The organism is Streptomyces flaveus (assembly GCF_014647675.1).
GTDB lineage: Bacteria > Actinomycetota > Actinomycetes > Streptomycetales > Streptomycetaceae > Streptomyces > Streptomyces flaveus.
This window is the reverse complement of record NZ_BMPQ01000023.1, coordinates 103,621-153,673: the sequence shown is the minus strand read 5'-3', so window position 1 is coordinate 153,673 and position 50,053 is coordinate 103,621. Positions and strand designations below refer to the sequence as shown.

Genomic DNA, 50,053 nt, shown 5'->3' with positions numbered 1-50,053 from the left:
GAACGCACCGGTCGCGGGATCGCCCTGGAAGACCTCACGGGCATCCGCGAACGGGTACGGCTTCGCAAGCCCCAACGGGCCACCCTGCACAGCTGGGGCTTCGCCCAGCTGGGACAGTTCATCGCGTACAAGGCCCGCAAGGCCGGGGTACCGGTGGTGCACGTCGATCCGGCGTACACCTCCCGCACCTGCGCCGAATGCGGCCACATCGACAAGGCGAACCGGGTGGGTCAGGCCTGGTTCGCGTGCCGGAACTGCGGATTCGTTGATCACGCGGATCGGAACGGCTCCCGCAACATCCGCGCCCGCGCGCGGGAGTTGTGGCGACGCGGGGCCCAGTCAACGGCCCCTGACCCACCCCGGACACCTCGGAGTGGGGCTGGACGCAAACGCAGCATCACCGCCAGTGATGCCCGTTGTGCAAGCCCGTCGCCTTAGCGACGGATAGTTGACGCAGTCACGTCTGTGGCTGCGGGAACGCCACCGGGCTTCGATAACCCGCCCTGCTCACCGCCCTCACCCCGAAGAACACGTTGTCCTTCGACAGGTCCACCTTGTGTTTCGTCACGTCGCCGACCGGGATCACGTGCGTCCAGTCGGGCTCCGTGGTCTCGCGCCACACCACCTCGTAGCCCGCGAGGTCGGGCTCGGAGTCGTGCGTCCAGGTCAGCTCGGTGGAGTTCGTCAGCGCGGCGGTGAGGATCTTGGCACCCCGCGGTGTGCCCGGGGCCTGGGCCAGGCTCCAGAGGGCGGCCGCGTTGACGCGCGCCACGCGGGCGATGAAGGCGAAGTCGCAGAACTCCGGCAGGTCCCCGTACTGCTTGCCGTTCTCGACCCGTACGTCCTGGTGCTGGTGCGCGTAGTCCTCCGCCGGTTCGGTGAAGCGGGCGGCGGGATAGGCGCGTTCGAGGAAGGGGATGTGGTCGCCGCCGCGGCGGTAGCGGTCGCGGCGGTAGATGACGCGTACGTTCATGCCGGTCGCGGAGTTGTCCGCCGTGTCCCTGACGAAGCGGGCCAGCTGGCGGGTGGCGGAGTCGTTCTCGCCGCCCACGGAGCGGCGGGTGTCGGCCTGTTCGGGGGTTTCCGAGCTGGGGACGCCCTCCGCGAAGAGGCGGATCGTGTACGGGTCCTTCGTGCCGTCGTCCGCCGTCGGGCTGCCCACGATGTCGTTGGTGAACATGCCCTGGACGTCCGCGTCGGCCGACCGGAACCGCTGCGCCATGTGCGCCGCCCCGTACAGCCCCTGCTCCTCCCCCGCCACCGCCGCGAACACGATCGTCGCGGCCGGGCGGCGCCCAGCCATCACGCGGGCCAACTCCATGGCGACCGCCACCCCCGAGGCGTCGTCGTCCGCGCCCGGGGCGTCCGAGGTGGCGTCCATGGGGTCGGAGCAGCGGGAGTCGTAATGGCCGGAGACCACGTAGATGCGGTCCGGCGTGACCGAGCCGCGCAGGGTCGCGACGACGTTCGTGATGCGGGTGGCCGTAGGGATACGGTTCGCCGGCTGCTGGACGTACGACTGGAGTTCGGCCGTCATCCGGCCGCCGGAGGCCTTCGCGTACGACTTCATCTCCGCGAGGATCCAGTCGCGGGCCGCGCCTATGCCGCGCTTGGGGTCGTCCTGGGAGGAGAGGGTGTGCCGGGTGCCGAAGGAGGCGAGTCTGCGGACGGTCGCCTCGATGCGGTCGGGGTCGATCTCCCCCAGCAGGGCGCGGAGTTCGCGGGGCGGGGGCTGGGCGGTGGCGGGGGGACGCGTACCCGTGGGCTCCATGGCCTTGGCCTGCGCGGCGACCGCGTCGGCCGAGACCGCTACGGCGGCCGATGCCGCGGCCAGGACGTTTCTTCTGCTGGGGCGCATGGGTCCTCCCGGAGCACGGGTGCACGGGTGATGGAACGACACCGTGACTTGCCATCGTTCTGCACACGCCAGGCAGGGGCAAGGGCGCCCAGAGGCCTCTGCCGGCCGATCAGTCGGCCTCGTCGCTCCTGGCCTTCTCGTCGCACAGCTTGGCCCCGGTCACCGTCTCGCACGGCACGTGCCCGTGGCCGCGGATCACGCTCTGGGCGGTGCCCCGGCGGACGTAGGCGAGGAAGCTGTCGGTGAGGGAGTTCGCGGAGGGGCGGCGGTAGGTGTAGGCGTACTCGAGCCCGTAGTACGGGTAGGCGTTCCGGCCCTTCTCCAGGTCCTCGACGGAGGCTTCGTGACCGTCGATGGCGAGCCGGCGCAGGTCGCGCCGCTCGGTGGCCTGGCTGAGCTCGCTGTAGCCGATGGCGCCGGCGGTCGCGGCGACCGTGTCCAGCACCTGCTCCGTGGAGCCGAGCTCGCAGCGCGTGACGGGGTAGGACGAGTCGTCCTTGCTGCCGCAGTCCAGCGAGGTGCTGGGCACCCGCTCCCAGCTGTCCAGCACCTCCCGCTGGAACATCTGCCGCGTACCGGAGTCGGCGTCCCTGCTGACGAGGACGACGGGAATGTCGGGGAGCCGTGCGTCGAGCTGCCGCCAGCGGGTGACCTCGCCGCGGTAGATACGGCGTACGTCGTCCAGGGTCAGGCCCCCGCTCGGCCGGATGCCGTCATTGACGACCAGGGTGAACAGGGACAACGCGACCCGGTTCGCGGTCAGTTGGGGATCGTCGACGGTCCTGGGGCCGTCGGAGAAGGCGATGACGGCGGGCGAACCCTTCGACCGGGCGCCCAGGGCTGCGAGGTCACTGACCCCGGCCGTGCTGCCGCGTGCGTCCACGTCGATGTCGGCGCCCTCGCAGTCCTGCTCGTACTCCTGCGCCAGGCCCTCCAGCACGGGCTTGAACGCGGTCGACCCGGTGAGCGCCAGCCGGCCCGTCTCGCATTCGATCGGCGGCGGGGTGTCGTCCCGGGCGACGACGATCGTGGCCAGGGTGATCACGCAGAGCGTCAGCAGCACGGTGATCAGCCGGGCCGCGCGGCTGAACAACGGCGGTTTGTCGTCCGGAAGAACGGCGCTGTTGGGATGCACCTCGCCGTCGCGGATGCCGCCGATGAGCCGTATGCCGCAGCCGACGTCCCCGCCCGACAGCAGCACGAGCAGCTTGAAGTGCTCGCCGCGGTTGAGCGGGACTCGGGGGATGCGCAGGACGCCGTCCTGGTAGCCGAAACCCGCGGCCGGGGTGAAGTGGTCCATGAGGTGGTCGGTGCCGACGGGCTGTGTGACCGACACACCTCGGATCACGCGGTCGCTGAACACCGCGGTGAGACCGTGCCGTTCGCGCCCGGTGTAGTCGCTGTCGGCGATGCTCTGCGAGCCGTCGTTCTCCACGCGCAGCAGCACCAGCGTCGCATCCGACATGTCCGACGCCTCGTCGAACAGCCCGAGCCGTACGTTCGCGCGGCCCGAACGCACATCGTGGCCTATGGGGTTGTCCATCTGCACGCGGTAGCCGATCCGCTTCCGGCGCGGCACCCGGCGCTCGTACCAGACCATCACGGCGGACGCCACGACACCGACGACCGCCGTCGTCAGCGCGATGACGTTCTCCGCGCTCAGCCAATCCTGCACGTGAGCCACTCCCCCGAGCATTACGCTGCGGGGTCAAGGTACGGCCCTCGGTGGGGACATTACGGACACGACAGCGGAAGTTCAGCGGCAGTTCAGCGACTTCACAGCTTTGTGCACGTCAACTCGCCTTGCTGTACGTCATTGGGTCCTGGTGTATGTCAGCTCGCCGCCGCCCGCCGTGTTCACGCGGCGCAGGCGGCCGTCCGGGAGGATGGTCAGTTCCGTGGCCTCACCGGGGCTGCAGGCGGTGGCCGGTTCGCCGACGGTGACCGTGGAGGGGCCGATGCGGAGCGGGCCGCCGTCGGTCGGGGCCTCGGCCAGTTCCGCCTGGAACACGCAGTGGTACGTGGCGCCGTCGGCCGGTCCGTCCGCCGTGAGCGAGAGCACGATGTCGCCCACCTCGCCCTGCTGGATGGTGAGCCGACGGGTGTTGCTGCCGGTGCCGGTGTCGAAGACCGCCGTCCAACTGCCGAGGTATGTGGTGGGGATCGTGCCGCCTGCGGGGTTCTCCTCCGCGGTCGTCGGTGGCTGGGTGGTCGGATCCTGGGCCGGGTCCTGGGTGGTGGTCGGGTCCGCGGTCGTGGACGCGCTCGTCGTCGGTGACGCCGTGGGGTCGCCGCCCGCGCCGTTGCTGCCCCCGCCACCGCTCATCAGCGCGTAGACCGAGCCTCCCGCGGCGAGCGCGACGACCAGGGCCACCACGACCAGGAAGGCGGTGGAGCGACTGTTTCGGTGGGGTGGTTGCTGCGGGGCGCCGGCTCCCGGCCCGTACGGAGGTCCGTACGGGGGAGTTGAGCCCGGCGCGGGCTCGTACGCCGGAGTCGGACCCCAGGTGCCGGGCTGTTGCGGGTAGCCGTACCCGGCGGGCTGCGGGTGCTGCTGCGGATAGCCGTAGGCCGGGCCCGGCGGATGGGTGGGCGGAGCCGTCCGGCCCGGACCGTTGACCATCGTGGGCAGGTGGTCCATCGGGGCGCTGCCCGGCGGGCCCGGCGGGGGCGGGGCCAAGTCGTCGGAGGCGGGGGCGTGTTCGGGGGCGGCTTCTGGGGCGCGTTCGGGGGTGGGCGCGTGGGGCTTGACGGCGTCCACGGCGGCCGGATCCGCCACGCCTCCCGCGGCGGCCACCTCCGCGGAGCCCGCCGGCCCTGTCGCCTTCTCGGCGCTCGCGGCGGCCGCAGCCCCCTCCTCCGGACTCTCCGGATTCTCGGTGTCCAGCAACTGCACGGCATGGCGCCCCAGTTGGGCCACCAGCATGCTCGGCAGCCAGGGTTCGCGGCTGCGGCCGTCGGCAACGGTGTCCTCCGCTCCGGTACGCCGCAGGATGTCGTCCAGGCTCGGGCGGGCGGCCGGGTCCTTGCGCAGACAGAGCCGTACGAGATCGGCGAGGCCCTCCGGCAGCCGCTCCAGGTCCGGTTCCTCCTGCGCGACGCGGAACATCAGGGCGTGCACCCCGCTGTTGGCCGTACCGAAGGGAAGGTCGCCGGTAGCCGCGTACGCGAGGACGGAACCCAGGCAGAAGACGTCGCAGGCAGGTGTGATGCGGTCGCCGCGGACCTGCTCGGGGGCCATGAAGCCGGGCGAGCCGACGAGCGCGCCGGTACGCGTCAGTCCCCCGTCGGTCACGGTCTCCAGGGCGCGCGCGATGCCGAAGTCGATGACGCGGGGACCGTCGATCGTGACGAGCACGTTCGAGGGCTTGAGGTCGCGGTGGACGATCCCGGTGGCGTGAATGTCCTTGAGGGCGTGGGCGAGTCCGGCCGCGAGGATGCGTACGGAACGCTCGGGCAGCGCGCCATGGTCGCGCCCGACGACCGTCTGAAGGGACGGCCCGGCGACATAACCGGTCGCCACCCACGGAATCGCGGCCTCCGTGTCCGCGTCGAGCACGGGCGCGGTCCAATACCCCCCGACCCGCCGCGCGGCCTGCACCTCCTGCCGGAACCGCGCCCGGAACTCCTCCTGCTCGGCAAGCTCCTGCCGGACCAGCTTCACGGCGACGGTACGGCCCCGGTCGGAGCGCGCCAGATACACGTTCCCCATACCGCCGGCGCCCAGCCGCGCCAGCAGCCGGTACGCGCCGATCCTCTGCGGATCTCCCGGCCCCAGCTTCTCCATGGCCAGCGCCACCTTCCCCCGTGCGTGTGCAACAGGGTGAGGATAGTGCGGCCGTACGGGGCGGTGGGTCGGGCGGTATCTACAAGCCCGTAACAGGTGACGCCGACGACGTGACCTCGTCGAGTGCCTGCGACAGGCGTTCCAATACGCGTACGGTCTCGGCGAACGCGTCTTCGCCGAGGGTGTCCGCGAGGCGGTCGGCGAGGGCCGCGTGGCCGGGGTCGATCTTCGCGATGGCGGCGCGGCCCTCCTCGGTCGGGGTGAGCAGCTTGGCGCGGCGGTGGGCGGGGTTCGGCGTGTACTCGGCGAGGCTCTTCTCGACGAGCAGGTCAGCGATCCGTTGCACGCTCTGCCGGGTGATGCCCATCGCGCGGGCGATCCCGGAGACGGGGAGGGGCTCGCGGAGTATGGCTCCGAGGACCTGCCACCAGGCGGCGGTCAGTCCGGCGGGCCGGGCCAACTCCTCTGCCACGGACAGGAATTGGCCGTTGAGCCGGAAGACGCCGAGGGCGCTGCGGCTGAGCAGGTCCTGACGCTCGCGGCTCACTGGCCGGCCGCCTCGAGGACGGCGTACGCCTCCGGGTCCGAGTCGTGGAACAGCCGGTACCAGGCGTCCAGCACCTCGCCCTCGTACACGCCGAGCAGCCGGAACACCTCGCGGGCGAAGGCGACGGGTTCGGTGGGCCCGGCGGTGATCAGCTTCCCGTCGGTCACGGCGTCGGCGTCGACGTATCGCTCGCCGCCCTTGTAGCCCGTGGCGGCCAGGTAGAAGGAGACAGCGCTGGTGTGGCTCCGGTCGTCGAGCAGGCCCTCGCGGGCCAGCCCGGCCGTCGCCCCGCAGATGGCGGCGACGGGGACGCCCGCGTCGAGAAACTCCCGCGCCTTGCGCGCGAAGGGCGCGAGGTCGTCACTCGTGTCCCAGAGGTCGGCGCCGGTGAGGATCAGCAGGGAGCTGTCCTCGGGGCGTACGCCGTCGAGGGCGAGGTCGGGCTGAATACGCAGGCCGCCGATGGTCGTCACCGTTTCGAGGGTGGGTCCCACGGTCCGGATCTCGTACCCGGCACGGGCGAGATACGCGGTCGTGTGTCCGGTCTCCCAGTCGGCGAAGGTGTCGTAGACGGCGAGGTGAACGGGCTTGCGGGGTGTCGTGCTGGTCATGGCTGCTCCTCCTGGCGTGCACCACAATGCGATGTCAGTATGCTGTCAAAAAGGCAGCTTGCTGTCAAGAGCTGGAACTCCTTAACCCGCGCGAGCGGTCCGCTTAACCCCTCGTTCCCTAGCGTCTTCGGCATGGACAGCACAGAGAATCTCGGACTGATCGCCGCCCACCTCGGCCTCGATCTCGTCGCCGTGACGCTGCTGACGTTCGGCGTCTTCCACCCACGGCACCACAGGCGCGAACTGGTGCCGGCGTACCTCGCACTGAACGTCTCCCTGTTCGCGGTCGTCGCCGCGCTCGGCAGGATGGGCAACGACGGCGGACTCGCGCTCGGTTTCGGGCTGTTCGGGGTGCTGTCGATCGTCCGGCTCCGATCGGACGCGGTGCAGCACCAGGAGGTCGCGTACTACTTCACGACCCTGGTCCTGGGCCTGCTGTGCGGGCTGCCCGGCCTGGGCCTCGGGGTCGCGGCGGGCCTCGCGGTCGTTCTGCTGCTCGTCATGTACGTCGCCGACCATCCCCGGCTGTACGCACGGGAGCGGCGGGCCGTCGTCACGCTCGACGTGGTGCACCGCGACGCGGGCGCGCTCCGCGAGGACCTGCGGCTTCGGCTGGGCGAGCCGCTGGGATGGATAGTCAGGGAAATCGACTACGTGCGGGACCTGATGGTTGTGGACGTGCGGTACCGGGAGCCGGGAACGGGATCCGTGTCGGAGCCGGCGACAGTGGCGGGGGCCGCCGGGGCATCCGCGTGGGAGCCGGCGGCGGTCCGGAACGGTGCGCGGATACCCGCGGCCACGGAACCGGTGCGGTGAGCGCCGCCGAGCGTGCCGTCGGCCGGGCCGCGCTCGCCGCGCACACCGTCTCGCTGGCCGAGCTGAACGCCCGCGCCGAGCTGCTCGCCCGCCACGACAACAGTTACGTCGTCCCCGTCGCCGTCTTCGAGGACTTCGCGGCACGGCTGACCGATCCGCGACGCGTGGAAGGCCCGTTCCGGGTACTGGCCATCGGCGGGCTGCGCTCCTTCCAGTACCGCTCCACGTACTACGACACCCCGGGACTGCGTACCTTCCACGACCACCGTCAGGGTCGGCGGCTGCGTTTCCGGGTCCGGGAGCGGGTCTACCAGGACAGCGGGGAGCGGCAGTTCGAGATCAAGCTCAAGAGCGGGCGCGGCGAGACGGTCAAACACCGGCAGCGGATGGACGGGGGTGATCACCCCCTGGACGGAGTGCGGCGCCGGTTCCTGGCCGACGTCCTCGGGCGGTCGTACGGCATCCGGGCCCCGTCCGGTCTCGTGCCCTCCCTGGTGACGGACTACCGGCGTGTGACGTTCGTCGCCGACGGGGAGCGGGTGACGTGCGACGCCGGGCTGCTCGTCCGGGATCCGGCGACGGGCCGTACGGCTGCCGCCGCCGAGGGGCTGGTGCTCGTCGAGACGAAGACCCGGGGCCATCTCACGGCGGCGGACCGCATCCTGCACGGGTACGGGGTGCGGCCGGCCGACTTCACGAAGTACAGCGCGGGGCTGGCGGCCCTGCGGCCCGGCCTGGGGGCGAATGCGTGGGTGAGGTGGGTGCGGGCGGTGTTCGGGCAGAGCTAGCTCTGGGCCGCGGGGAACGTCAGTGTCACCCGCGCCCCGGGCGCGTTCTCCGTACGGAAGCGGCCGCCCGGCTCCTCCGCCGTGCGGCGGGCGATGTCCAGGCCCAGGCCCGTGGAACCCGCGCCGCTGCTGCCGCGTTCGGTGGCGTGGGTGCCGGGGAAGCCGGGGCCCTCGTCCGCGACGAGGAGTTCCGGTCCGTCGGGGGTGGCGCGTGCCCTGACGCGGAAGGGGGTGCCCTGGGGCGTGTGGTCGAGGACGTTGCCGATCAACGCGTCGAGGGCGGCGGCGAGTTCGTCGGCGGGGACGGCGACCGGGAGTGCCCCGGAGGGGGTGTCGACCTCGACCGGGCGCCCCTGGTCCTCCGCCAGCGGCAGCCAGAACGCGGCACGTTCGCGGGCGACGGCGGCCAGGTCGGCACGGGGCGCCTCTTCCCGGAGGGGACGCCGGGCCGTGCGGATGACCTCGTCGACGCTGCGCTCCAGCGCGGCCACACCCGCGGCGATCCGTTCGGCCTCGGCCGGGTCGCGCAGGGTCTCGGCGTCCAGGCGGAGGGCGGCCACGGGGGTACGAAGGCGGTGGGCGAGGTCGGCGGCGTTCTCGCGTTCCGCGGTGAGGAGTTCGTCGATGCGAGCGGCGAGCCGGTTCAACTGACCGGCGATCAGCCGGAGTTCGGGCGGCCCCTCGGGTTCTGCGCGCGCCGACAGATCACCGGCGGCCAGCCGGTCCGCGGTACGGGCCAGGGAGCGGGTCGCGCCGACGAGCCGCGCGCCGAGCCGGTCGGCGAGCAGCAGCCCCAGCAGGACGAGGCCGACGCCTATGCCCGCAAGGACGAGCCACGACGTGAACACCCCGTCGTACAACTGCCCTCTGGTGAGAGCCACTTGAGCCACCGCCGTACCGTCGGCAGCACCCTGCACCGGCACGAGGACGACCCGCCCGCCGTCCGGCGGCTCGTACGTGAACGCACGTCCGGTCCGCGCGAGCCGCACCGCGTCCGTCACCCGGGTCGGCGTCCCGATGACGGAACCGTCCGCCAGCACCAGCGAAATGCTCGGCAGCCCCGGCCCGTTCACGCTCTGCACGGTCTGCTCGGCGCTCTCCCGGCCGCCCGCGCCCGCGACGAGCTCGGGTCCGGCGGCGGCCGCCACCCACTGCGCCCGCGCGGTCGCCTCCGCGGTGGCCCGGTCCGCGGCGTGGCTGCGGGTGAGCAGGGTGAGCGGCACCAGCAGCGCGGCCAGTACGAGTGCGGTGGTGGCCCCGGTGAGCAGGAGCACCCGCCGCCGCACTAGCCGGCCTCCGGCGCCATCAGCTTGACGCCGACCGTTCGTACCGTGTGCAGGTAGCGCGGTGACTGGGCCGTTTCCCCCAGCTTCCTCCTCAGCCAGGACAGGTGGACGTCGACCGTCTTGTCGGCGCCGCCCAGCGGCTGTTGCCAGACCTCGGCGAGGAGTTCGCGGCGGGACACCACCTGGCCCGGGCGGCGGGCCAGGTGGGCGAGAAGGTCGAACTCGCGGGGCGTGAGGTCGAGGGAGTGGCCGTCGAGAGTGACCTCGCGGGACATCGGGTCGACGGTGAGGCCGCCCACCCGTAGCGGTTCCTCCGTCTCGAGCGGGCCCAGGCGGCGCAGCACCGCCTTGATCCGGGCGTCCAGCTGCGCCGCGCCGAACGGCTTCACGATGTAGTCGTCCGCGCCGCTCTCCAGGAGCGCGACCATCTCCGGCTCCTCGTCGCGTGCCGTCGCCACGATCACCGGTACGTCGCTGACGGCCCGCAGCATCCTCAGCACCTGGCCGCCGTCCACGTCCGGCAGCCCCAGATCCAGCACGATCAGGTCGGGCGGGCTGGTCACCGCCGCGTCGAGCCCCGCCATACCGCTGGGCGCCGTCGCGACGGCATGGCCCTTGTCCCGCAGGGCGCGCACCAGGGCGCCGCGCAGCGCCGGATCGTCCTCCACCACGAGCAGATGGGCCATGCGGCCACCGTAGTCAGGGAGTTGGAGTGGGGGTGGCCGCGGGCGGGGGTAGGACCTCTCCTTGTACGCGTTTTAACCGGGCCTTAGGAAAAGGTGCGCGAAGCTCTTCCCGCGAGGTGGTTCCGAGGTGGTTCTTCTGAGGCGGTTCTTCTCATGAGGTGGCGGAGCGCGGTCGTGACCGCGGTATGGGTCGCCGTCGGCACGGGCGCGGGCGGACTCGGCGCATGGCAGCTCGCGAACGCCGACGGGGACGGCGGCGAACACGGGCGGGCACTGGACGACGCGGCCGTGCGGCGCGCGCTCGCGGAAGCGACGCCGGGGCCGAGCACGCCGGGTTCGCCGCGTTCATCTGGTTCGTCGGGTTCGTCAGGTCCATCGGGCTCGTCGAATTCCGGATCCGATTCAGGGACGGCCCCGGCCGGGACAGCCCCGAAATCCCCAGGTTCCGCCACACCATCGGGTTCCCCCAGCGCCGACCCCACCCGCGCATCCCGGAGGGACACGGTGCACTTCGCCGGCGGCAGCGCCACCGCCGAGTGCCGCGCCGACGGGAGCGTGTTCCTCGTCTCCTGGAGCCCTGCCGACGGGTACCAGTTCGACGAGGACGTAGAGCGGGGGCCCGCCCCGGTGGCCCGCCTGGAGGCGGAGCCGACCGCCGACGACGCGGACGACCTCACGTACGAGATCACCTGCGGGGCCGACGGGCCCAGGGCCCAGCGCGTGGCCGACACGGACGACTGACGGCCCAAGCCTCGAGAGTGCACGCGGCGAACCCGACACTCTGTCGCGATCGGCCCCGTAGCGCAGGCAGAACGCCGATATCGCGCCCACCCCCCGGATACCTACGCTCACCCGCATGACCCCTCAGCCCAGCCACCCCCAGGCCGGTGCCGCAGTGAAGGCCGCGGACCGTGCCCACGTCTTCCACTCCTGGTCCGCGCAGGAACTCATCGACCCGCTCGCCATAGCCGGCGCCGAGGGTTCGTACTTCTGGGACTACGACGGCAAGCGGTACCTGGACTTCACCAGCGGGCTTGTCTTCGCGAACGTCGGCTATCAGCACCCGAAGGTCGTCGCCGCGATCCAGGAGCAGGCCGCCACTCTCACCACCTTCGCGCCCGCCTTCGCCGTCGAGGCCCGTTCGGAAGCCGCCCGGCTCATCGCCCGTAAAACCCCCGGTGACCTCGACAAGATCTTCTTCACCAACGGCGGCGCCGAAGCCGTGGAGAACGCCACCCGCATGGCCCGCCTGCACACCGGCCGCCCGAAGGTGCTGTCCGCCTACCGCTCGTACCACGGCGCCACCGCCACCGCGATCAACCTCACCGGCGACCCCCGCCGCTGGCCGGGCGACACCGCGTCCGCCGGAGTCGTCCACTTCTGGGCGCCCTACCTCTACCGCTCCCCCTTCCACGCCGAGACCGAGGCGCAGGAATGCGAGCGCGCCCTGACGCACCTCGCCGACACCATCGCCTTCGAGGGCCCGGCCACCATCGCCGCGATCATCCTCGAGACCATCCCCGGTACGGCCGGGATCATGATCCCCCCGCCCGGCTACCTCGAAGGCGTCCGCGCACTCTGCGACGAGTACGGCATCGTCTTCGTCCTCGACGAGGTCATGGCCGGCTTCGGCCGCACCGGCGAGTGGTTCGCCGCCGACCACTTCGGCGTCGTACCGGACCTGATGACCTTCGCGAAAGGCGTGAACTCCGGTTACGTACCCCTCGGCGGCGTCGCGATCTCCGAAGCCGTCGCGGAGACCTTCGCCCGCAGGCCCTACCCCGGCGGGCTCACCTACTCCGGGCACCCGCTGGCCTGCGCTGCCGCCGTCGCCACGATCAACGTCATGGAGGAGGAGGGCATCGTCGAACAGGCCGCACGCATCGGCGAGAGTGTCCTCGGCCCCGCCCTGCGCGAGCTCGCCGCCCGTCACCCCAGCGTCGGCGAGGTGCGCGGCACCGGCGTCTTCTGGGCCCTGGAACTCGTACGGAACAAGGAGACCCGCGAACCCCTCGTCCCCTACAACGCCTCGGGCGAGGCGAACGCCCCCATGGCCGCCTTCGGTGCCGCCGCCAGGAAGCACGGCCTGTGGCCCTTCATCAACATGAACCGCACCCACGTCGTCCCCCCGTGCACCATCACGGAAGCCGAGGCGAAGGAGGGCCTGGCCGCGCTGGACGAGGCGCTGTCGGTCGCGGACGAACACACCGTGTAGCACGCGGTGAAGGCATACGGCCATGGGGGGGCGCCGTATGTCCCAATGCGCCCCCATCGCACCCGAACCTGAACGCGTATGGTGACGTGCTCGTAGACATGTTCGTAGACATGAACGAGTACTGGCCCGATCGGGGGAGGACCAAGAACCATGCCCGGCACCGGCGGTGGCAATGGCTCCGTGACGCGCAGCACCCTGCGGCAGCAGATCGCGGACGCGCTGCGTGACGAGGTGCTGGCCGGGCGCCTCCAGCCGGGCCAGGAGTTCACGGTGAAGGAGATAGCCGAGCAGTACGGCGTCTCCGCGACCCCCGTCCGCGAGGCCCTGGTCGATCTGTCGGCGCAGGGTCTGCTGGACGCGGACCAGCACCGCGGTTTCCGCGTGCACGAGTACTCGCCGGCCGACTACCGGGGCATGATCGAGGCCCGCGGCCTGGTCACGGACGGCCTCTTCCACCGGTACCTGGACGAGAAGTCCGACATCAGCCGGGCCGCCCGCGCCGCCCTGGACGCACGCGCAGGCGACCCGCGCACCGCCGCCGTTCTCGCCGGAGTGCGCCGCCGCGGCGAGGAGGCCGAGCGTGCCGCCGTCGCCGGTGACCTGAACATACTGATCGGCTACGACCTGCGCTTCTGGCGCGAGCTCAGCAATCTCTTCGGCAACCCCTACCTCTCCGACTTCCTGCACCGCCTGCGCGTCCAGTCCTGGGTGTGCGCGGTCCAGTACCTGCGTACGGTCGATCTGCGCGGCTGTCTCTGGGCCGAGCACACCGCGCTCGTCGACGCCCTCGTGCGCCGCGACGCCGAGGCCGCGCACGCGATCGTCACCGAGTACAACGCGCACTCCCTCGCCCTCATCGAACGGCTCTCGGCGGGATGACCGCGGTCGCTTGCCGGGCGTCAGGGGACGTGGGCCGGCGGGATGCGGGTAACGGGGGGTGGGTAGGGGATCTGCACGACGAGGGCGGCGGGATCCGTACAACGGGCGGGCTGGATCCGTATGTCGGGCGGGCCGGATCCGTACAACGGGCCGGCGGGTTCCGCACGACAGGGGCGGACCGCGCTTGTCACCCATTACGCTTCCTTGACCACCGTGCTACCCGAGGAGTTCTCTGTTGGCCTGTGACCTGTGGCTGGTCCCACTCGTCGACGTGCTGTGCCACACCCCCGACAACCCCTTCGCCGAGGAACTGGCGCTCTACGACAAGGTCCTGAGCGAGGCCGGACTCCCACCCGTGCCGGTGTACCAGTACATGCCGGGGCTCTCCGGCGACGTGGCCCCGGTCGCGGGCTTCGACTACGACGCGCTGCACTTCCTGCGCCGCGCGTACCTGCTGCAGTTGCGCGGTCTCGCGGTGACCCCGGTCGACGACCTGGGCGGCGACTACGAGCAGTTGCTGGAGATCTTCGAGGCGACGGCCCAGCAGTCGCACCTGGTCTGGCACTACGACCACGCGGGCGCGTACGTCCCGGTCGACTTCCCGCACCCGCTCTCGAACGACGAACTCCTCGCGGGCGGCGGCCCCTTGGGCTCCTCCCAGACCCTGCTGCGCGAGCTGGAGTTCGTGGCCCCGACGATCGGCATCGACCCCGCGAACCCGCCCCTGCCTCCGGAACCCCCCATGGCACCCACGTCATTGGAGGAACCGGCCGCCCCCGCCCCCTTCGACGCGAGCCCCTTCGCCCGCGAGCGACATGTGTGGCTGGGCCTGCACGCGGCGGCGACGCGGAGCCTGGCCCAGGGCTCGATGATCATCTTCAGCTGAGGGTCACCCCAGCTGCGACAGTCCCTTCTGCAGGTCGTCGAGGTTCATGACCGGGCTCACTTCGACCTTGGCGCCGAGCTGGAGGAAGAAGGGCTCGGCGAGGGACGGCAGGTCCGAGCTGTCCTGCATGTCGAAGACGAACACGCAGGAGCGCTGCCCTTCATCGGGCATGAAGTAGGCGGCCTCCGGCTTGATGGTGTCCATGGTCGACTTGATCAACTCCGCCAGCTTGCCCTCCCGGATGGCCTCACTCGACTTCTCGGTGTCCAGGGTCGCCTTGAGCATGACGCGCATCGCTCTCACCTCTCGCCAGGTGTTCGAGATGGTCAATTTATGGCCTTTTGCCCAGTATGCGCCGAGGCCGAGGACGGGGCATCAGAAGAAGAACGGACATGAGCAGCACACTGCGGTGGTTCAAGTCGAGCTACAGCAACGACAGTGGCGGCCAGTGCCTCGAAGTCGCCTATGACTGGCGCAAGTCGACGTACAGCGACGGCGGTGGCGGTGGCGGCAACTGCGTCGAGATAGCCACCTGCCCCCACGCCACCACCATCCACATCCGCGACTCCAAGAATCCGGGCGGACCCACCCTCTCCATGACCGCCGGCGCCTGGGCCACTTTTCTCACGCCCCCGGCCGCTCCCCACCACCCCTAGTCCCAGAAGATGTGACACTTTCACCAGAACCGTCACATCTTCTGGCAACAACACCCCCGCACCGGGTGACCTGCGACCGAACCCCGCCCCTCTCCCGCCCGGTTGCGCGACGCTGATCGACATGAGTGGCTTCCTCAATGTCAAGGCGCCGCCCGGGATGAGCACAGTGCACCGGGCGACCCTGGACGCGCTGGCGCAGTACGGACCTCGGCGCGCCGGGATGACGCAGATCGCGCGCCTCGCCGGCACCAACCGGCCTTATCTCTACCGGAACTGGGCGAGCCGTGAGGCGCTGGTCCGAGAGGCCACACGGCTGGAGCTGAAGCACCTGCTGTACCTGGCCCGCGAGACGGTGGATCCCTTGCCTCCACGGTGTCTCGCGGTGCGCTTCGTGGTACGTGCGGCGCGTCTGGTACGGGAACACCCGGTCGTGAGGACCATGGCCCGTACCGATCCGGACCTGGTGCATGCCTCGATCCTCCGACCGGCCACCGACTGGCACTCGCTGGCATGGGCGTGGCTGTGCGACTACGTGACCGGGCATCTCGCCGCAGGTGCGGAGCGGGACAGCACCACCTTGGCCGTCCTCACCACCGCGATCCCCTACGCCCTCACCCCGCCCGCGGACTCCTCGACTCCCGAGGACCGCGCCGCGATCGACGCCCGATTGAGCACGGCCGTACATCTCTGCCTCGGCGCCTCACTCCCGTGCACCGACTGCGGCCCAACCGACAGTGCTTCGCGGGCAACCGTGACGGGCGGGGCGGCTTGTTCTCGAGTGAAGCCTGGGATGCCGCCTTTCAACAGTCGGGCGCGGACTGCCACGACGAGGTGTTCGACCTTCTTGGGACCCCACCCCGCATCGGGTTGCTCCGACTGTTCCCACAAGGCCGAGCGGAGCCCGTACACACTTGGATACGCTGAGTAGTGAATGGCCTGCTTCGCACGAAAGGCGCATCATGACGGTGATGCTGGAACGACCGACGATAAGCGGCACCGAGCCCCCCAGCTTCGAGGGCATGCTGGACGCCCTCGACGAGCTGCACGTGCCCGACGGCTACAAGGCCGAGATCATCAAGGGGAACATCGTCTTGTCGCCGTGGTCGAAGGCGTACTACGCAGACGTCATGGATCTGGTCTGCGATCAATTGCGCCCTCATCTGCCTGAGGAACACCGCATCAGCTGGGGACCCTTGCTTTACGTATTTCCGGGTGCCGAGCGTGCCTACGGCCCCGACATCCATGCCGTCCACCAGCGCGCTCGCCGGACCACCAGCAACCGCCTGGACGGAGACGCTCTGTCCTTCGTCGCCGAGCTGACCTCCCCCTCCACCCGGGACGACGACCTGACCGACAAGGTCGAGACCTACGGGAAGGCAGGCGTCCCCGTCTACCTGATCCTCGACATGCAGGAGGAGCAGGCCACCGTCCTCTGGACTCCGTCCGCCAAGGGATACGAATCCCACCTCACCGTGCCGTTCGGCAAGAAGCTCCACATCCCCGAGCCGTTCGACTGCACGCTCGACACCGCCGGGTTCCAAGCCCCGCAGGAGCCCGGGGACGGCTGACAGCGAGGACAACGCGGAGAGGGGCGCCCGGACCGGGCGCCCCTCTTTTCGGTCCGTATCAGAGGAACGAGTTGATCTCGATCGTCTCGTCGCGGCCCGGGCCCACGCCGATCGCCGAGATCGGCGCCCCCGACATCTCCTCCAGCGCCTTGACGTAGTCCTGGGCGTTCTTGGGGAGGTCGGCGAAGGTCTTGGCCTTGCTGATGTCCTCGGACCAGCCGGGGAGCATCTCGTAGACCGGCTTCGCGTGGTGGAAGTCGGTCTGGGAGTACGGGAGTTCCTCCACTCGCCTGCCGTCGATCTCGTACGCCACACAGACCGGGATCTGCTCCCAGCCGGTCAGGACGTCGAGCTTGGTGAGGAAGAAGTCGGTGAGGCCGTTGACGCGGGTCGCGTAGCGGGCGATGACCGCGTCGAACCAGCCGCAGCGGCGGTCGCGGCCCGTCGTGACGCCGCGCTCGTGGCCGATGCGACGCAGGGCCTCGCCGTCCTCGTCGAAGAGTTCGGTCGGGAAGGGGCCGGCGCCGACCCGGGTCGTGTAGGCCTTCAGGATGCCGATGACCCGGCTGATCTTCGTCGGGCCCACGCCCGCGCCCGTGCAGGCGCCGCCCGCGGTCGGGTTCGACGAGGTGACGAAGGGGTACGTGCCGTGGTCGATGTCCAGGAGCGTGCCCTGGCCGCCCTCGAAGAGGACGACCTTGTTGTCTTCGAGAGCCTGGTTGAGGACCAGGACGGTGTCGGCGACGTACGGCTCGATCTGCGCGGCGTAGCCCAGCAGTTCCTCGACGACCTGGTTCACGGCGATCGCGCGGCGGTTGTAGAGCTTGGTCAGGATCTGGTTCTTGGCGTCGAGGGCCGCCTCGACCTTCTGGGTCAGGATCGACTCGTCGTACAGGTCCTGGACCCGGATGCCGACCCGGTTGATCTTGTCCGCGTACGTCGGTCCGATGCCGCGGCCGGTCGTGCCGATCTTCCGCTTCCCGAGGAAGCGTTCCGTCACCTTGTCGACGGTGACGTTGTACGGCGTGATGATGTGAGCGTTTCCGCTGAGCAGCAGCTTGGACGTGTCGACGCCGCGCTCGTTCAGACCGCTCAGCTCGGAGAGCAGGACCGACGGGTCGACGACGACACCGTTACCAATGACCGGCGTGCATTCAGGCGAGAGGATTCCGGAAGGGAGGAGGTGCAGGGCGTACTTCTGATCGCCCACTACCACCGTGTGGCCGGCGTTGTTGCCGCCCTGGTAGCGCACCACGTAGTCCACGGATCCACCGAGCAGGTCGGTGGCCTTTCCCTTGCCTTCGTCACCCCACTGAGCACCGAGCAGCACAAGTGCGGGCACAGGCGTACACCCCTTCCGGGTGGGGCATGTCCAAGGTCAGGGGCGTACGCTGCACGGCTTGTGCCGCGTACACCGGCGACCTTCGTTGGCCGCGACCCGTCGGACCGGATGCCCCGGAATAGACGAAGCCCCTGGCGCAATAGCGCAAGGGGCTCTTGCACAAAGATGCTACCCGAGGAAGCGAGGCATGACCGAGGTGGCGGCTTCCGACCAGCTCCTGGTGGTCATCGACCCGGTCGCCCGTCGCCATGACGGTGAGTCGGTACGGATCGCGAAAGACGTGCTCAGCGCGGGTGCGACCGTCAAACTGTGCCTCCCCGACGGGCCCGAGGAATTCGCCCGGGCACTGATCCGACGCGGGTCCCGGCGACCGGTCGTCGTGGGGGACGACCGGGCGTTCCTGCGGGCGGTGTCCCTTTTGCACCGGCAGCGGGAACTGGCCGGATGTGCGCTGTCGGTGGTGCCGGTGGGGGGTGCGCTGTCGCTCGTACGGTCGCTGGGGGTGCCCACCGGTACCGTCGCCGCCGCGCGGGCCGTGCTCGACGGGGTCGAGCGGAGGCTGGATCTGCTCGCCGACGACAGCGACGGGGTGGTGCTGGGGGATCTGCGGATTCCGCCGCTCGCTGTGCCGCCGGGGACGGGGCATCCGGACGCCGCCGACCAGGACGCCGCCGAGGAGTCGTCCTCGCATCCCTGGCTGCGGACGTGCCAGTCGCTCGTACGGACGCTGGCGGCGCGGCCCTCCCGGGTGGTCTCCACGCCCGGGCCCGGCCCCTCCCGGCTCCGGGTCGAGGTCGACGGCGTCACCCTCGTCGACCTCGACCAGCCGGTGGAGGCGGTGTCGGTCACGCCCGGCGGTTCCGGTGCGCGGGTCGAGGTCCGGCCTGCGTCGGTGGGGGCGGAGGCCGCGCCGCTGGAGGCTGTCGCCCGGATCATCACCGTGTCGGGGGCGCATTTCCGCTACCGCGCGGACGCGGTGGTCAGCGGGCCGGTGCGGACTCGGACCTGGACGGTCCGGGAGGGGGCTTGGGGGCTTACGTTGCCGGGGTGAGGGGTGGGGTTTTCTCGCCCCCGCCGCCCTTACCCGTCCCATACCAAGGGGCTCCGCCCCTGGACCCCGCTGGGGGCTCTGCCCCCAGACCCCCGTATCGGCCTGAACGGCCTCGTCCTCAAACGCCGGACGGGCTGATTGGTGCCGGCCCTAGCGGCGAAGGGAGCCCCAGCTATGTCGGCAACACGTCCGACTCGTCTTTCAGTCCCACCCCGGTGAGCCGCAGTTCGCGGGCCCGGTGCATCAGAGATGCCAGCTTGGCGGCAGCCGTCTCATAGGTCAGGCCCAGGGGCGGGCGGATGTTGGACAGGCAGTTGCGGTCCGCGTCCGTCGTCGTGCCCGGGGCCGGGGCGTACGTGAGGTACGCGCCCAGGGAGTCCGCCGCGGACATGCCCGGGCGTTCGCCGACCAGGACCACGGTCATCGTCGCGCCCATGGCGTGGGCGATGTCGTCGCCGAGGGCGACCCGGGCCTGTTCGGCCAGGACGACCGGCGCGATCCGCCAGGCCTCCAGCCGTGTCATCGTCTCGCGCACCATCGGCGCCGCATGCTCGTGGACGGCCCGGCTGGACAGGCCGTCGGCGACGACGAAGACCACGTCCCACTCCCCCACGGGAAGGTGGACCCGATCCGTGTCCTCCAGCCGCCGCCCCAGATCCGGCCGCTGAAGATACGTGAGCCGGTCCGCAGCCGCGCTCCGCACCCGCATGGTCGCCAGCCCCGTCCCCGCAAGCCCCGCCGCGACCACGTCCGGCTCGAACGGCGAGTGCACCGCGTCCCGCGCGGCGGCATGCGCGGCCTGGAGTTCCAGCCGGTGCCGGGTCGGCAGCCCGGACCCCGCCCGGCCCAGCCCGATCCGCGCCTGGGTGTGCCGGCGAAGGGGGGCCCACAGCGCGGCATCGGGGGGCCCAGAGGGCTCGATGGACTTGGAGGGCTCGATGGACTCGGGGGCCACCAAGGCACGTACCGCCGTTGCCAGTTGATGATCCGCCGTATCCGCCGTATTCGCCGTATCCGTCATGCCGCCAGCTCCCTTCCGATCGCCGTCAGCGGATGCCCCGTACCCGTGACATCCCGTATCCCGCCCCGCTCGTCCAACAGCCCGATCCTGTCCAGCCACGCCTCGAACTCCGGGGCGGGACGCAGGCCCAGCACCTGCCGGAGGTACAACGCGTCGTGGTACGAGGCCGATTGGTAGTTGAGCATGATGTCGTCACCGCCCGGCGTGCAGATCACGAACGAAGCGCCCGCCACGCCGAGCATCGTCAGCATCGTGGCGATGTCGTCGTCGTCCGCGTCGGCGTGGTTCGTGTAGCAGATGTCCAGGCCCATCGGCAGGCCCAGCAACTTGCCGCAGAAGTGGTCCTCCAGGGCAGCCCGGAGGATCTGGCGGCCGTCGTAGAGGTACTCCGGGCCGATGAAACCCACCACCGTGTTGACCAGGAGAGGGTCGTAGCGGCGGGCGACCGCGTACGCGCGGGCCTCCACCGTCTGCTGGTCCACCCCGTGGTGCGCGTCGGCGGACAGTGCGCTGCCCTGGCCGGTCTCGAAGTACAGGGCGTTCGAGCCCACCGTGCCCCGGCCCAGTGAGGCCGCGGCCTCATGCGCCTCGTCCAGCAGGCTCAGCGTGACGCCGAAGGAGGCGTTCGCGGCCTGCGTACCCGCGATGGACTGGAAGACGAGGTCCACGGGAGCGCCACGCGACATCAGGTCGATGCTCGTCGTGACGTGGCTGAGGACGCAGGACTGGGTCGGGATCGCGTACCGCTGGATCACGCCGTCCAGCAGTTCCAGCAGGTCCCGTACGGCCTTGGGGCTGTCGGTCGCCGGGTTGATGCCGATGACCGCGTCGCCCGAGCCGAGCAGCAGACCGTCCAGCAGAGCGGCCGCCACTCCCGCCGGGTCGTCCGTGGGGTGGTTGGGCTGGAGGCGGGTGGCGAGGCGGCCGGGCAGGCCGATCGTGGAGCGGAAGGCGGTGACGACGTGCGCCTTGCGGGCGACGGCGACGAGGTCGGCGTTGCCCATCAGCTTGGAGACGGCGGCCACCATCTCGGGCGTCAGGCCGGGCGCCAGCGCGGTCAGCGCCGCCGCGTCCGCCGCCTCCGACAGCAGCCACTCGCGGAACTCCCCGACCGTGAGCGACGACACCGGCGCGAAGGCCGCCGCGTCGTGCGTGTCGACGATGAGGCGCGTCACGTCGTCGCTCTCGTACGGGATCACCGGCTCGGCGAGGAACCGTGCGAGCGGCACCTCCGCGAGCGCCCACCGCGCCGCGACCCGTGCCTGCGCCGACTCGGCGGCGAGCCCGGCGAGCCGGTCGCCGGAGCGCTCGGGGCTCGCGGCGGCAAGCAGCCTGGGCAGGTCGCCGAACTGATGGCTCCGGCCGCCGAGGGTCGCGGTGTAGGTGCTCATGGCGGCGACCGTACGAGGGGGTGGCCGACGAGGTCCATGGAAAGGAGGCGTGCGGAAGGAGAGTTAACGCAGACGTTCGTTCTAAAGGTCTATTTGACAAGCATTTAACGCCCAGACCTGTGAGCCGACTCAATCATCCAGCAGGATTCCGGCGTCGCAATGGTCACCCTGGCGATCTTTGCGATCTTTTCAGTCGGCCAACATGGGCGTCGCAGACCAGGGAGCGCTAACCGAACAGCCTGGCCCGCTCCACACGCCAGCGGTCCATCAGGGACTGCAGCTCTCCCTCCAAGAACTCGAAGAAGGCCAGGGTCTCGGCGAGCCGGCGGCCGGCGGGGGTCTCGGGGCCGAGACCGTCGACGCCCTCCCGCAGGGCGTACTCCCAGCGCTTGAGCACCGCGTCCCGGTTGGTCAGCGCCTCGTACCACTGATTGCTGTGCACCCGGTACCGCTCGCGCCGGGAGCCGGGGTCACGCTCGCGGGAGACCATGTGCTGCTGCGCGAGGTAGCGCACCGCTCCGGAGACGGCGGCCGGGCTGATCCGCAGTTGCTCGCCGAGTTCGACGGAGGTCATCGCCCCGGAGTCGGAGGCGAGCAGCGCCGCGAACACCCGGGCCGCCATGCGCTGCATCCCGGCCTCGACCAACTGCGCGGCGAAGCTCTCGACGAACTTCGAGACCGCTTCCGGGTCCCGTCCCGCCGCACTCGGTTCGCTCATCTCTCGATCCTCTCCCCTGCTCAGCGCTACTCCGTGCTGCTCAGCGCGCCGTTGCCGATTCTAGCCGCATGTTTTAATGCTTCCTTAACTTCACAAATTTGTGAAACTAGCGTAGGTTAAAAATCATGACGAAGGCAATCACTGTCTCCGGACTGCACAAGTCGTTCGGCAAGACTCATGCGCTGGACGGCCTCGATCTGAACGTCGAGACCGGCGAAGTCCACGGCTTCCTCGGCCCCAACGGCGCCGGGAAGTCCACCACCATCCGCGTCCTGCTGGGCCTGCTGCGCGCCGACGCCGGCGCCGCGCAGGTACTCGGCCGGGACCCCTGGTCCGACGCGGTGGAGCTGCACCGCCAGATCGCGTACGTCCCCGGCGACGTGACCCTCTGGCGCAACCTCTCCGGAGGCGAGGTCATCGACCTGTACGGGCGGCTGCGCGGAGGACTCGACAAGGCGCGGCGGGCCGACCTGATCGAGCGGTTCGAGCTCGACCCGACGAAGAAGGGGCGCACGTACTCCAAGGGCAACCGGCAGAAGGTCGCCCTCGTCGCCGCCTTCGCATCGGACGTCGACCTGCTGATCCTGGACGAACCGACCTCCGGCCTCGACCCGCTGATGGAGGAGGTCTTCCAGCGGTGCGTGGAGGAGGAGCGGGACCGGGGTCGCACCATCCTGCTGTCCTCGCACATCCTCAGCGAGGTCGAGGAACTCTGCGACCGCGTGAGCATCATCCGCAAGGGCGTCACCGTGGAGAGCGGATCACTCGCGGACCTGCGCCATCTGACCCGTACGAGCGTCACCGCCGAACTGGCCGGTGAGCCCAACGGGTTGGGGAGGCTCCCCGGCGTCCACGACCTGGACATCCAGGGCAGGCGAGTGAGGCTCCAGGTCGAGAGCGACAAGCTGGACGCGGTGCTGCGGTCGCTGACCGAGTCGGGCGTACGGTCGCTGACCTCGACGCCGCCGACGCTGGAGGAGCTGTTCATGCGGCACTACCAGGACGAGGTCGCCGCGGAGGCGATGTCGCGATGACCGCCGTGGCCACCAACACCAAGTTCGCCGTACGGACCGGGGGATCGCGTCAACTCGCTGGAACCGGCGCCCTGTTGAGGCTCGCACTGCGCCGCGACCGGGTGATGATCCCCCTGTGGGTCGGCGTCATCGCCCTGATGGTGCTCTCCATGCCGGGCTCGCTGGAGAGCGTGTACTCCACGGCCGCCGAACGCGCCGACGTGGTCCGGCAGCTGGCGACGAACAGCTCGCTGCGCGCCACGTACGGGCCGGTGTTCAGCGACTCGATCGGCGGGCTCGTCGCCTGGCGCATCGGGGTGTTCGCGGGGGTGCTGGCCGGGGTCATGAGCCTGTTCATCGTCGTACGGCACACCCGGGACGAGGAGGAGAGCGGCCGTCAGGAGATGGTCTCGGCCGGGATGGTGGGGCGGCGCGCCCCGCTGACGGCGGCGCTGCTCGCGGCGTTCGTCGCGAACGCGGCGCTGGCGCTGCTCATCACCGGAGGCCTCGCGGGGCAAGGTTCGTCGGGCGCACTGGCACTCGGGCTCGGCACGGCCGGCGTCGGCATGGTCTTCGCGACGATGGCGGCGATCGTCGCCCAGCTCACGGAGAGCGCGCGGCTCGCGAAGGGGCTGACGGGCGGGCTGCTGGGCGCGGCGTTCGTACTGCGGGCGGCGGGCGACTCGGCCTCGGAGGACGGTTCGCACGTGCTGACCTGGCTCTCGCCTATCGGCTGGCTGGAGAACCTGCGGTCGTTCGCCGACGAACGCTGGTGGGTGCTGCTGCTGTTCGTGGCCGCCGTCGCGGTCCAGGGCGTGGCCGCGTACGAGCTGACCGGCCGCCGCGATGTCGGCATGAGCTTCCTGCCGACCCGGCCCGGGCCCGCCGTCGGCCGGCTCGGTACGGCCGGTGCGCTGGCCTGGCGGCTGCAGCGGGGCAGCGTGCTCGGCTGGAGCCTCGGGTTCTTCGCCGCGGGGGCCGCCTTCGGCGGGATCACGAAGGGGGCGACGGATCTGGTCGGCGACAACGAACGGACCCGGGACATCATCGAGCGGATGGGCGGTCAGTCCGGAATCACGGACGCGTTCCTCGCCACGATGGCCGGCATGCTCGGGATGGTCGCCGCGCTGTACATCGTGCAGTCCGTGCTCCGGCTGCACGGCGAGGAGACCTCGCAGCGCGCCGAGCCGGTCCTCGCGAACGCGGTGGGCCGTCTGCGCTGGGCCTCCGGTCACCTGCTCATCGCCTTCGGCGGGTCCGTACTGATCATGCTCCTCGGCGGCCTCGGTCTGGCGGCCGGCTACGGCCAGGACCTCGGCCCCATCCTCGGCGCCTGCCTCGTCCAGTTGCCCGCGATCTGGACGATCGGCGGCCTCGCGGTGCTCCTGCACGGGGTGTCTCCGCAGGCGGCGCTCGGAGCGTGGGGGGTGGCCGGCGCCGCCCTGCTCCTGGGCTGGATCGGCCCGGCTCTGGAACTGCCCGAGCCGGTCATGGACCTCTCGCCCTTCGGCCACCTGCCGAAACTGCCGGGCGGCGACATGACGTGGACACCGGTACTGATCCTGACAGCCATCGCTGCCGCCCTGGTCACGGCGGGCCTCGCGGCCCTACGGCGACGGGACATGAGTACTTGAATCCTCCCCCAGCTGGTGCAGGGGGATTCCTGGCTCACACCGCCCGCGGGTCAGCGACCCGACAGGTCTTCCACGATCAACACCAGCCGGGTTGAAACCAGCCCGGGTTCGTACCGCAAAGCTTGGAGGTGCATGTGCTGTCTTGGCTCTCGACCAGCACGGCGTACGCGCTTGATTCTCGCAACGCACGGCAGTCAGCTTACCCGACCGCGTGGGCGGTCTATCGCAGCCGCCCTTCCCGCGCTTGCCTGTGCGCTGCTGATACGTGTGTTGCGCAGGCGCCGCCGGGCCACGGCCGCCACCACAACCACGGCCACGGCCACGGCCACGGCCACGGAGTCAGAACTCCACGAGTAGCTCCTTCAGGCCTCGGATGACGAAGTTCGGCTTGCGCTCCGGCTCGGCGGCCAGGCTGAGTGTCGGTGCCCGGTCGAGCAACGCGCCCAGGGACGCGGCCAGTTCGATACGGGCCAGGGGTGCGCCGATGCAGTAGTGGATCCCCGCGCTGAACGAGATGTGCGGGTTCTCCTGCCGGGCGAGGTCGAGTTCCTCGGGGCGGGTGAAGACCGCCGGGTCGTGGTTGGCGGAGCCGAAGAGCATCGCCACCTCGCTGCCCCTCGGGATCACCGTGCCGTCGATCTCGATCTCGTCCAGCACCCAGCGCTCGAAGAGCTGGAGCGGGGTGTCGTAGCGCATCAGTTCTTCCACAGCTGTGGACAACAGTGCGCGGTCGGCGCGGAGAGCGGCCAGCTGGTCGGGGTTGCGGAACAGCGCCCACCAGCCGTTGACCGTGGCGTTCACCGTCGCCTCGTGCCCCGCGTTGAGGAGCAGGACGCAGGTGGAGATCATCTCCTGCTCGGTCAGCCGATCGCCCTCCTCGTACGCCGCGATCAGACCCGAGATCAGATCGTCCCCCGGCTCCTTGCGTCGAACAGCGATCAACTCCCGCAGGTACTCGGTGAATTCGACCGACGCCCGCACCGCCTTCGCCGCCGTCTCCTGCGACGGGTTCAGCTCGTACATCCCGCAGATGTCCGCCGACCAGGGCCGCAGCGGCGTACGGTCGGCCTCCGGAATGCCCAGCATTTCAGCGATCACGGCGACCGGCAGCGGCTCGGCGACCGTCGTCAGCAGATCGCCCCCGCCGTCCGCGACGAGGCCCGCGACCAGCTCGTTCGCCAGCTTGTGGACGTACGGGCGCAGCCCCTCGACCGTACGCGGCGTGAACGCCTTCGACACCAGGCGCCGGATCCGGGTGTGGTCCGGCGGCTCCAGGTCGAGCATGCCGTGGTCGTTGAGCACATGAAACGGCTCGTGCTCGACCGGCGGCGCCGTCCGCCCGAAGTCCTCGTGCGTGAACCGGTGCTGATACGTCCGCCCCAGCCGCCGGTCCCTCAGCAACGCCGACACGTCCGCGTGACGCGGCACCAGCCACTGGTTGGTGGGCTCGTAGTAGTGCACCCGGCCCCGGGCACGCAGCTCGGCATACGCGGGGTAGGGATCGGCGACGAAGCCGGGGTCCCAGGGGTCGAAAGCGGTGTCGGAAAGGGCTGTCATGTCCGGACGCTAACCTGCCGCGCCACGACCCCGCCAGAGCCTGCCCTTGCAGAGCAGTACGCCCCCTCACCCCGGCGTGACCAGCCTCGCCTCGTACGCGAACACCGCCGCCTGGGTCCGGTCCCGCAGGCCCAGCTTCACCAGGATCCGGCTCACATGGGTCTTGATCGTCGACTCGGCGACCACGAGCCGCTCGGCTATCTCACCGTTGGACAGCCCCTGCGCGATGAGCACCAGCACCTCCGTCTCCCGCTCGGTCAGATCTCCGTACGCCGCCCGCGCGGTGGCCGACAGCCGCGGCGCCTCCGACAGTTTCGAGAACTCCGTGATCAACCGCCTGGTGACGGACGGCGCGAGCAGGGCCTCGCCGGCCGCCACCACCCTTACACCGTCCGCGAGTTGGCGGGCCGAGGCGTCCTTCAGGAGGAAGCCCGACGCCCCGGCGCGGAGCGCCTGGTACACGTACTCGTCGAGATCGAACGTGGTCAGCACCAGCACCTTGGCCCCGCCGTCCGCGGCGACTATCTCCCGGGTCGCCTCGATGCCGTTGAGCTCGGGCATACGGATGTCCATCAGGACCACGTCGGGAGCGAGCTCCCGCACCCGGTCCACCGCGTCCCGCCCGTTGACCGCCTCGCCGACCACCTCGATGTCCGGCATCGCGCCGAGCAGCACCGAGAACCCTTCGCGGACCATCATCTGGTCGTCGGCGATCAGCACCCGGATGCTCATACGGAGTCTCCCGAGTCCCTCGAGGTCTCCGTGTCGGAGACGGGCACCGGCAGGAAGACCGTCACCTCGTACCCCCCGTCGTCCGTCGCGGCCGCCATCATCTCGCCGTTCAGCATCGTCACCCGCTCCCGCATCCCCGTGATCCCGTGCCCGGCACCGGGCGAGGGCTTCACCGGCTCGGTCGCCGGACCGTTGACGATCCGCAGCCCGAGGCCGCCCAGCACATAGCCGATCTCCACTCGGGCCGAGGCACCAGGCGCATGCCGCAGCGCGTTGCTGAGCGCCTCCTGGACTATTCGGTACGCGGACAGCTCTATGCCCTGCGGGAGTTCACGGACGGCTCCGGTGATCACCTTCTCGACGGTCAGGCCGGCGTTGCGCACATTGGTCAGCAGCCCGTTCAGGTCGGCGAGCGTCGGCTGCGGGGCGTCGGGGGCCTCGTAATCCTCAGCGCGAACGACACCGAGGACGCGGCGCAGTTCGGAGAGCGCGATCACCGCGTTCTCCCGTATGACCGCGAACGCGTGCTCCAGCTCGGGCGGCGGGTTCTCCACCCGGTAGGGCGCGGCCTCCGCCTGGATCGCGACCACCGACATGTGGTGGGCAACCACATCGTGCAGCTCGCGCGCGATGGTGGTGCGCTCCTCGAGCAGGGTCCGCTTGGAGCGCTCGTGCTCGGTCACCGTCTGCTGAGCGATCACCTGCCGCTCTGCCGTACGGCGTATGTGGACGACGGCGACGGCCAGGAGGGCCAATGCGGAGATGAACAGCATCGGGCCGGCATTGGAATTGGAGGAGTAGTAGTCCGAGCCGAAGGCTGCCTCCCCGAGGATTCCGTAGCAAGCCGTCAGGACCCACATCCACGCGGCTGTGCGGGGACGCGTCCGGAACGCCACGACCGTGAGCACCACCAGGTGGGCGGCGAAAGCGCCGGGTGACCACGGCCAGTCGGACCCGCCGCCGTCGTTGAACACCGCGGCGACCGGAGCCGCCACGATCGACGCCCAGAAGGCGGCGACGGGCCGGACCAGCGTCAGCAGGACCGGGACCAGCACGATCAGGCCAGCGATCATCGCAGTGACGTCGCCGAGGTTGCCGACGCTCGAGTCGGCGGCTATGGCCGCCGCCAGCAGGCCGCCCGCCAGCACCACGGTGTGCGGGGTCCACCCCGCGTACCACCGCAGGCGCCCGGGCAGCCGCCGGGTGATCGGGCCGTCCACGCTCATGCGCGGCAGCGGGCGGTAGGCGAACGCGTCGTGGAACAGCTCCTGCCGCAGCCCGCGCAGGGCGTCCACGGCCAGCCGGTACTCAGGACTGCGCGACTTGGCTCCGCCCCGCGGGGGTGTCGTCTGCGTCTGGGTCGTCTCGGTCACGTTCAAAACAGTAAGTGGCGGGCGGCTCGCGGTCGTCACCAGTGAGAAGGGTCCTCCGGGATCCCTCTCAGGTACTACGGGTAGCCCAGGGATCGGCGGAATCAGCGGTTCAGTACCCGGCAGGCCGTACCAGACCCGACTCGTACGCGAACACCGCCGCCTGCGTCCGGTCCCGCAGTCCCAACTTCACCAGGATCCGGCCCACATGGGTCTTCACCGTCTGCTCGGCGACCACCAGCCGCTCGGCGATCTCGGCGTTCGACAGACCCTGCGCGATCAGGGCAAGAACCTCCGTCTCGCGCTCCGTCAGCTCACCGACGCGCTCCTTGAGCGGGGCACGGGGAGCCCCGTCGAGCTGGGAAAACCGGGCGATCAGGCGCCTCGTGATCCCGGGCGCGAGCAGTGCGTCCCCCGCGGCGACCACCCTGATCGCCTCCGCCAGCTTGTCGGCGGACGCGTCCTTCAGCAGAAACCCGGAGGCACCCGCGCGCAGCGCGTCATACACGTACTCGTCGAGATCGAACGTGGTCAGCACCAGCACCCTGATCTGCGGTGTCTCACAGGTGATGCGGCGGGTGGCCTCGATGCCGCCGAGTTCGGGCATGCGGATGTCCATCAGGACGACGTCCGGAAGGAGTTCGGCGACCTGGGCGACCGCGTCCAGGCCGTCGACGGCCTGGCCGACCACATCGATGTCGGGCTGGATGTTGAGCAGCACCGAAAAGCCCTGCCGGACCATCTGCTGGTCGTCCGCGATGAGTACGCGGATGGTGCCGCTCGTCATGGTCGTTCTCCTGGGGAGTCTGTGGAGTTGTCGGAGTCTGCCGAGTTGTCGGAGACAGTGTCGTCGAGGGAGGCCGTTCCATCGGCGGTTCCGGCGCGGGGCAGGAACGCCGCCACCGTGAAGCCGCCGCAGGACGTCTCCATCGCCATGAGGGTGCCACCGAGCATCGCCGCGCGCTCCCGCATACCCAGCAGACCGTGTCCCGCGCCCGGCGACGGCGGGGCGGGGCGCCTTGGCGCGGAGTTGATGACCCGGATCTGCAGGCCGCGCGGGAAGTGCGTGAGCTCCACGCGCACCTCGGAACCGGGCGCGTGTCGCAACGCGTTGCTCAGCGCCTCCTGGATGATCCGGTACGCGGACAGCTCCACGCCCGGCGGCAGCGGAAGCACCTCGCCGCTGATCTCGGTGTTCACCTTCAGACCGGCGGCACGGGTGTTCTCGACGAGCACGTCGAGCCGGTCGAGGGTGGGCTGCGGGGCGTCGGGCGCGGCTCCGGTACCGGGAGCGCCCAGACCGTACGGGTCCTCGGGGTTCTCCGAGCGCAGCACGCCCAGCACGCGGCGCAGCTCGGTGAGCGCCTCGAGCGCGTTCTGCCGGATGCCGTCGAGGTTCTCCCTGAGCTCGTCGGAAGGGTTCTCGACCAGGTGGGGGGCGACCTGGGCCTGGATGGAGATGACCGACATGTGGTGGGCGACCACGTCGTGCAGCTCGCGGGCTATACGGTTGCGCTCCTCCAGGACCGTGCGGCGGGCGCGCTCCTCGGCGGTGATACCGGCCTGCTCGACGAGTTGGGTGCGGGCTTCGCGGCGGCCGCGGAGGGCGGTGCCGAGGAGGACGACGCCGGCGAACAGGGCCACAGCCAGCGTGCCCGTCGACGAATAGTTCGCGGCGCCGATGAGGCCCTGCACCACCCACGTGACCAGCGCGGTCAAGGCCAGGGCCGCGGCGGCCACGCGCACGGGCACCCGCAACGCCAGCAGGAACAGCACCACTGCGTGTGCGACCAGACTGGGCGGGCCCCACGGCCAGGGGCTGTTGAACGCGACGTGATCGGCGAGCAGTTGGGTGCGGGCCCCCATGGCCACCACGACCATGGTCACCATCGACAGCCACCACGCCGGGACCGGCCACCGCAGCGCCATCGCCACCGCGGCACCCTGGGCCAGCGCGCACACCAGGGCGTACTCCGTACCCAGGTTGTAGCCGTCACCGAACTGATCCCCGTTGGCGATGGTGGTACCGATCGCGACCAGGACCACCAGCCCATGCGGCAGCCAGCGCAACCACACCGAGGGCGGCAACGGATCCGCCTTCCCGGTCCACAGGTCCTCGCGCAGCACCCGCAGTCCCCGAACCAGCCGCTTCTCCACCGCACTCATCCACATCACCCTAGGCACGCCCAACCCCCTTCGCCCCCGCCCTGCCACGGTGTACGTGGACCACACGCGACAGGCGCCCACCTCGCCGACGGCGCCCCTGCTCGTAGGAGCGAAAGGCCGCCCAGCACACCATGAGGGCGAGGGCGAAGACCGGAAGCCAGGCGAAGCGGGCCAGGACCCAGTCCAGGCTGTCGGGGGTGGTGTGCAGTCCCGGGAGACGGCCGGCGAACAGACCTGTCGCGGTGACCGACATCAGCGCCGTCTGGTGCCACAGGAATATCGTCATCGCGGAGAGGTTGACGAACGCCACCGCCGCCCACGCCACGGGCCGCCGCATCGCCCGGCGCAACGGCTCCCGGAGCAGCAACGCCAGACCGCACTGAGCCAGGCCGAAGGTGACGGCGGCCAGGGTCGGCGGGTTGAGGTTGGAGACCGCGGAGCCGGGGACGCCGACCATCGACGCCGGGTATCCGGCCCACGCAACGAGCGCCGCGGTCGTCGCCGCACCGCCGATCAGCAGCACCCACCCGGAACGCCGTGTCAGCTCACCCCGCATCCAGGCCGCGCCCAGCGTGTACGGCACCAGCCAGCCCGCCGCCACGTTGATCCAGCCCAGCCAGGCCGGACCGCCGAAACCGAACCGTATGAGGTCCACATGGAGAACGACGGCCAGCGGCCACAGCGGGTTGATCCGGGCAACGAGTGGGGTCAGCGCCGTCAGTCCCGCGAAGACCAGCAGGAACCACAGGGGCGACAGGACGAGCTTCAGCAACGCATGCACCGTCGGCACACCCGTCCCCGTCACGAGCAGACAGACCGCGGCCACCGTCCACAGGCCCAGCACGGCAGCCACCGGCCCGAAGAGGCGCGACAGCCGCGTACGCAGCCACTTCCCGTACGTCGTGCCACGGGCTCGCGCCGACTCGTAACTCCTGGTCGCCACATGCCCGCCCACCAGGAAGAACACCGCGAGCGTCTGGAAGACCCAGGAGACCGGGGCCAGCCATGGCATATACGCCAGCGGACTCGACGTACGCAGTGCGCCGCCGTCCGCGACCAGCGCCGTGACCAGCCAGTGGCCGAGCACTATGCCGAGTATCGCGAAGGCGCGCAGGGCGTCGAGGGAGCGGTCGCGGTGGGGCGGGGTAGCAGCGTCGATCTGGTGGGTGGCTTGGCGGAGGCGGTGGAGGGCTTCACGAACTAGGCCTTCCCGGAGGAACGGGCGTGGGGTGGTGCCCGGCGAATGACCGGGGCGGGCGGCGTTCCGCGTGGAACCCTTCGGGGGGCCCTCCCCCTCCCCCACCCTCCCCCTCAACTTCAGCTCACGCATGGGTCACCTCCGAAGTCTCGCCAAGGACGATCCGGGCGAGGTTGTCCAGAGACACCGAGCCCGGCTTGAGGTAGTCGCTGTGGCCGCCGTCGCCCGCCGCGAAGACGCGCGCGCCGAAGTCCGTCGACACGGGGTCGGTGCCGAAACCGACCGTGGTGCCGAAGAGGTCGGCCTTGGCGTGCGGGACGTCCGCGATCCAGTCGTCGGCGCCTCGGCCCGCCCAGACGCGGGCGTCCGTGTGCAGCCCGGCGACGGAGTCGGCGCCGGTTCCGGGGCTGCCGAAGAGCGCGATGTCGGAGATGCCGAGATCGCCCTCGCCGCTTGCAGCGCGCGAGGCAACGGCGGACCGTACAGAACCTGCGGCCTGGAACGCACTCTCGGCCGCCTCCGCACACACGACGGTTCCGTACGAGTGGCACAGGAGGGAGACCCGGGCATGCGGATTCAGGGCCTCCAATTCACGTATGAATCCCCGCAGTTCAGGTGCCGCATCCTTCGCCCGCCCCGTGGTGAGGACCTCGGGGCTTATGGTTCCGGGCGTCTCATAGCCGAGCCAGGCGACGACCGCGCCACGTATGCCGAGCCGTTTGTGGAGGGCGTCGGCGCCCGCGCGGAAGCGCTCGTACGTGTCCAGGTTCGTGTCGGAGCCGGGCACGAGTACGGCTACACGCTCGGCCTTCGCCAGGTCGCCGAAGATCTCGACCGCGCGGCCGGAGCCACGGGCGTCGAAGGAGAGGAAGTGCCGACCTGGGGCCGCCATGGAGCGAACCGCGGACGCGCGACCGTGGTCACCGTGGTCGGCGGCCATCCGAGCCGCCTCGGCGGCGTTCGCGCGGTTCGCGGCATACGCCTCGTCCAGCATCGCCGGGCTCACCGCCGTGAGGCGGGCCGGGGCGGGGGCCGGGATCTCCGGGTGTGCCGCAGCGGCGGAAACGGGAACCACGACGGCGGCTGTGACCAGCACGGCAAGCAGCCCGCGCGACAGTCGGCCGAGACGCCCCGGCCGACGCGCCCGAGCCACCCCCGCCGAACGAGCCGAGCTGGCGGAACCGGCCGACCCCGTCGCCGCCCCTGCCCCCGCTGCCGAATCCGGCCTCGCCCCAGGCCCCGGCCTTCGCTTCCCCCGCACCCCCATGACGCCCGTCCTCCCACTCCCAGCTCGCCGACCCGCTCATCGGGCCTAACTGGAAAGGAAGTTACGGACGCCACCTCGTGGTCAGCGTCCCGCCAGGGAGCTCACCTGCGACGTAGCTCTCAGGTATTACAGGTATCACCGGGCGGCCGGACCGGAGTGGCTGCTGTGCTCGTACTCGGGCTGACCGGTCGCCGTTCGCTGCCGCCCGCAACAGCGGGACAGCCCCATGTCGGCCCACGTCACAGGGCTGGTACCGTCCCGGCCAACGGTCGAACAGCGCTGAGAGGTTGGAGCATGCCGGATGACGACGCAGCCCGAATAGCCGCGGAACCGGACGCCGTCGCAGCCCGTGCCGCGGCCGAGGAGCAGTCGGCCTTCTCGCATCCGCCTGTCGATCCCGACACCACCGCCGCGTACGGCGACCATCCCGACCAGGTGATCGACTTCTATGCGCCGCGCGGGGGCGAGGAGTCGGCGCCGTTCGTCGTCGTTCTGCACGGGGGCGCCTGGCGTGCCGCGTACGACCGTCGGCACATCACCCCGTTCGTGGACTTCCTGGCTCGGCGCGGGTTCGCGGTGGCCAATGTCGAGTACCGGCGGGGCGGTGCCGGGTCGGGGGACGGCGATGACGGCTCCGTCGCGGGGCGTTGGCCGGACACCTTCGACGACGTCGCGGCGGCGCTCGACGCGCTCCCCGCTCTCGTACGGGAGGCCCTGCCGCAGGCCGATGCGCGCCGTACGGTGATCACCGGGCACTCGGCGGGAGGGCAGCTCGCCCTGTGGGCCGCCGCCCGACATCTGCTGCCGGCGGACGCGCCTTGGCGTACGGAGCGGCCGGCGCCACTACGGGGCGTCGTCGCGCTCGCTCCGATCGCGGACTTCGCCGTCGCCGAGAAGCTGGACGTATGTGCCGGCGCGGCTCTTCAACTCCTGGGCGGGGAGGGGAAGTTCGCCGAACGGCAGCCGTACGCCGATCCCGCACTTCTGCTGCCCACCGGAATCGCCACGACCCTGGTGCAGGGCCGGGCAGACGTCGTCGTGCCGCAGGCCGTCGCCGAGTCGTACGCGGACGTGGCGGCGAAGGCCGGAGAGGTGGTGGGGCTCACGCTCCTCGACGACGTGGGGCACTTCCCGCTGATCGATCCGGCTGCGGACGCGTGTGCGGTGGTGGCGGAGGAGATCACACAACTGGGCTGGTGAGCTGGTTGAGCGAGGGTGGACGTCAGCGGGCGTGGGTGTACCGGCTGCAGGCGGCGTCCCGGCACGGTACGCGGATCTTCGCGGTGCTCGGGCGGGACCTTCCAGCTGGTGTGGCATTCGCTCTGCAACGGGCCTCCTCTCTACCCTGTTGCGAAACGATGGCCTACAAATTGCAGGATTCGGTCCATGGACGCCTCTTACACACTCACGGATGCCCGGAACAACCTGGTCAAGGTCGTCAACGAAGTGCGGCACGGTGGTAGGACCGTCGAGATCACGGACCATGGCACTCCCGTGGCGGCAGTCGTCCCCATAGAGCTGCTCGACTATTTCCAGCAGCTCGAGGACGAGCGGGATTTGGCGGCAGCCGAGGACAGTAAGGCCGGTACGACTCGTTGGGTTCCCCATGCCGATGTGGCGGCGCGCTTCGGCCTGAACCCTGACGGGACGCGCAAGAGGTGACCGCGGCCGGCTTCACCGAGGCCGAAGTGTTCGGTATCGAAGGCCCCGCCTGGTCGCTTCTGGCGGCGACCGAGCGACACACCGGACAGTCCCTGATCGGGTCCGAGATGTTCGAGTCCGCCCTGACCGCGGCACGCATGGCCGAGCCGTACCCCGAGCTGCTCGCGGCGAGCTCTCACCTCCTGGCGGTGGGGCACCGACCGGGCTGACTCCGGCCATGACGAAGCCCCCTCTCGCCCGAAGGCGAGGGGGGCCAACGCAGTTACTCAGACCAACTCAGCCCACCACCCCGGCCAACACCCGCACCGCCCTCTCCACATCCCCGAACCCCACATACAACGGCGTGAACCCGAAGCGCAGGATGTCCGGTTCGCGGAAGTCGCCGACCACTCCGCGGGCGATCAGGCGGCGCATCACCTCGCGTGCGCCGTCACAACGCAGCGCCACCTGGCTCCCCCGATCCGCGTGTACGAGCGGTGTCACGCACTCCACCCGGCCCTCGGGGACATACGCCGCTACGCACTCCAGGAAGAAGTCCGTGAGCGCGAGGGACTTGGTGCGGACCGTCTCGATCGGCACCCCTTCCCACACCTCCAGCGCCGCCTCCAGGGCCAGCATGGAGAGGATGTCCGGGGTGCCGACGCGGCCGCGCGGTGCGCCTCCCGCCGGTTCGTACTCCGGGCGCATGCCGAAGGGGTCCACGTGGGAGTTCCAGCCGGGGAGCGGGGAGTCGAAGCGGTCCTGGAGGTCGCGGCGTACGTACAGGAAGGCCGGCGAACCGGGGCCGCCGTTCAGGTACTTGTACGTGCAGCCGACCGCCAGATCCACCCCGTGCTCGTCGAGCCCCACCGGCAGGGCGCCCGCGCTGTGGCACAGGTCCCAGACGGCGACCGCTCCCGCCTCGTGGATCGACGATGTCAGAGACGGGAGGTCGTACAGGCGGCCCGTGCGGTAGTCGACGTGGTTCAGCAGCACCGCCGCGGTACGCGGGCCGAGTGCCGACGGTACGTCGTCGGGGGCCACCGCACGCACCGTACAGCCGGTCATACGCGCCGCCGACTGGGCGATGTAACCATCCGTGGGGAAGGTGGTGGCGTCGACGACGATCTCGTTCCGCCCCTCCCCCGACAGGCGCACCGCTCCCACAACTGCCTTGAAGACGTTGACACTTGTCGAGTCGCCCACCACGATCTGCCCGGCCGCCGCCCCCACCAGCGGAGCGATCCGGTCCCCGATCCGTTCGGGCGCCGTCCACCAGCCGCTCTCGTCCCAGGAGCGGATCCGCAGCTCGCCCCACTGTCGCCGTACGACGTCCTCGACCCGGCCGGGCACGGCCATCGGCAGCGCGCCGAGCGAGTTCCCGTCCAGGTACACGCCCGCGGCGTCAGCCGCATGATCAGACACAGTGTCGAGTACGAACTGCGAGCGCAGCTTGGCCAGTTCGTCAGCCGTGTCCAACTCCGCGGCCTTTACGCTCAGTTCAGACATAGGACCGCGCCGTCCACAGCTCGGGGAACACGTTCTTCCGCGCCCGCTTCTCCAGCCAGGCCACACCCGCCGAACCCCCGGTGCCGGCCTTCGCGCCCATCGCGCGCCGGGTGGCGACCAGGTGGTCGTTGCGCCACCGCCACACCAGCTCGGCGACGTCGGTCAACGCCTCGCCGAGGCGGGCGAGTTCGGAGGTGTCGTCGCCTGCGTACAGGGACGCCCACACTTGCTCGACCTCGGGCGACGGCTCGTACCTGAGCGACACGTCGCGCTCGAGCACGGCGGCGGGAATCGCGTGCCCGCGCCGGGCCAGGAGCCTCAACACCTCGTCGTACAGGCTCGGTTCATGCAGCGCCTTCTCCAGCTCGGCGTGCACCCGGGGCGCGCCCCGGTGCGGCACGAGCATGGACGAGGACTTCTCGCCGAGCAGGAACTCCATCCGCCGGTACATCGCGGACTGGAAGCCGGAGCCTTCCCCGAGGGCGTTGCGGTACGAGTTGAACTGGGCCGGGGTCAGCTGGCCGAGGGGCTTCCAGGAGGCGTTCAGCGCCTCCAGCTCCCGTACGGACCGCTTCAGCGCCGCCACCGCGACCGGCACGTCGTCCTCGCGCAGCGCCTTCGTCGCGGTCTCCCACTCGTGGACGATGACGGTGAACCACAGCTCCATCACCTGGGTCGTGACCAGGAAGACCATCTCTCCGGGATCGTCGGAGAGGGTGTGCTGGAGGTGGGTGAGCACATCCGCCTGTACGTAGTCCTCGTACGGGGTCGTGCCGTGGAAGTCGAGATGCGGGGTCTCGGGCTCTGCAGCCTCGTGGGACATCGCTGTCTCCTGTTGTGTACTCCGGGTAGCGGTCCGCCCCTGCCGTTTTCGACAGGGGGCCCCGGTCCCCACACCGCATCTTGCGGGTCGCCTCCCGCCACCGCAAGGCCGACCTGATCACACCGACCCGGTGCCGCTCCGCCGGGAACGCCGCGGCCAACAGGAGACACCCAGCTTGTGTGGAGTGTGTGACGACTCGCAGCTCACCTGCGGGCGTCAATTTTGGCTTCTAGGTTGGGCAGTTGAACCGTTGAACGTTCGACATGGGGGGAACCGTGACGAACTCTGTCTCCGGCGCGCACGAAAGCGCCGGGAACGAGGGCACGACCGAGAGCGAGAACGCCGGCACGACCGGGACCGCGGCCGAGAACGGCAGCACGACCGGGTCCGTATCGACAGCCGAATCCATATCCGCATCCGAGGCCGAGGCCGCGCCCGAGTCCGCATCGGCGTCCGAGTCCGAGGCCGCGCCCGAGAACGACCCGGTCTTCGTCGACTCCAGCGGGCGCCGTCCCCGCTGGGTCCGCCGTGTCGGGTGGGGTATGGGAGGCATCTGCGTCACCTACTGCCTGACCCTTGGGCTGAGCCTGGCGGGTGCGGCGCCGTTCGCTCCCGAGACGCTGATGCCGATACGGGACCGGGACAGCGAGCCGTCCATCGGCGCCGCCGACGGGCGGGACCGGGGCGCGCCGGAGTCCAGCAGGAGTGGGCGTAACGATTCAGCACGGGGCGAGGCGGCGGACCCCCCGGCTGACCGGCCGAGCGAAACCCCGACCGCCGGGGAGGCCGAGGGGGGCGTGGAAGAGCCGGCGGGCGGCAGGAACACCGACCCCGACACACCGACTCCCGACCGCCCGACAACCACGACGCCACCCGCGCCCGCTCCCCCAGCCGGTGGCGGGAACCCGGACTCCCCGGACGAGAACGACCCGGGCGAAGAGCCGACAACGCCCACCGATCCCACCCCGAACGACCCCACCCCCACTGACCCGACCACCGAGCCGTCCACCCCCTCCGACCCCGGCGGCACAGACGGAGGCGGCACAGGCAACGGAGGCGGAGGCGGTGTCGGCGACGTGGTCGACGGCGTCCTGGACCCGGTCACCGACACGGTGGGCGGCCTCCTGGGCGGGGTTCTTGGGTGACACGCCTGCTCGCCGACCGCCGCTCGACGTCGACAGCACCACGTCCGACAGCACCACGGACCTCCTCGAAAACATCCCCGACGTCCCGGCGGCCCCGCCCGCACATCGTCGTCCCCTCACTCGTCCTGCTGGCGCTGGTCTGCGTCCTCATGCTCGGCGGTTACGTACGAGGCGACTACGCCGCCGACCACCGCACCCATCCGCTGGTCGCGGACGGTGACGTACCCCGGGACGTCCTCAACGGCGGCCCGATCGTCGACGCCACCGGCGATGAGCCCCGCGCGCACACCACGCCCGACCGCACCATCGTGCTGACCTTCGACGACGGCCCGGACCCGACCTGGACCCCGAAGGTCCTCGACGTCCTGCGCGAACACCAGGTCCCGGGCACGTTCTTCGTCACCGGCACCATGACGTCGCGGCATCCGGGCCTCGTCGCGGACATGGTGCGCGAGGGACACGAGATCGGGCTGCACACCTTCGGCCACCCCGACCTCGCGTACAAGGACGCGGCGGGCATCGACCGCGAGACGTCGCAGGCGCAGCTCGCGCTGGCGGGTGCGGCCGGGATCCACAGTTCGCTCTTCCGGCCGCCGTACTCCTCGAAGCCCGAGGCTCTCGACAACGCCTCCTGGCCGGTGGTCGAGCGGCACGGCGAGCAGGGCTATCTCGTCGCGTTCATCGACCTGGACACCGAGGACTGGAAGCGGCCGGGGGCTGACAAGATCGTCGACGCGGCCACCCCCAAGGGCGACGACGGGGCGATCGTCCTGCTGCACGACTCGGGCGGCGACCGCTCCCAGACCGTCGAGGCCCTGGACCGGCTGATCCCTCAACTCAAGGCGCGCGGCTACCGGTTCACCACCGTCGCCGACGCCGCCGGGTCCGGCCCGCTGAACCAGCCCGTGTCCGACACCGAGCTGTGGCGGGGCCGGGTCTTCGTGGCCGCGGTGGTCCTCTCCGAGTGGGCGCTGCCCGTGCTCGCCGGTCTGCTCGCCGTCGTCGGTGTCCTGGTGCTGGGCCGTTTCCTGGCGATGCTCGTCCTCGCCCGGCGCCACGCCCGGGCCCGCCGCAGAGCGGACTTCACCTGGGGAGACGGCGAGGCGGTCACCGAACCGGTGAGCGTGATCATCCCCGCGTACAACGAGAGCGAGTGCATCGCCGACACCGTGCGCTCGCTCGCCGAGAGCGACCATCCCATCGAGATCATCGTGGTCGACGACGGTTCGACCGACGACACCCCCGAGATCGCCGCCGCGCTCGACCTGCCGAACGTCACGGTCCTCACCCAGCTCAACAGCGGTAAGGCCGCCGCCCTCAACACCGGGATCGCGCACGCCAGTCACGACCTGATCGTGATGATGGACGGCGACACGGTCTTCGAGCCGGACACCGTACGGCAGCTGGTGCAGCCCTTCGCCGATCCGGCCGTCGGCGCGGTCGCGGGCAACGCCAAGGTCGGCAACCGCACCACCATGATCGGCCGCTGGCAGCACATCGAGTACGTGATGGGCTTCAACCTCGACCGCCGCATGTACGACCTGCTGCGCTGCATGCCCACCATCCCCGGCGCCATCGGCGGGTTCCGCCGCGTCGCGCTCGAGGAGGCCGGGCGGATGAGCGACGACACGCTCGCCGAGGACACCGACATCACGATGGCCCTGCACCGGGCGGGCTGGCAGGTGGTGTACGAGGAGAAGGCGATCGCGCACACCGAGGCCCCGGGTTCGCTCGGCGAGCTGTGGCGCCAGCGCTACCGCTGGTCGTACGGCACCATGCAGGCGATGTGGAAGCACCGCGGCGCGCTGCGCGACAGCGGGCACTCCGGGCGTTTCGGCCGGGTCGGGCTGCCGCTGGTCACCGTCTTCATGGTGCTGACCCCGCTGCTCGCCCCGCTCATCGACCTCTTCGCCCTCTACGGCTTCTTCTTCATGGACCCGGCGAGTACGGCCCTGGCCTGGTGCGCGGTGCTCGGCATCCAGGCCGCCTGCGCCGCGTACGCCTTCCGGCTCGACGGCGAACGGCTGCGGGAGCTGTGGGCGCTCCCCTTCCAGCAGCTGGTCTACCGGCAGTTGATGTACCTGGTGCTCATCCAGGCCTGCCTCACCGCGATCAGCGGCGGCCGGCTGCGCTGGCAGAAACTGCGCAGGACGGGGGAGGTCGGCGCCCGCGTCATGGCGAAGGGCGGCATCCCCGCGCCGACGGCCTCGCTCGGCGGCATCCCGGAGCAGAGGACCACGGGCGCGGCACCGTCCACGCCCCCGGCCCGCCCCGCCGGACGCGACCGCTACCTCGACCTGCTCCGTTCCCTCGCCCTGGTCCGCGTCGTCACGTACCACACCTTCGGCTGGGCCTGGCTGACGCTCGCCTTCCCCTCGCTCGGGGTGATGTTCGCGCTGGCCGGCTCGCTGATGGCGCGCTCGCTGAGCAGGCCCGCACTCTCCGTGATCCGCGGCAGGATGCGGCGCCTGCTCATCCCGTTCTGGGTGTTCGCCGCCGTCGCGGTCTGCTGGATGCTGGCGCGCGGCTGGAGTCCCGTAGAACTGCCCCGGATGCTGCTGTGGGTGCTGCCGCTGGGCGATCCGCCGGGCAGCGAGTGGGGCGAACAGCTGACCGGGACGCTCTGGTACGTACGCGCCTACCTGTGGTTCGTGCTGCTCTCCCCCGTTCTGCTGTGGGCCTGGCGGCGCGCCCCGCTTCCGCTCCTCGGGGGCTTTCTGGCGCTGGCCGCGATCAGTCAGTACGAGCTGTGGGACCTGCCGGTCCTGGTCGGCTCGGCCCTCACCGACCTCGGCGTCTTCGGCGCCTGCTGGCTGCTCGGCTTCGCCCACCAGGACGGTTCGCTGGACGCGCTGCGCGCCCGTACCGTCGGCGCGGCATCGGCGCTGCTGCTGGCGGCCGGCGGCTGGTTCACGTTCACCCACCCCACGGGCGAGGGCTACGACCTGGGCTCGATCCCGCTCGGCCAGGCCTTGTGGTCGCTGGGCTTCGTCCTCCTCCTGATGCGGTTCCGGCCGCGCTCGCTGCCCCGGTGGCCGTGGCTCGACGGACTGGTCCGGCTCTTCAACAACCGTGCCGTCACGATCTACCTGTGGCACGAGGTCGCGCTCATCCTCGCCGTGATGATTACCGACCGGATGTGGCAGGTGCCGTTCCTGGCGCAGTATCTGCCGCTGGGCTCGGACTGGTTGCTGTTCCTGCTGGTCTGGCCGCTGATCGCGGCCGCGATCCTGACGGTCGGCTGGGCCGAGGACCTCGCCTCCCGGAAACGGCTCCATCCGTGGCCCACGAAACCACCGAAGAAGCCCTCGACCGCCACTCCCGCTTCATCGTCACCCAGCGGTCCGTCGGCTGCCCGAACGCCTGACCGCAAAGTGGCAGACTGCATGCATGACGACTCACAAGAACCTGCTCGGCGGCCCTGAGCCGACGCACCTGCCGGAGAACGAAGACGCGTACCGCATGCTGGGCGAGGAGTCCCAGGCCCCGGCCGAAGTCGCGGCGAAGCACCCCACGTTCTCGCTGGCCTGGGCCATGCTCGCCGACGACGCCTTCGAGGCGGGGCGCGTGGTCGAGTCGTACGCGTACGCACGCACCGGTTACCACCGCGGACTCGACCAGCTCCGCCGGGCCGGATGGAAGGGGCATGGCCCCGTTCCCTGGGACCACCGCGCCAATCGCGGTTTCCTGCGCTGCCTTGCCGCGCTCGCGCGCGCGGCCGATGCGATCAGCGAGAAGGAGGAGGCGGAGAGGTGCTGGCAGTTCCTGCAGGACAGCAGCGCGGAGGCCTATGCGGCGCTTAGGCGGTAACTGTTACCCGGCATCGGGGTGGGCGTCGCTGGGGGCTGCGCCCCCGGACCCCTCTTGAGAGGTCGTACCTCGGGTGCGGGTCCGTTGTGGCTGGTCGCGCAGTTCCCCGCGCCCCTGAAGGGGCGCTCCCTGTGCCCCCTCCAGCGGCGGAGCCGTCACGTTCCCGTGGGTCTTGCACTCGGGGCGGCGGCAATCCGAAGGCGGCCGGCGTACGGTCGTAAAGGCGACGATCGCGCCCACCACGAGGACCGCGGCACACAGCGGCATCGCCCGCGTGAACGCGTCGTCGAAGGCGTTCGCCGAGCGGTACGCCTCCGAGCCCATCCCCGCGGCCAGCGGCAACGCGGCGACCGCTATCAGGCCGGCCGCGCGGGCCGCCGCGTTGTTGATGCCGCTGGCCAGGCCCGCCCGCGAGTTGTCCACGGAGGCGAGCACGGTCGCGGTCAGCGGTGCCACCAGGGTGACCATGCCCAGGCCCAGCACCAGCAGCGCGGGCAGGACGTCCAGGACGTACGACGCGTCCGTGCCCACCCGCAGCATCAGCAGCATCCCGGCCGCGCACAGCAGCGGGCCGACCGTGAGCGGGATGCGCGGGCCGATGCGCCGGGCCAGGTCGCCGGAGCGGGCCGACAGGAGCAGCATCAGGGCGGTGGTGGGCAGCAGCGCCGTACCGGCGCCGAGCGCCGAGTAGCCGGAGACGACCTGCAACTGGAGCGCGGCGAGGAAGAAGAAGCCGCCGAAGGCCGCATACACGCACAGGGTCACCAGATTGACCGCCGTGAACTGGCGGGACGCGAAGATGTCGAGCGGCATCATCGGATCGGCCCGCTTCCGCTCGACGTACACGAAGGCGATGCCCGCCACGACCCCCGCGACAGCCGTCCCGGCGACGATCAGCGTGCCGCTGCCGGCCTCGATCAGGGCGTACGTCACCAGGGCGAGGGCGAGCGCGCCGAGGGCCGCGCCGAGTACGTCGAATCCGCGCGCGTGCTTCCGCCCGTCCTTCGACTCCGGTACGTGGCGCAGGGCGATCGGCGCGCACAGCAGCGCGAGCGGGACGTTGAGCAGGAACACCCAGCGCCAGCCCGGGCCGTCCACCAGCCAGCCGCCCACGAAGGGGCCGACCGCGGCACCGACGCCGCCGAACCCCGACCACAGGCCGACGGCCTTCCCCCGGTCGTCGGGGTGGAAGGAAGCCTGGATGAGGGAGAGCGAGCCGGGGGTGAGCAGCGCGCCGCCGATGCCCTGAAGGGCGCGGGCCGCGACGAGCGCAGGGGCGTTCGGCGCGATGCCGCACAGCAGCGACGCCACCGCGAACCAGATCACGCCGATGACGAAGATCTTCCGGCGCCCGAAACGGTCGCCGAGGGCGCCACCCAGGAGGATCAGGCCCGCGAGGGTGACCGTGTACGCGTTGACGGTCCACTGGAGGGCGGCGAGATCGGCGTCCAGCTCGCGGCCGATGCGCGGCAGCGCGACGTTCACGACCGTCGAGTCCAGCAGCGCCATGCTCGAACCGAGCACCGTGGTCAGCAGGATCCATCGCCCCGCGGGGGTGCCGATCCTGACGCCTGTGTCCTGCTGGTTCTCCTGGGGAGGGGCAGCCATACCCGGAGCATACGGAACGGTCCGGCACCCCACAGGGTCCCGGACCGTCCGAAAAGTACGCCCTACTTGATCAACGGGCGCCTTACGTGGTCAACGCGCGCCTTACTTGATCTTCGTGCCGGTCGACCGGAGGTTCTGGCAGGCCTCCAGGACACGCGCGGCCATGGACGCCTCGGCGGCCTTGCCCCACGTCCGCGGGTCGTACAGCTTCTTGGAGCCGACCTCGCCGTCGACCTTCAGGACGCCGTCGTAGTTCTTGAACATGTGGTCGACGACGGGACGCGTGAAGGCGTACTGGGTGTCCGTGTCGATGTTCATCTTGACGACGCCGTTCTCCAGCGCGGTCGCGATCTCCTGCTCCGTGGAGCCGGAGCCGCCGTGGAAGACGAAGTCGAACGGGGAGGCCTTGCCGTACTTGGCGCCGACGCCCTCGTTCAGCTCCTTCAGGAGCTCGGGACGCAGCACGACGTTGCCCGGCTTGTACACACCGTGCACGTTGCCGAACGACGCGGCCAGCAGATAGCGGCCCTTCTCGCCCAGGCCCAGGGCCTCGGCCGTACGGATCGCGTCGTCGACCGTCGTGTACAGGGAGTCGTTGATCTCGTGCGAGACGCCGTCCTCCTCGCCGCCCGTCGGGGTGATCTCCACCTCGAGGATGATCTTCGCGGCGCGGGCGCGCTCCAGGAGCTCCTGGCCGATCGTGAGGTTGTCGGCGAGGGTCTCCGCCGAGCCGTCCCACATGTGGGACTGGAACAGCGGGTTCTCACCGCGCGCCACGCGCTCCTCGGAGACGGCCAGCAGCGGGCGTACGTACCCGTCGAGCTTGTCCTTGGGGCAGTGGTCCGTGTGCAGGGCGACCGTGATGTCGTACTTCTTGGCGACGATGTGCGCGAACTCGGCCAGCGCGACCGCGCCGGTGACCATGTCCTTGCTGTGCTGGCCGCCCAGGAACTCCGCACCACCGGTGGACATCTGGATGATGCCGTCGCTCTCGGCCTCCGCGAAGCCGCGGAGCGCAGCGTGCAGGGTCTGCGACGAGGTCACGTTGATGGCCGGGTAGGCGAACTTGCCTGCCTTCGCCCGGTCGAGCATCTCGTTGTAGACCTCGGGGGTTGCGATGGGCATTGTCCGCTCCTTGTATGTGCGGGTGGAGTTCTGCTTTACAGCCCTGACCTAGGGGGCGACGTCATCGTCGTCCCCATCTTTCCAGAATTGGCCGGATGATCCAGCCACCCCGCCCCAGCCTGTGGACAACCTTCGCCCCGGATCTCGGGAGCCTGCGGACAACTCCCCCTGGACAACCGGGCACTGCTCAGTCCAGGCCCAGCTCGTCCTTCGAGTACGCGAAGAGATACGGCACCCCGGCGCCCTCCTGGATCTTCTCGGCGGCACCCGTGGCCCGGTCGACGATCGTCGCGACGGCGACCACCTCGGCCCCGGCCTCCCGCACCGCCTCGACGGCGGTCAGCGGGGAGCCGCCGGTGGTGGAGGTGTCCTCGACGACCAGCACTCGCCGGCCCTTGATGTCCGGCCCCTCCACCTGCCGCTGAAGACCGTGCGCCTTGGCCGCCTTCCGTACGACGAAGGCGTCCAGCCGCCTGCCGCGCGCGGCGGCGGCGTGCAGCATGGCTCCCGCGACCGGGTCGGCGCCCATGGTCAGCCCGCCCACGGCGTCGAACTCGAGGCCGTCGGTGAGGTCGAGCAGCACCTGCCCGACCAGCGGGGCGGCCTCTCCGTCGAGGGTGATGCGCCGCAGGTCGACGTAGTAGTCGGCCTCCAGACCCGAGGAGAGGGTCACCCTGCCGTGCACCACGGCCTTGTCCTTGATCTGCTGCAGCAGCGCGCCGCGTACGTCCGTCATGCCCGCCAGCTTAGAGCCGCCCGCCACCGGGTCCAGATGGCGTAGGTCAGAGCTGCCGCCAGGACCACGTGGTGGTGGCTTCGAGGGGCTCGATCGGGGTGACCAGGCGGGGCAGGGTGTTGAGCCCGTTGGGCGGACCGGTCTGCGGCTCCACGCACACGGCCGCCTCCTGCTCGTCGTACACGACGACCCACTCCTCGCGGCTGGCCACCTTCAGCTCCAGCTGCCCCGGCCAGGTCAGGGTCACGTCGACGCCACCGGGCATCCCGAAGCAGTCGTCCCACGGGCCCGGCTTCGGGTCGAACCGCTGCCCGGTGGGCAGATGGTCGTCGCCGCGCTCCTCCTGCCAGGCGGCCGAGAAGTCGATGCGTACGTCGTCACCGCCCAGGTTGCGGTTGAACCACGGGTGCCAGCCGATCTGCGCCGGAAAGGAGTCGTCGTACGTCTCCACGGACATGGTCAGCGTCAGCGCGTCCTCGGCCAGCGAGAAGACCTGCGTGACGCGGCCCGCGTACGGCCAGGGTTCGACGAGGTCGTACGTGATGACGGCCTCGTCCGCGCTCGTACGAGCCGTCCGCCAGGCCGCGTCGCGGGTGGTGCCGTGGATGGCGTGCGGCGGGGAGTTGAGGGGCAGTTGATGCACGGTGGCTCCGTTGAGGAACCGCCCGTCCCTCAGGCGCCCACACCAGGGCACCATCGGAAAGCTCCCGAACTTCCCGCCCTGGCGCAGCAGTTCAAGCCCGCCGACCCGCAGCCCACCGACCCGCCCGCCGTTCCCCGGCCGCACGGTCACCTCCGCGTCGCCCGCGGTCAGCGTGATGTCTTCGTTATGCACGGGATGACCTTACTGGTCGGACGATGTGCGGGCGGTGGCGCCCCGTAAGGGGCGCAGGGAACTGCGCGACCAGCCACAACGGACCCGCGGCCGAAATACGACCTGTCAAGGGGGTCTGGGGGCGCAGCCCCCGGGAACGCCCACACCCGTACCGGGTGATTGGTACACAGCGCGCCCCGCGGAGCGGCTAGCGTCGACGACGAAGCACGCGGCCCAGAACGATGGCCGAGGCCACCACAAGCGCGGCGGCCGGCGCGGCCCAGCGCAAGGCCGCGCTCCTGGACACGGCCTCAGGTGCCGGTACCGGCGCGTAACGGCCACGCGGGGGCGCGTGATCGACCTCCTCCGCGCTCCGGCCGATCATCGTCCGCCGGGCGTGCGCGGCCTCGGCCGGAGGCTCCCCGTCCTCCTCCTCGAATCCACCCTCGAAGTCGTCCTCGGCGAACGGGGCGAGCGCGGGCGGCGGAACCTCGGTCTCGAAGACGGAGGGTTCCTCGGCAGCCACGGCCTCGGCGTCCTGGGCCCCTTCGGGCGGCGCGATCGCCGAGTCGGGGGCCGGGGTCGGCTCGGGCGTCGCATCCGGCGCGGCCGAGCCGGACGCCCCCTCCGCCTCGTCAGAAGCCTCCTGACCGCCAGGAGCCCCCGCTCCACCAGAAGCCCCCGGCTCACCAGAAGCCCCCGCCGAACCGCCGGAGGCCCCGGCCAGGTTTTCCGCGAAACGGTTCAGCAACCGCGTACTCGCCGAAGCCACCGCATCCGACGGCAACTCCACAATCCGCCCGTCAGCCGAAACCGTCCCCCCGAAGGCAAGCATCGAGCCCCCCTCCGCCGAGCGGAGCGACAACGTGAGCGCAAGCTTCACCGAGCCGCTCCCGCGGGCCTCGGTGGCGTCGCCTTCGACGGCGTACGAACCGTCGTCCTGCCCGGTGACCCGGAGCGTGCCGCGATAGGTGATGCTGTGACTGCCGACGCGTACCTTCAGGCGTCCGGAGACGGGCGCCGTCCCCGCGTCCTGTTGGAGCCCGGGCACCGCCCGGGCCACCCGCGAGGGATCGGCGAGCGCCTCCCGAAGACGTTCGACGGGAACCGGAACGAACACCTCATGCTCCATGTCGGCCGAGCCTACCCAGCGTGGCCCGTTCCTCACCCGCGTATCAGAGCATTCGGCTCAGCCGGCGTACCGCGGATGCATCAGCGTCGACGGCGACAGGCCCGGCAGCCGGGTGCGTTCCGCCGCGCGCGCCGCTCCGGGGAGGGACAGCACGGGTGTCGTACAGGCCGCGAGAACGAAGCCCCAGTCGTCCGGCGCCCCCGCCGGGCCACTCGTACGGTCGGGCCCGGCCGCGAAGCCGGAGTCGCGACCACCCACCCGGTACGGCACGGTCCGCAGCCCCGCCGCCCGCACCGTCGCGTCGACCGTCCAGAACACCCGCGGCCGGGACGCGACAGGTCCCGCGTGCACGACGAGCCGCCCGCGCTCGGCGAGAACCCGCCGCGCGAGCCCGTAGAACTCCTGCGAGTACAGCTTCGTACTGGCCGTGATCCCCGGATCCGGCAGATCCGAGATCACGACGTCGTACGTGTCCCGCGTCTGACGCAGCCGCACGAAGGCGTCGGCGTTGACGACGCGCACCCGCGGATCCCCGTACGCGTCCTGGTTCAGCGCGGACAGCGCCGGGTCGGTGCGCGCCAACCGCACGACGCCCGCGTCGAGTTCGGCCACATCGACCTGTCGTACGCCCGGGTGCCGCAGCACTTCGCGTACCGCGAGCCCGTCCCCGCCGCCGAGGACGAGCACGCGCGCGTGCGGCCCGCCGCGCATCGCCGGGTGCACCAACGCCTCGTGATAGCGCCGCTCGTCCCGCCCGCTGACCCGCAGCCGCCCGTCGAGGAACAGGCTGAGCGGACGCCCGTCCGAGCCGCCGGTGAGGACGACCTCTTGTACGTCCGTCTGCAGTGCCACCCGTACGTCGTGGCCGTACACCGCCTGCCGTGCCGCCCGTTCGAAGTCGTCGACGTGGACGGCGGCCGAGGCGAGCAGCCCGAGGACGACGACATTGGCGACGACGAGCAGACGGCGCCCGCGGCGGGTCAGGTCCTGCCGGAACAGGCCGAGTACGAGGGCGCCGCCCACGATCGCGTTGACGGTTCCGGTGATCAGCGCTCCGGTCAACTGGCCGAGCAGGGGCAGGAGAAGGAAGGGGAAGGCGAGTCCGCCGACCAGCGCGCCCACGTAGTCCGCGGCGAACAGGTCGGCGACCGCGCCGCCCGCGTCCTGCCGCCTGATCCGCTGGATCAGCTCCATCAGCAGGGGCACTTCGGCGCCGATGAGCAGTCCGATCACCAGGGAGAAGGCGACGAGCAGATAGCGGGAGCCGCCCTCCCACACGCCGCCCCAGTCGCCGGTCCAGGCGAAGGCGGCGTACAGGGCCATCGCACTGCACCCGCCGACCAGCGCGAGCAGCGCCTCGACCGCGCCGAAGCCGGCCGCGGCGCGGCAGCACAGACGTTTGGCCACGAGCGAGCCGATGCCCATCGCGAAGACCATCACGGAAAGCACGACGGAGGCCTGGGTGACGGAGTCGCCCATCAAGTACGAGGCGAGGGCTACGAGTTCGAGTTCGTAGACGAGTCCGCAGGCCGCGCAGACGAAGACGCCTGCGAGTACGAGGCACCTGCCCGTGGCTGCCTTGACTGGCAGCCCCGGGCGGGCACCTCCCGGACCGGCGCCCCGGGGCGGTGCTCCGGGCGTGGCCGGGGCGTGCGGGTCGATCACCCAGGTCACGGTACGTCACGCCTCCGGCGGGGGGCGTCACTCACACGTGTGGAACTTTGAGGGGTGTACGCATGTTTTGGTGGCCGTTGCGCTTCCGCCTGTTTCGTTTACGGCTGCGGGTAGTTGGTGGTTGCTCGCGCAGTTCCCCGCGCCCCTAAAGGGCCGCTGCCGGCACCCTTACTCCAACTCTCGTCCTTGTCGCCACCAGTTGGCCGTCCTGTGGATATGCGTGCCAGGTGCGCCAGTGGACCTGGCCCTCGTGGTGTTGGGCGAGCATGGCTGTGAACGCGTGGGGGCTGCCGGGGAAGACGCCTGCCAGGCCGTGGGGGTGGTCGGAGACCAGCGCGAGGAGTTCCTGTGCGCGCCCCGCGAATGAGCCGCGTGACAACGTTTCTACGCGGGCTGCGAACTCGTACTCCCACTCGCCGACGCGTTTGGCGACGCCGAGCGGCAGGGGGGTGCTGCTGCCCGGGATGCAGGCGACGGTCTCCGAACAGGTGCCCCGCCGCTCGTCCAGGAGTACCTGGTGGGATGCGCCGAGCAGTCTCAACTGGAGCTTCGCGCCGGACAGTTCGAGGTCGAGAGTGGCGAGCGCGGGGAGCGGCTCGCGTCCCAGGGCCCAGGCCAGGTCGGCTGCGCGCGTGTCGGTGTAGGCAGTGTGGAGGGTGGTGAGCATGGATCGGCTCCCGCTGGCACGCAAAGGATGAGTGGGGGCCCGTAGCATCCTGGCCGGCTCCGGGAAATCGCCCGGTCTGCCTGGTCAGCAGGGTGCTTCGGGGTCTGCGTGGGGGATTAAGAGGGAATCATGAACGGCGCGTCCGCCACAGCCTTTTTACCCATCTTCATGCGATTTCCATCCCTCCGAGGGCTCCTCAGCTCACTTGTTCCATCAGGGAGTGCGCCCCCGGCGACCGAGTGCGCCGTGAGCGCCCCAACTGCCAAGCGCTCGGCGGCATATACCCCAACGACGAAGCGCCCGCCGGAAAGTGTGACACTTTCTCA

Annotated in this window: 46 protein-coding genes and 2 pseudogenes; 20 read left to right on the top strand and 28 right to left on the bottom strand. The window is 70.7% G+C overall.

Annotated features, from left to right (window positions below; all coding sequences use genetic code 11):
• Nucleotides 1–438: RNA-guided endonuclease InsQ/TnpB family protein (locus tag IEZ21_RS33895; RefSeq protein ID WP_189325644.1), on the top strand; the 438-nt coding region annotated here is incomplete at its 5' end.
• Nucleotides 439–457: 19 nt separating this feature from the next.
• Here the strand turns inward: IEZ21_RS33895 and IEZ21_RS33890 are convergent.
• The 5 genes from IEZ21_RS33890 to IEZ21_RS33870 form a co-directional block, all read right to left on the bottom strand.
• Nucleotides 458–1,858 (bottom strand): M20/M25/M40 family metallo-hydrolase, encoded by a 1,401-nt coding sequence (locus IEZ21_RS33890; protein ID WP_189325643.1) that lies wholly within the window; start codon nucleotides 1,856–1,858, stop codon nucleotides 458–460.
• Nucleotides 1,859–1,967: 109 nt separating this feature from the next.
• The gene (locus tag IEZ21_RS33885; RefSeq protein ID WP_246568410.1) at nucleotides 1,968–3,533 is read right to left on the bottom strand and encodes a PstS family phosphate ABC transporter substrate-binding protein; all 1,566 of its coding nucleotides are present in this window, start codon (nucleotides 3,531–3,533) and stop codon (nucleotides 1,968–1,970) included.
• 138 nt (nucleotides 3,534–3,671) lie between these two features.
• Nucleotides 3,672–5,645 carry a serine/threonine-protein kinase gene (locus tag IEZ21_RS33880; protein ID WP_189325641.1) on the bottom strand — a complete coding sequence of 658 codons (1,974 nt, stop codon included), beginning with the start codon at nucleotides 5,643–5,645 and terminating at the stop codon, nucleotides 3,672–3,674.
• A 79-nt stretch (nucleotides 5,646–5,724) separates the two neighbouring features.
• Nucleotides 5,725–6,192, bottom strand: coding sequence for a MarR family winged helix-turn-helix transcriptional regulator (locus IEZ21_RS33875; protein ID WP_189325640.1), 468 nt, complete (start codon nucleotides 6,190–6,192; stop codon nucleotides 5,725–5,727).
• The gene (locus IEZ21_RS33870; RefSeq protein WP_189325639.1) at nucleotides 6,189–6,803 is read right to left on the bottom strand and encodes a type 1 glutamine amidotransferase family protein; all 615 of its coding nucleotides are present in this window, start codon (nucleotides 6,801–6,803) and stop codon (nucleotides 6,189–6,191) included. Before IEZ21_RS33870 ends, IEZ21_RS33875 begins: the two co-directional genes overlap by 4 nt.
• 132 nt (nucleotides 6,804–6,935) lie before the next feature.
• Between IEZ21_RS33870 and IEZ21_RS33865 the strand changes: the two genes are divergently transcribed.
• Complete coding sequence (locus tag IEZ21_RS33865; RefSeq protein ID WP_189325638.1) at nucleotides 6,936–7,619, top strand: DUF4956 domain-containing protein; 684 nt, start codon at nucleotides 6,936–6,938, stop codon at nucleotides 7,617–7,619.
• Nucleotides 7,616–8,407, top strand: a complete 792-nt coding sequence (locus tag IEZ21_RS33860; protein WP_189325637.1) for a VTC domain-containing protein — start codon at nucleotides 7,616–7,618, stop codon at nucleotides 8,405–8,407. The genes IEZ21_RS33865 and IEZ21_RS33860 overlap by 4 nt, the downstream gene beginning before the upstream one ends.
• Here the strand turns inward: IEZ21_RS33860 and IEZ21_RS33855 are convergent.
• Together IEZ21_RS33855 and IEZ21_RS33850 are read right to left on the bottom strand one after the other, a co-directional pair.
• On the bottom strand, nucleotides 8,404–9,681 hold the full coding sequence (locus tag IEZ21_RS33855; protein ID WP_246568408.1) for a sensor histidine kinase: 1,278 nt from the start codon (nucleotides 9,679–9,681) through the stop codon (nucleotides 8,404–8,406). The genes IEZ21_RS33860 and IEZ21_RS33855 overlap by 4 nt on opposite strands.
• Nucleotides 9,682–9,692: 11 nt before the next feature.
• Nucleotides 9,693–10,379, bottom strand: coding sequence for a response regulator transcription factor (locus tag IEZ21_RS33850; RefSeq protein WP_189325635.1), 687 nt, complete (start codon nucleotides 10,377–10,379; stop codon nucleotides 9,693–9,695).
• Between the two features lie 504 nt (nucleotides 10,380–10,883).
• On the opposite strand from IEZ21_RS33850, the gene IEZ21_RS33845 reads away from it, so the two are divergent.
• From IEZ21_RS33845 to IEZ21_RS33830, 4 genes are all read left to right on the top strand, one after another.
• Nucleotides 10,884–11,120, top strand: a complete 237-nt coding sequence (locus IEZ21_RS33845) for a hypothetical protein (RefSeq protein WP_189325634.1) — start codon at nucleotides 10,884–10,886, stop codon at nucleotides 11,118–11,120.
• 115 nt (nucleotides 11,121–11,235) lie between these two features.
• A complete protein-coding gene (locus IEZ21_RS33840) occupies nucleotides 11,236–12,594 on the top strand; it encodes an aspartate aminotransferase family protein (protein WP_189325633.1) in 1,359 nt (452 codons plus the stop codon).
• Between the two features lie 150 nt (nucleotides 12,595–12,744).
• Nucleotides 12,745–13,473, top strand: a complete 729-nt coding sequence (locus IEZ21_RS33835; protein WP_189325632.1) for a GntR family transcriptional regulator — start codon at nucleotides 12,745–12,747, stop codon at nucleotides 13,471–13,473.
• 235 nt (nucleotides 13,474–13,708) lie between these two features.
• Nucleotides 13,709–14,359, top strand: a complete 651-nt coding sequence (locus IEZ21_RS33830; protein ID WP_189325631.1) for a putative DNA-mimic protein — start codon at nucleotides 13,709–13,711, stop codon at nucleotides 14,357–14,359.
• A gap of 3 nt (nucleotides 14,360–14,362) precedes the next feature.
• Here IEZ21_RS33830 and IEZ21_RS33825 read toward each other — a convergent pair whose 3' ends face one another.
• Nucleotides 14,363–14,653 carry a DUF3303 family protein gene (locus tag IEZ21_RS33825; protein ID WP_033322197.1) on the bottom strand — a complete coding sequence of 97 codons (291 nt, stop codon included), beginning with the start codon at nucleotides 14,651–14,653 and terminating at the stop codon, nucleotides 14,363–14,365.
• A gap of 98 nt (nucleotides 14,654–14,751) precedes the next feature.
• Here IEZ21_RS33825 and IEZ21_RS33820 point away from each other — a divergent pair, with 98 nt between their 5' ends.
• From IEZ21_RS33820 to IEZ21_RS33810, 3 genes are all read left to right on the top strand, one after another.
• On the top strand, nucleotides 14,752–15,015 hold the full coding sequence (locus IEZ21_RS33820; RefSeq protein WP_189325630.1) for a DUF397 domain-containing protein: 264 nt from the start codon (nucleotides 14,752–14,754) through the stop codon (nucleotides 15,013–15,015).
• A gap of 157 nt (nucleotides 15,016–15,172) precedes the next feature.
• A complete protein-coding gene (locus tag IEZ21_RS33815) occupies nucleotides 15,173–15,943 on the top strand; it encodes a TetR/AcrR family transcriptional regulator (RefSeq protein WP_189325629.1) in 771 nt (256 codons plus the stop codon).
• A gap of 31 nt (nucleotides 15,944–15,974) precedes the next feature.
• Nucleotides 15,975–16,583: a Uma2 family endonuclease gene (locus IEZ21_RS33810; protein ID WP_189325628.1), complete on the top strand. Its 609-nt coding sequence runs from the start codon at nucleotides 15,975–15,977 to the stop codon at nucleotides 16,581–16,583.
• Between the two features lie 58 nt (nucleotides 16,584–16,641).
• Here IEZ21_RS33810 and IEZ21_RS33805 read toward each other — a convergent pair whose 3' ends face one another.
• Nucleotides 16,642–17,925, bottom strand: a complete 1,284-nt coding sequence (locus IEZ21_RS33805; RefSeq protein ID WP_189325627.1) for an adenylosuccinate synthase — start codon at nucleotides 17,923–17,925, stop codon at nucleotides 16,642–16,644.
• Nucleotides 17,926–18,112: 187 nt separating this feature from the next.
• Here IEZ21_RS33805 and IEZ21_RS33800 point away from each other — a divergent pair, with 187 nt between their 5' ends.
• Nucleotides 18,113–18,976: a diacylglycerol kinase family protein gene (locus IEZ21_RS33800; protein ID WP_189325626.1), complete on the top strand. Its 864-nt coding sequence runs from the start codon at nucleotides 18,113–18,115 to the stop codon at nucleotides 18,974–18,976.
• Nucleotides 18,977–19,148: 172 nt separating this feature from the next.
• On the opposite strand, the gene eutC is transcribed toward IEZ21_RS33800, so the two are convergent.
• The 3 genes from eutC to IEZ21_RS33785 form a co-directional block, all read right to left on the bottom strand.
• Complete coding sequence (gene eutC / locus IEZ21_RS33795; protein ID WP_189325625.1) at nucleotides 19,149–19,997, bottom strand: ethanolamine ammonia-lyase subunit EutC; 849 nt, start codon at nucleotides 19,995–19,997, stop codon at nucleotides 19,149–19,151.
• Nucleotides 19,994–21,388, bottom strand: coding sequence for an ethanolamine ammonia-lyase subunit EutB (locus IEZ21_RS33790; RefSeq protein WP_189325624.1), 1,395 nt, complete (start codon nucleotides 21,386–21,388; stop codon nucleotides 19,994–19,996). The genes eutC and IEZ21_RS33790 overlap by 4 nt, the downstream gene beginning before the upstream one ends.
• Before the next feature lie 226 nt (nucleotides 21,389–21,614).
• Nucleotides 21,615–22,106, bottom strand: coding sequence for a GbsR/MarR family transcriptional regulator (locus tag IEZ21_RS33785; RefSeq protein ID WP_189325623.1), 492 nt, complete (start codon nucleotides 22,104–22,106; stop codon nucleotides 21,615–21,617).
• Between the two features lie 125 nt (nucleotides 22,107–22,231).
• On the opposite strand from IEZ21_RS33785, the gene IEZ21_RS33780 reads away from it, so the two are divergent.
• Both IEZ21_RS33780 and IEZ21_RS33775 read left to right on the top strand, forming a co-directional pair.
• A complete protein-coding gene (locus IEZ21_RS33780; protein ID WP_189325622.1) occupies nucleotides 22,232–23,140 on the top strand; it encodes an ABC transporter ATP-binding protein in 909 nt (302 codons plus the stop codon).
• Complete coding sequence (locus IEZ21_RS33775; protein WP_189325621.1) at nucleotides 23,137–24,753, top strand: ABC transporter permease; 1,617 nt, start codon at nucleotides 23,137–23,139, stop codon at nucleotides 24,751–24,753. Before IEZ21_RS33780 ends, IEZ21_RS33775 begins: the two co-directional genes overlap by 4 nt.
• 339 nt (nucleotides 24,754–25,092) lie before the next feature.
• On the opposite strand, the gene IEZ21_RS33770 is transcribed toward IEZ21_RS33775, so the two are convergent.
• From IEZ21_RS33770 to IEZ21_RS33740, 7 genes are all read right to left on the bottom strand, one after another.
• Complete coding sequence (locus IEZ21_RS33770; protein WP_189325620.1) at nucleotides 25,093–26,310, bottom strand: cytochrome P450; 1,218 nt, start codon at nucleotides 26,308–26,310, stop codon at nucleotides 25,093–25,095.
• Nucleotides 26,311–26,376: 66 nt separating this feature from the next.
• Complete coding sequence (locus IEZ21_RS33765) at nucleotides 26,377–27,042, bottom strand: response regulator (protein ID WP_189325619.1); 666 nt, start codon at nucleotides 27,040–27,042, stop codon at nucleotides 26,377–26,379.
• Nucleotides 27,039–28,415, bottom strand: a complete 1,377-nt coding sequence (locus IEZ21_RS33760; RefSeq protein WP_189325618.1) for a sensor histidine kinase — start codon at nucleotides 28,413–28,415, stop codon at nucleotides 27,039–27,041. The genes IEZ21_RS33765 and IEZ21_RS33760 overlap by 4 nt, the downstream gene beginning before the upstream one ends.
• A gap of 109 nt (nucleotides 28,416–28,524) precedes the next feature.
• Nucleotides 28,525–29,199, bottom strand: coding sequence for a response regulator (locus IEZ21_RS33755; RefSeq protein WP_189325617.1), 675 nt, complete (start codon nucleotides 29,197–29,199; stop codon nucleotides 28,525–28,527).
• Nucleotides 29,196–30,578, bottom strand: coding sequence for a sensor histidine kinase (locus IEZ21_RS33750; protein WP_373302342.1), 1,383 nt, complete (start codon nucleotides 30,576–30,578; stop codon nucleotides 29,196–29,198). The genes IEZ21_RS33755 and IEZ21_RS33750 overlap by 4 nt, the downstream gene beginning before the upstream one ends.
• Before the next feature lie 10 nt (nucleotides 30,579–30,588).
• A complete protein-coding gene (locus IEZ21_RS33745) occupies nucleotides 30,589–31,908 on the bottom strand; it encodes an acyltransferase family protein (RefSeq protein ID WP_189325616.1) in 1,320 nt (439 codons plus the stop codon).
• Complete coding sequence (locus IEZ21_RS33740; RefSeq protein WP_373302341.1) at nucleotides 31,901–32,872, bottom strand: alpha/beta hydrolase; 972 nt, start codon at nucleotides 32,870–32,872, stop codon at nucleotides 31,901–31,903. The genes IEZ21_RS33745 and IEZ21_RS33740 overlap by 8 nt, the downstream gene beginning before the upstream one ends.
• 465 nt (nucleotides 32,873–33,337) lie before the next feature.
• Here IEZ21_RS33740 and IEZ21_RS33735 point away from each other — a divergent pair, with 465 nt between their 5' ends.
• The 3 genes and pseudogenes from IEZ21_RS33735 to IEZ21_RS33725 form a co-directional block, all read left to right on the top strand.
• Nucleotides 33,338–34,243, top strand: a complete 906-nt coding sequence (locus IEZ21_RS33735) for an alpha/beta hydrolase (RefSeq protein ID WP_189325614.1) — start codon at nucleotides 33,338–33,340, stop codon at nucleotides 34,241–34,243.
• Nucleotides 34,244–34,429: 186 nt separating this feature from the next.
• Nucleotides 34,430–34,705 carry a type II toxin-antitoxin system Phd/YefM family antitoxin gene (locus tag IEZ21_RS33730; protein WP_189325613.1) on the top strand — a complete coding sequence of 92 codons (276 nt, stop codon included), beginning with the start codon at nucleotides 34,430–34,432 and terminating at the stop codon, nucleotides 34,703–34,705.
• Nucleotides 34,699–34,914, top strand: a pseudogene (locus IEZ21_RS33725) (SAM-dependent methyltransferase); the annotation flags it as partial. The gene IEZ21_RS33730 and the pseudogene IEZ21_RS33725, both read left to right, overlap by 7 nt.
• Before the next feature lie 67 nt (nucleotides 34,915–34,981).
• Here the strand turns inward: IEZ21_RS33725 and kynU are convergent.
• Together kynU and IEZ21_RS33715 are read right to left on the bottom strand one after the other, a co-directional pair.
• Nucleotides 34,982–36,193, bottom strand: a complete 1,212-nt coding sequence (kynU, locus tag IEZ21_RS33720) for a kynureninase (RefSeq protein ID WP_189325612.1) — start codon at nucleotides 36,191–36,193, stop codon at nucleotides 34,982–34,984.
• Complete coding sequence (locus IEZ21_RS33715) at nucleotides 36,186–37,016, bottom strand: tryptophan 2,3-dioxygenase family protein (RefSeq protein ID WP_033322150.1); 831 nt, start codon at nucleotides 37,014–37,016, stop codon at nucleotides 36,186–36,188. The genes kynU and IEZ21_RS33715 overlap by 8 nt, the downstream gene beginning before the upstream one ends.
• A gap of 275 nt (nucleotides 37,017–37,291) precedes the next feature.
• On the opposite strand from IEZ21_RS33715, the gene IEZ21_RS33710 reads away from it, so the two are divergent.
• From IEZ21_RS33710 to IEZ21_RS33700, 4 genes and pseudogenes are all read left to right on the top strand, one after another.
• Complete coding sequence (locus IEZ21_RS33710; protein WP_189325611.1) at nucleotides 37,292–38,161, top strand: hypothetical protein; 870 nt, start codon at nucleotides 37,292–37,294, stop codon at nucleotides 38,159–38,161.
• A gap of 149 nt (nucleotides 38,162–38,310) precedes the next feature.
• Nucleotides 38,311–40,347: pseudogene (locus tag IEZ21_RS47990) on the top strand (glycosyltransferase); the annotation flags it as partial.
• Nucleotides 40,336–41,586, top strand: a complete 1,251-nt coding sequence (locus tag IEZ21_RS47985) for an acyltransferase family protein (protein WP_246568420.1) — start codon at nucleotides 40,336–40,338, stop codon at nucleotides 41,584–41,586. The pseudogene IEZ21_RS47990 and the gene IEZ21_RS47985, both read left to right, overlap by 12 nt.
• Entirely contained in the window at nucleotides 41,552–41,971 is a 420-nt protein-coding gene (locus tag IEZ21_RS33700; protein ID WP_189325610.1) for a DUF3151 domain-containing protein, read from the top strand. Before IEZ21_RS47985 ends, IEZ21_RS33700 begins: the two co-directional genes overlap by 35 nt.
• A gap of 3 nt (nucleotides 41,972–41,974) precedes the next feature.
• On the opposite strand, the gene IEZ21_RS33695 is transcribed toward IEZ21_RS33700, so the two are convergent.
• The 7 genes from IEZ21_RS33695 to IEZ21_RS33665 form a co-directional block, all read right to left on the bottom strand.
• Complete coding sequence (locus IEZ21_RS33695; RefSeq protein WP_189325609.1) at nucleotides 41,975–43,579, bottom strand: MFS transporter; 1,605 nt, start codon at nucleotides 43,577–43,579, stop codon at nucleotides 41,975–41,977.
• 102 nt (nucleotides 43,580–43,681) lie between these two features.
• Nucleotides 43,682–44,704, bottom strand: coding sequence for a class II fructose-bisphosphate aldolase (gene fbaA / locus IEZ21_RS33690; RefSeq protein ID WP_033322139.1), 1,023 nt, complete (start codon nucleotides 44,702–44,704; stop codon nucleotides 43,682–43,684).
• A 187-nt stretch (nucleotides 44,705–44,891) separates the two neighbouring features.
• Complete coding sequence (gene pyrE, locus IEZ21_RS33685; RefSeq protein ID WP_189325608.1) at nucleotides 44,892–45,440, bottom strand: orotate phosphoribosyltransferase; 549 nt, start codon at nucleotides 45,438–45,440, stop codon at nucleotides 44,892–44,894.
• 46 nt (nucleotides 45,441–45,486) lie between these two features.
• Nucleotides 45,487–46,275, bottom strand: coding sequence for an aldose epimerase family protein (locus tag IEZ21_RS33680; protein ID WP_189325607.1), 789 nt, complete (start codon nucleotides 46,273–46,275; stop codon nucleotides 45,487–45,489).
• Nucleotides 46,276–46,462: 187 nt separating this feature from the next.
• Nucleotides 46,463–47,386 carry an SRPBCC domain-containing protein gene (locus tag IEZ21_RS33675; protein WP_189325606.1) on the bottom strand — a complete coding sequence of 308 codons (924 nt, stop codon included), beginning with the start codon at nucleotides 47,384–47,386 and terminating at the stop codon, nucleotides 46,463–46,465.
• 57 nt (nucleotides 47,387–47,443) lie between these two features.
• Nucleotides 47,444–49,051: a polyamine aminopropyltransferase gene (locus IEZ21_RS33670; RefSeq protein ID WP_189325605.1), complete on the bottom strand. Its 1,608-nt coding sequence runs from the start codon at nucleotides 49,049–49,051 to the stop codon at nucleotides 47,444–47,446.
• Nucleotides 49,052–49,205: 154 nt separating this feature from the next.
• A complete protein-coding gene (locus IEZ21_RS33665) occupies nucleotides 49,206–49,727 on the bottom strand; it encodes a DUF2617 family protein (RefSeq protein WP_189325604.1) in 522 nt (173 codons plus the stop codon).
• Nucleotides 49,728–50,053: the final 326 nt, after the last annotated feature.

What these genes read in the sequence shown, in the direction of transcription:
- IEZ21_RS33890 (WP_189325643.1), bottom strand. Translation starts at nt 1,858, where the DNA reads ATGCGCCCCAGCAGAAGAAACGTCCTGGCCGCGGCATCGGCCGCCGTA.
- IEZ21_RS33880 (WP_189325641.1), bottom strand. Translation starts at nt 5,645, where the DNA reads ATGGAGAAGCTGGGGCCGGGAGATCCGCAGAGGATCGGCGCGTACCGG.
- IEZ21_RS33870 (WP_189325639.1), bottom strand. Translation starts at nt 6,803, where the DNA reads ATGACCAGCACGACACCCCGCAAGCCCGTTCACCTCGCCGTCTACGAC.
- IEZ21_RS33865 (WP_189325638.1), top strand. Translation starts at nt 6,936, where the DNA reads ATGGACAGCACAGAGAATCTCGGACTGATCGCCGCCCACCTCGGCCTC.
- IEZ21_RS33850 (WP_189325635.1), bottom strand. Translation starts at nt 10,379, where the DNA reads ATGGCCCATCTGCTCGTGGTGGAGGACGATCCGGCGCTGCGCGGCGCC.
- IEZ21_RS33840 (WP_189325633.1), top strand. Translation starts at nt 11,236, where the DNA reads ATGACCCCTCAGCCCAGCCACCCCCAGGCCGGTGCCGCAGTGAAGGCC.
- IEZ21_RS33835 (WP_189325632.1), top strand. Translation starts at nt 12,745, where the DNA reads ATGCCCGGCACCGGCGGTGGCAATGGCTCCGTGACGCGCAGCACCCTG.
- IEZ21_RS33825 (WP_033322197.1), bottom strand. Translation starts at nt 14,653, where the DNA reads ATGCGCGTCATGCTCAAGGCGACCCTGGACACCGAGAAGTCGAGTGAG.
- IEZ21_RS33820 (WP_189325630.1), top strand. Translation starts at nt 14,752, where the DNA reads ATGAGCAGCACACTGCGGTGGTTCAAGTCGAGCTACAGCAACGACAGT.
- IEZ21_RS33815 (WP_189325629.1), top strand. Translation starts at nt 15,173, where the DNA reads ATGAGCACAGTGCACCGGGCGACCCTGGACGCGCTGGCGCAGTACGGA.
- IEZ21_RS33810 (WP_189325628.1), top strand. Translation starts at nt 15,975, where the DNA reads ATGACGGTGATGCTGGAACGACCGACGATAAGCGGCACCGAGCCCCCC.
- IEZ21_RS33800 (WP_189325626.1), top strand. Translation starts at nt 18,113, where the DNA reads ATGACCGAGGTGGCGGCTTCCGACCAGCTCCTGGTGGTCATCGACCCG.
- eutC (WP_189325625.1), bottom strand. Translation starts at nt 19,997, where the DNA reads ATGACGGATACGGCGAATACGGCGGATACGGCGGATCATCAACTGGCA.
- IEZ21_RS33790 (WP_189325624.1), bottom strand. Translation starts at nt 21,388, where the DNA reads ATGAGCACCTACACCGCGACCCTCGGCGGCCGGAGCCATCAGTTCGGC.
- IEZ21_RS33785 (WP_189325623.1), bottom strand. Translation starts at nt 22,106, where the DNA reads ATGAGCGAACCGAGTGCGGCGGGACGGGACCCGGAAGCGGTCTCGAAG.
- IEZ21_RS33780 (WP_189325622.1), top strand. Translation starts at nt 22,232, where the DNA reads ATGACGAAGGCAATCACTGTCTCCGGACTGCACAAGTCGTTCGGCAAG.
- IEZ21_RS33775 (WP_189325621.1), top strand. Translation starts at nt 23,137, where the DNA reads ATGACCGCCGTGGCCACCAACACCAAGTTCGCCGTACGGACCGGGGGA.
- IEZ21_RS33770 (WP_189325620.1), bottom strand. Translation starts at nt 26,310, where the DNA reads ATGACAGCCCTTTCCGACACCGCTTTCGACCCCTGGGACCCCGGCTTC.
- IEZ21_RS33765 (WP_189325619.1), bottom strand. Translation starts at nt 27,042, where the DNA reads ATGAGCATCCGGGTGCTGATCGCCGACGACCAGATGATGGTCCGCGAA.
- IEZ21_RS33755 (WP_189325617.1), bottom strand. Translation starts at nt 29,199, where the DNA reads ATGACGAGCGGCACCATCCGCGTACTCATCGCGGACGACCAGCAGATG.
- IEZ21_RS33750 (WP_373302342.1), bottom strand. Translation starts at nt 30,578, where the DNA reads ATGAGTGCGGTGGAGAAGCGGCTGGTTCGGGGACTGCGGGTGCTGCGC.
- IEZ21_RS33745 (WP_189325616.1), bottom strand. Translation starts at nt 31,908, where the DNA reads ATGCGTGAGCTGAAGTTGAGGGGGAGGGTGGGGGAGGGGGAGGGCCCC.
- IEZ21_RS33735 (WP_189325614.1), top strand. Translation starts at nt 33,338, where the DNA reads ATGCCGGATGACGACGCAGCCCGAATAGCCGCGGAACCGGACGCCGTC.
- IEZ21_RS33730 (WP_189325613.1), top strand. Translation starts at nt 34,430, where the DNA reads ATGGACGCCTCTTACACACTCACGGATGCCCGGAACAACCTGGTCAAG.
- kynU (WP_189325612.1), bottom strand. Translation starts at nt 36,193, where the DNA reads ATGTCTGAACTGAGCGTAAAGGCCGCGGAGTTGGACACGGCTGACGAA.
- IEZ21_RS33715 (WP_033322150.1), bottom strand. Translation starts at nt 37,016, where the DNA reads ATGTCCCACGAGGCTGCAGAGCCCGAGACCCCGCATCTCGACTTCCAC.
- IEZ21_RS47985 (WP_246568420.1), top strand. Translation starts at nt 40,336, where the DNA reads ATGGCGAAGGGCGGCATCCCCGCGCCGACGGCCTCGCTCGGCGGCATC.
- IEZ21_RS33700 (WP_189325610.1), top strand. Translation starts at nt 41,552, where the DNA reads ATGACGACTCACAAGAACCTGCTCGGCGGCCCTGAGCCGACGCACCTG.
- IEZ21_RS33695 (WP_189325609.1), bottom strand. Translation starts at nt 43,579, where the DNA reads ATGGCTGCCCCTCCCCAGGAGAACCAGCAGGACACAGGCGTCAGGATC.
- fbaA (WP_033322139.1), bottom strand. Translation starts at nt 44,704, where the DNA reads ATGCCCATCGCAACCCCCGAGGTCTACAACGAGATGCTCGACCGGGCG.
- pyrE (WP_189325608.1), bottom strand. Translation starts at nt 45,440, where the DNA reads ATGACGGACGTACGCGGCGCGCTGCTGCAGCAGATCAAGGACAAGGCC.
- IEZ21_RS33675 (WP_189325606.1), bottom strand. Translation starts at nt 47,386, where the DNA reads ATGGAGCATGAGGTGTTCGTTCCGGTTCCCGTCGAACGTCTTCGGGAG.
- IEZ21_RS33665 (WP_189325604.1), bottom strand. Translation starts at nt 49,727, where the DNA reads ATGCTCACCACCCTCCACACTGCCTACACCGACACGCGCGCAGCCGAC.